This is a genomic window from Streptomyces atratus (assembly GCF_014648655.1).
GTDB lineage: Bacteria > Actinomycetota > Actinomycetes > Streptomycetales > Streptomycetaceae > Streptomyces > Streptomyces atratus.
On record NZ_BMRN01000026.1, the window covers coordinates 1 to 57,671 of the forward strand.

The following is a 57,671-nucleotide window of genomic DNA, read 5'->3' on the forward strand; positions in this document are numbered from 1 at the left end:
GCTTTCGCGTTTCCCTTTCCGGCGAGTCCGACTCTATCAGATCCTTTCGGCCCTGATTCCCAGTCAGCGGGGTTTGTCTTCCCGGCTGTTGGGCCGTTCCGACGTCTAAACTCTAGCGGATTTTCCCGGCGACTCATAATCGAGTCTTCGAAATCAATTCCGGCATGCCGAAATTGTCCCGAGTGGGAGATCGTGCTGAGTTTTGGTTGCCGCATTCGCGGCGGGATCGGTTGCCGCAGAACCGTTCCGGCTCCGTGACAACTCGAAGAACCTTACGGATCGAGGAGGAACGTGTCAACTCCGCCAGGTCAAGCCGTTTTCCCGCGTGTCCGACAGGAGTTCAGTCCAGGTCGGTGAGCCGGCCGCCGGCGTCCGGCTGGGCGTGTTCCACCCGGCGCAGGAGGCGGATCAGCATGTCGCCGAGGACTCCGCGTTCGTCGCCCGTGAGGTCCTGGAGCAGGTCCTCCTCGAAGTCGGTGGCCATGCGCATGGCCTCCAGCCACTTCGTACGGCCCTCGTCGGTCAGTTCGACGATCACGCGCACCCGGTTGTTCTCGTCCCGGTCGCGGGTGACCAGGCCCTCGCCCGCCATGCGATCGATGCGGTGGGTCATCGCCGCCGGGGTGAGACCGAGGCGCTTGGCCAGCTCTCCCGGGCCCAGACGGTACGGGGAGCCGGCCAGGACCAGCGTCTTGAGGACCTCCCACTCGGCGTTGCTGATGCCGAGGGCGGCGACCTGGCGTCCGTACGCCACGTTCATCCGGCGGTTCAGTCGGCCCAGGGCCGAGACGACCTGCTCGACCTGGGGATCCAGGTCACGGAACTCGCGCTGATAGGCGGCGATCTGCTCGTCGAGGCTCGGCTCCTGGGGTCCGGGCTGCTCGGTGGTGTCAGGCATGGCGGGCAGTATCGCACGCCCTCCAAAGCCGTCGAAGTCCTTCAGTCTGAATTGTTGAGCTTCTAACTTTAGTGCTAAAGTCTTCGGGTTCGAGTCGTTCGGATGGCTCGGCAAGTCGCTTCGAGACCTTGAGGTAGGTGAGTGTGACCAGGGAGATGGGTGCAGCACTGCGGCGGATCCAGTTGGGGAGCGCGCTGAGCGCATTCGGGCTGGGGTTCACCGTTCCGTATCTGTACGTCTATGTGGCACAGGTACGGGATCTGGGTGCTGGCACCGCGGGAGTCGTGCTGGCGGTCTTCGCCATGGCGGCACTGGCCGTTCTGCCGTTCACCGGGCGTGCCATCGACCGGCGCGGGCCCCTGCCCGTGCTCGTCGTCGCCTCGGCCGTCGCTTCCCTGGGCGCCGCCGCCCTCGGCCTGTCGTCGGGCGTGACCGCATCCGTGCTGTCGGCCGCGGTCCTCGGCGCGGGTACGGCGGTCATGCAGCCGGCGCTCGCCACCATGCTCGTGTGGTGCTCCAGCACCGCCACCCGTACCCGCGCCTTCGCCATGCAGTTCTTCCTGCAGAACCTCGGGCTCGGCATCGGCGGGCTGGTAGGCGGACAGATCGTCGACACGAGCCGGCCGGAGACCTTCACCCTGCTGTTCCTCATCGAGGCCGCGATGTTCGTCGTGCTCGGTGTCATCGCCTGCACAGTGCGGCTGTCCCGTACGCCTTCCTTCTCCGACGTCAGGCCCACCGACGGGTCCGAGGCACCGGGCGGGCTGCGGGCGCTGCTCTCGCACCGGGCCATGGTGCAGCTGTGCGTGCTGGGCTTCGTGCTGTTCTTCGCCTGCTACGGACAGTTCGAGTCCGGGCTCGCGGCGTACGGCACCGAGGCCGCCGGAATCCAGCCCTCGACGCTCGGTATCGCGCTGGCCGCCAACACCGCCGTCATCGTCGTGGCTCAGTTCGTCGTGCTGCGTCTGGTGGAGCGCCGCAGGCGCAGCCGGGTCATCGCCTGGGTCGGTCTGATCTGGGCGTTCGCCTGGATCGTGGCGGGGTACGCGGGGCTCGGGCACGGCAGCCAGACCATGGCGACGGCCGCGATGATCTCCACATACGCGCTGTTCGGGCTCGGTGAGTCGATGCTGTCGCCGACCGTTGCGCCGCTGGTCGCCGACCTGGCGCCGGAGTCGATGGTCGGGCAGTACAACTCCGCGTTCGCCCTTTGCAAGCAGCTCGCGCTGGCGGTCGGCCCGGCCGTGGGCGGGCCGATGGGGGCGACGCTGCACGGCCCGTACATCGTGACGTTCGTGCTGTTCTCGCTGGGCATCACGGTGCTGGCGCTGCGGCTCGGCCGGCAGCTCACTCCCGTACAGGACCAGCCTTCGATCGAGACGGTGCCGTCCAGGGTGGTCGCCGTGTCACTGCACTGCCGGAGGCCGAGCCCGCGGTTGCCTCCGCCGTCACCACTCGCTGAGGCGGTAAAGGCGAGTAGGGGTCCTGCTTCGGCAGGGCCCCTACCGCGGCAGGGTGAATTCGCACCAGACCGCTTTGCCGCCGCCCGGTGTGCGGCGGCTGCCCCAGGACGTGGCGATCGACGCGACGATGGAGATGCCGCGGCCCGCTTCGTCCGCCGGGTCGGCTCGTCGGAGGCGCGGCAGGTGGTCGTCGCCGTCGGTCACCTCGATGATCAGGCGGCGATCGGTGCGGCGCAGGCCCAGGCGCATCGGCGGGGTGCCGTGCTTGAGGGAATTCGCGACGAGTTCGCCGGCGGCCAGGACGCCCAGGTCGCAGAGTTCGACCGGGAACCGCCACGACGTCAGGACGCCGGTCGCGAAGGCGCGGGCGCGCGGGGCCGCTTCGATGCCGCCGAGAAGATCGAGCGAGGCGTTGTGGAACAGCTCTGCGTGCGCCCCCGTTCGGGCGGGGTGCTGGACCACCAGCACCGCAACGTCGTCGTCGTGTTCCGCGGTGACGCCGAGGGAGCGGATCAGCCGGTCGCAGACCACCTGGGGTGAACCCTTGGCACCCGAGAGGGCGCGTTCCAGAGCGGCGACGCCCTCGTCGATGTCCTCGCTGCGGCGCTCCACCAGGCCGTCCGTGTAGAGGACTGCGGTGGAGCCGGGCGGCAGCGCGATCGTGCCCGATGTGTGGATCCAGCCGCCGGTGCCGAGCGGCGGTCCTGTCGGGTCCTCGGCGCGGTGGACCGTACCGTCCTCGTGGCACACCAGGATCGGGAGGTGCCCGGCGGAGGCGTAGACGAGCCGGCCCTCGTTCGGATCGTGGACCGCGTAGGCGCAGGTGGCGATCTGGCTGGCGTCGATCTCGGCGGCGAGACCGTCGAGGAGCTGGAGCACCTCGTGCGGCGGGAGGTCGAGGCGGGCATAGGCGCGCACGGCCGTGCGGAGCTGGCCCATGACGGCGGCGGCTCGCACCCCACGGCCCATCACGTCCCCGATGACCAGGGCGGTGCGGCCTGCGCCGAGGGTGATGACGTCGTACCAGTCGCCGCCGACCGCGGCGTCCGTGCCGCCGGGTTGGTAGGTGGCGGCGATCCGCAGGTCGTCGGGCTGCTCCAGCTCCTGCGGGAGCAGGGAGCGCTGGAGGGTGACGGCCGTTTCGCGGTGGCGGCGCTCGCTGGCGCGGAGCCGTTCGGCCGCTTCGGCATGGTCGGTGACATCGACGGCGTACACGAGCACTCCGCCGTCGCTGCCTCTGTTCCTGTTCTTGCCGCTCCGGTTGCCCTTGTTCTGTTTCTTGTTCCCGTCCCTGTCCCCGTCTGCGTCGCCGCCGTCGGTCTCGCCGTCGCTGTCCCTGTGCACCGGGGTGCAGGTCACGGTGTACGAATTGCCGTTGCGGACCTTTCGGGACTTGACCGTACGGGGTGTGCCACTGCGCAGGACCTGGTCCATGAGGGGCAGCAGGCTGAGCTCGCTGAGCTCGGGCATGGCCTCGGCGGCGGCGGCGCCGGCCGGGCGCGGTCCGAAGGCGCCGGCGTAGGCGTCGTTGACGTACGCGATCCGGTGGTCGGGGCCGTACACCAGGGCCACCAGAGCGGGCAGCTGGCCGAGGATGTCCCGGGCGGAGAGATCCTCCGGGGCGGGGCCGCGGCCCCCGGGAGGTTCGCCGTGCGTGTCGTGGTGCGTGTCGCCGCTCTTGTCTCCAGGCGTGTCACTGCGCGTGTCGCCGTGCGGCGGGCAGGGCCCGTTCTCGGGCTGTGCGTACTCGGCGCGGGCCGAGGGCACGGGACTGCGGTCGTCCCGCGCGGCGGCGCGGCGCTGCGTTCCGGGTAGGCGGGCGCTCCAACGCGTGAAGTTCACGGAATTTCTGGCCTCGTGTGTCGGTCTGGTCCGCTCGGGCGGGCTGCTCACTGTCGGTCACTGCCGGCCGGGTCACTCTGTGCAGGTGTGGGTCCACCCATGGTCACACGTCCAGTGTGACGGACCGTACTGACAGGTGTCGGTCGGCCGGGTCCCGGGTGGGTGCGCAGGCGGGCCGACGGGCAGTCAGCCGCCGTTCCTCGGCGGGTCCTCGGGCCCTGGTGGGTGGCCGGGTCCCGGCGTGCCGTCGGCGTTCGGCGGGCCGGTCCGCCCGGGGCGTTTGCCTCCTGCGGCGAGTTCGAATTCGGCGCGCGGGTGTTCCAGCGAACCGAGGGAGACGATCTCCCGCTTGAAGAGCCCGGCGAGGGTCCATTCGGCAAGGACACGGGCCTTCCGGTTGAACGTCGGGACGCGGCTGAGGTGGTACGTACGGTGCATCAGCCAAGCCGGGTAGCCCCTGAGTTTACGACCGTAGACATGGGCGACGCCCTTGTGGAGGCCGAGTGAGGCGACGGAGCCCGCGTAGCTGTGCCGGTACTCCTTGAGGGGTTCGCCGCTGATCGACGCGAGGACGTTCTCGGCGAGGACCTTGGCCTGGCGCACGGCATGCTGGGCGTTGGGGGCGGTCTCCTTGCCCGTTTCCGCGGCGGTCAGATCGGGTACGGCCGCGGCGTCCCCGGCGGCCCAGGCATGCTCGACCCCGTCGACGGTGAGTTCCGCCGTGCATCTGAGCCTGCCGCGCTCGTTGAGCGGCAGGTCGGTGGCGGCGAGGATCGGCGCGGGTTTGACGCCCGCGGTCCACACGAGGGTGCGGGTCGGGAAGCGGGAACCGTCGCTGAGGACGGCGATCCGGTCCTCGCAGGATTCCAGCCGGGTGTCGAGGCGTACGTCGATATTGCGGCCCCGCAACTCACGGATCGCGTAGGTGCCCATGGCGTCGCCGACCTCGGGAAGGATGCGGCCGGTCGCCTCCACGAGGATCCATTTCAGGTCCCCTGCCTTGATGTTGTGGTAGTACCGCGAGGTGTAGCGGGCCATGTCCTCCAACTCGGCCAGGGCCTCGACGCCCGCGTATCCGCCGCCGACGAAGACGAAGGTGAGGGCTGCGTCGCGGATGGCGGGGTCGCGGGTGGCGGAGGCGATGTCCATCTGCTCGATGACATGGTTGCGCAGGCCGATGGCCTCCTCGATGGTCTTGAAGCCGATGCCGTGGTCGGCGAGGCCGGGGACCGGGAGGGTGCGCGAGACGGAACCCGGTGCGAGGACGAGTTCGTCGTACGGGATCTCGACAGCGCCGGTGCCGTCCTCCCCGGTGGCGAGGGTGGTGACGGTCGCCGTGCGTTTGGCGTGGTCGATGCGCTGTGCCTCACCGATCACGATCTTGCAGTGCGCCAGGACCCGACGGAGCGGCACGACGACATGGCGCGGTGAGATCGAACCGGCGGCCGCTTCGGGCAGAAATGGCTGATACGTCATATAAGGCTCGGGTGTGACGACGACGATCTCGGCCTCACCGTTTCTGAGTCTCTGCTTCAGCTTCCGCTGGAGACGCAGCGCTGTGTACATCCCGACGTAGCCGCCGCCGACGACGAGAATGCGCGCACCCGGCGGGGGGCCGGGGGGTGTTCCCCCGGAATCTGAAGCCATCACCACCCCATGACGCAACGTGCTCAAGGGTTTGTCCACAGCCCCGGCAAATTGTGTGACCGGAGGTTCTGGACCGGCCGCTGCTGCCGATCGCGGCGACAACACGGAAGCTGCGCAGGTCAGGGGTTGGGGTAGGGGTCGCGGGCGGGGGTCGAATCAGTAACCAACCGGTCCTTGCTCCGATCGGGGGGCGCTCCGTGCGGAACTACCCCCTTCTGAATTGACCCGGGCTCAACTATGTTCGTATGTCGTCGGGGTGTCGGGTAGGGACCATGATCCACACTCTGACTAAACGGCGGGAAGTCTCCGGGGGGAGACGTCATAACCGGGGGAACAGTTATGCACATTCAGGATTCTCATTGGCAGACTGCTGCGGCAGTTACGTCCCATTCGTCCGACGGAAACGGACGAAGCGGAGCAATGGGGACAGTGGACACGGTGGGTCCGGTCGCGACAGCCGAAACAGGCGGCACGGCCGGAACAGCCGGGGCCGCCGGAGCGAACGGACGCTCGGCTCCGCTCCGCGTGGACGCACAGCGCAATCTGGAGCATGTACTGCGAGCCGCACGCGAGGTGTTCGGCGAGCTGGGGTACGGGGCTCCGATGGAGGACGTGGCGCGTCGCGCCAAAGTCGGTGTCGGCACGGTGTACCGGCGGTTCCCGAGCAAGGACGTGCTGGTGCGGCGGATAGCCGAGGAGGAGACCTCCCGGCTGACGGACCAGGCGCGGACCGCGCTGGGCCAGGAGGAAGAGCCGTGGTCGGCGCTGTCGCGCTTCCTGCGGACGTCCGTGGCCTCGGGCGCGGGGCGGCTGCTGCCGCCGCAGGTGCTGCGGGTCGGGGTCGATACCGACGCCGATGCCGACGACTCGAACGCGGCCGGGGAGTCGGGGTCCATAGCGGCCTCCGTATCGGACTCAGGTCTGGGCAGTGCTCGGGACGAGACACGGGTGCCTCAGCAGCGGCAGGGCGCGGCTCAGGCCGACCTCCGGCCGGCCGACGGGCGTTCCACCGCGGAGACCGGCATCGAGGACGACGGCGCGGGAGCCGGCGAACTGCTGGAGATCGTCGGCCGGCTGGTGGACCGGGCACGGGCAGCTGGTGAACTGCGCCGAGATGTGACGGTGGCGGATGTGCTGCTAGTCATCGCGACGGCGGCGCCTTCGCTGCCCGACGCGGCTCAGCAGGCTGCGGCTTCGAGCCGACTGCTGGACATCCTGCTGGAGGGGCTGCGCTCGCGGCCGGTCGCGTGAGTGGGGTGCGCGGTAGCGGAGTGCGTGCCGGCGTGTGAGCGTGGTGCGCGTGCGTGCGTGCCGGTGCGATGAGGTGGCGGCGTCGGCGTGTGAGCGCGGTGACTGCGGGGCGCGTGAGCGCGATGGCACTTGAGGGTGCTGGTGCGCGGGCGTGTTGTGCGTGAATACGCCGGCCTTCCGGGGCGAGTTGCTGGGGTGAGCGGTCGGATCGGACCGGGTGGCCGGGGTGCGCCGTCGGGGCGATTTGCCTGGCGTGAATGCGCTGGGCGTTGGGCGGTCGGCATGGCCCGTACAGGTGGGTCCCGCTCGGCAGCCCATCGTCGCTCGTGCACCACTCGCGTTCCGCTTCCGCTCCCGGCCTCCGCCCTCTCGACCGGGCCTGGGCCGGGCGCTCTCTCTGCCTGCCGGCCGGCTCTCCGTGGCGCCGGCTCGGCACTCCTCCGGTTCTTCGGTCGGCTCCAGGGCGTCGCCTGAATGGCTCTTGATCGGTGTTTCTTCGGCGCTGGATCGGCTCATGTCGGTGGGCCTGCTGCCCTTGGTCTGCAACCCGCCCGCGCAGAGAAGCCCCATGAGCCTTCCCCGAATGAGTGGCCGTCAGTGCTCACATTCGGGAAAACGCCCCGGATGAGTGGTTGCCGGGGCTGAAGGTTCGGCCTGATTGCGCCATGTGGCACTCTTGCCCGGGGTTCGGGTCCGAAAGCGCATACGGGGGCTTCCGCGATGAGCGGTGACGGGCAGCAGGAAGAGTCGTTCGACGACGAATCCGCCGTGGGTGGTGCGGCGGAGGCCGATGGGCTGTCCTCCCGGCAGGTACCGAGTCAGGGCGGACCCGGGCGGTCTGGTCGTGACGCCGAGGGCGGCATCGTCCTGCCCGGTCCTTGGCCGGGGCCTGTCGAGGCCGGCGTCGAGGCCGACGTCACAGTGCCGATGCAGCGGGAGGGCGGCCGAACCACCGCCGCCGATGCCTCCGGCTCCGCGTTCTGTGACGCCGAGCTGATCAGGCAGATGCGGAACGGCGACGATCTCGCGTACGAGGAGCTGTTCCGGCGGCACTCGGACGCGGTGCGCCGCTACGCGCGGACCTGCTGCCGGGACGCGCACACCGCCGACGACCTGACGGCCGAGGTCTTCGCCCGCACACTGCAGGCGGTACGCAGAGGCAAGGGGCCGGAAGAGGCGGTACGGGCCTACCTCATGACGACTGTCCGGCATGTCGGAGCAGCCTGGACCAAGACCGCGAAGCGGGAGCAATTGGTTGATGACTTCGCGGTGTTCGCCGCCCAGGCATCCCAGTCCTCCCAGGTGTCGGACGCGGACACGCTCGGCCTCGGTGCCGAGGTGCTGGCGATGCACGAGGCCGAGCAGTCGATGGCGATGCAGGCGTTCCGCAGTCTGCCGGAGCGCTGGCAGGCGGTGCTGTGGCACACCACCGTCGAGGAGGAGTCGCCCAGCGATATCGCCCCGCTGTTCGGGCTGACCGCCAATGCCACGGCGGTGCTGGCCAGCCGGGCCCGCGAAGGGCTCAAGCAGGCCTACCTGCAGGCGCATGTGAGCCAGGCGCTCACCTCGGGCGGCGACTGTGCGCGTTACGCCGACCGCCTCGGCGCGTATGCCCGGGGTGGTCTCCGGATGCGCGCCGAGCGCGGGTTGCGGGGGCACCTGGACGAGTGTGTGAAGTGCCGGCTCGCCGCGGGCGAACTGGCCCATGTCAACGCCGGGATTCCTGCGCTGCTGCCGGTTGCGGTCATCGGCTGGTTCGCCGCCGGGTATGCGCTCAAGGCTGCCGGAATCGTCGCCGGTGGCGCGGCGGGAGCCGCGGGCGCGGGTGCCGCCGCAGCGGCGACCGGTGGAAGCCCGTCCGGAGCCACGGCCGGTGGTGCCGCGCTCTCGGAAGGGCTCGGTGCTCCGGCGAAGGCCGGTATCGCGGCGACGGTTGCCGTGGCCGCGACGGCCGGACTGGCCTGGGCACTGGTCGGCAACGACCAACCGAAGCCCGAGGCCGGACATGCGGCCAAGCCGGCTGCCGTGGCGCCCGCGGTGCCGACGCCCGCACCGCCGAAGCCGAAGCCGACACCGACACCGACGCCGAAACCCGATGCGCCCGCACCGCCCGCACCACCTGCCCCGTCCCCGACTCCCCCACCGAAGTCGACGCCAACTCCGACGCCGACGCCCACCCCCAAGCCGACACCGCCCCCCAAGCCCTCGACGCCTCCCACGCCGAAACCGCCCGCCCCGGCCCCGACCCCGCCGCCTTCACCGCCCGCACCGACCGTCTACCGGGTCAGCGAGCTGAGCTACTCGATGCTGGGTGACCACACCCGACCGGAGGTGGTGATCGGTGAGAGCAACTGGGTCTGGCAGCGTTCCGACCTGTCGATCGGCGGCACGCAGTACGCGCACGGGGTGACCGTCCACAGCAAGTCCTCGGTCACCATCCGGCTGAACCGGCAGTGCACTCGGTACGAGGCCATGGTCGGGGTCGACGACATGACGATGGGGTTCGGCTCGGTGCGCTTCTCCGTCTTCAACGGTGACGGGACGCGGCTGTGGCGGTCCCCGGTGATGAACGGCAACGACCCTGCCGTACCCGTCGGGGTCGGTATCACCGGTCAGCAAAGGATCCGGCTCGTCGTCGAGCGGGTAAAACCGGGCGGCGGCGCGGCCCTCGCCGACTGGGCGGATTCGACCATCAGTTGTCGGTGAGGGGGCCCGGGAGTTCTGCGGTGATGCGGGTCAGGAGCTCGATGACGTCGTCGACCGTCAGCGTGCGGCCTGCGGCGCGCTCCGACTCGTACAGCCGAGGTCCCAGTTCCTCGCGCGCCCGTCGCTCGACCTCGTCCGCCTCGGCCTGTTGCGCCATGGTTCTGGGGCCGGACAGGCGCCAGCTGTCGGCCGCCGCCAGGATCCGTACGGCAGCTCGGTTGCGGCCCACCTTCGGTAGCACGGTCGCCACGGCGTCCGCCAGATGTCCGGTGACGAGCTCGGCGCACTGGGCGTCCCGCGCCGCGCGGAGTGCGAGCGTCAGACCCCGTATCCCGGCCGCCGGGCCGCCCTCGTGCCCCGGCTCATGCACGGCGATCCGGGCAGCCAGCCCCTCGACCACCGCGGTGAAGTGCGACGGCGGGTTGCCACGTCCGGCCGAGGCCTCCGCCTCGGTGACCAGCCGTCGCGCCTTCGCGATCTCGCCGCGGTCCAGGGCCAGGGTGGCGCGCAGGAAGTGGGCGTAGGCGCGGGCGTCGTGCACCTGGTAGCGCTCCGCCTCGGTCTCCGACTCGGCCAGAGTCCGCTCGAGGCCGGCCATGTCGCCGGTCCGGTAGGCGAGTTCGGCCAGGCGGGCGAGGAGGAACGGTCCCTCGGCGTGCGCCCCGACCTCGCGGGCGAGCAGCAACGCCTCCTCGTACGCCGCGCGCGCCTCCTCGTACCGTCCGCGCGTCATGCCGGCCTCCGCGGCGGCGCCCGCGACCTGCGCACGCAGCCAGCGGTCGCCGACGCGGCGGCTCAGCTCGCGCAGCTCGGCGAGATCGTCGTCGACACCGGGCATGCCGCCGGGCATGTCGACGACCATGTGGGTACGGAACAACAGCGTGACGCCGTACTCCCAGCCGCCGCCGTGGATACGGACGTTGGCGACCGCCACATCGATCATCTCGTGTGCTTCGGCGGTGGTGCTGCTCACGAACAAGGTGATCGGCCAGATCAGTCCCGGGAAACGGGCGGACTGCGGACCGGACGACCTGAACGCGTCGGCCACCCGGCCCATCAGGGCCCGGCGCCGGTCATCACCGCGGATGTCGTCGGCCGGGCCGCTCTCCGCGGCGAGGAAGTACCGCAGCACCTCCAGATGCATGCGCGGCCAGAAGCGAGGGTCGCTGCCGTCGGCCGGTTCCGGTCCGAGCGCCACGGCCCGCTCGGCCCAGGTGAGGCCCTCGGGACGGAAGTTCCGCAGAAACCAGAACCACCCCATACCGAGAACCAGGCGCACCGCCGTCGGTTCGGACGGGGTGGTGACGACGGAACGGTGGAGGGCGGCCCGGATGTTGTCGAGGTCCGTCTCCAGGCGTGCGATCCAGGGGAGCTGGTCGGCGGAGCGAAGACGAGGCTCGGCCTCCTCGACCAGTGCGACGAAGTACGCGGTGTGCGCACTCGCGGCGGCGGCGCGGACGTCCGGAGTCTCGGCGGCGCGTTCGGTGGCGTACTCGTGGATGGTCTCCAGGAGGCGGTAGCGCATCTCGCCGGAGGCGGTCGGGGTGGCGACGACGAGGGACTTGTCGACGAGAGCGCCGATCAGGTCGGCGGTGGAGTGCCGGGCAAGGGCTTCGGTGCTCGGGGCCTCGGTTGCAGGGGTTGCCCCAGCGGTGGTGACGGCTTCTGCGGCGGGCAGGTCCCAGCCGCCCGCGAAGACGGAGACCTGCCGCAGAACCGTGCGTTCGTCCTCGTCGAGCAGGTCCCAGGACCAGTCGACGACGGCGCGCAGCGTCTGCTGACGCGGCAGTACGGTACGGGCTCCGCCGGTCAGCAGACGAAACCGGTCATCGAGCCGGTCCGCGATCTGGCGCGGGCTGAGCAGCCGCAGCCGGGCAGCGGCGAGTTCGATGGCGAGCGGCTGCCCGTCGAGCCGGCGGCAGATCTCGGCGACGGCATCCGGATCGTGTGCGGCCTCCTGCTCGGGGTCGAAGTCGGGACGCACGGCGCGGGCGCGCTCGGCGAACAGCCTGTGGGCGGGGTCGGCCGGGAGCGGGCCGACCGGGCGTACGGATTCGCCGGGGACGCCGAGGGGTTCGCGGCTGGTGGCGAGGATGCGCAGCTGCGGGCAGTGGGTGAGCAGGGTCTCGGCGAGGGCGGCGGCCGCGTCGATGACGTGTTCGCAGTTGTCCAGAATGAGCAGGACGGGGCGGATGCGGGAGCAGTGCGCCAGGTGCTCGACGAGAAGGTCGGTCGGGTCGGTGCGCAGCGGCTGCCCGTCGCGGTTGTTGTCCCGGAGAAGGGTCGTCTCACGCAGGCCGAGAGCGGAGAATACGGCTCCGGGAACGTCTGCGGGGTCGTCCACGGGGGCGAGTTCCGCGATCCAGGCGTCCGTGGGGGCCGGGACCGCCCGGCCTCCCTGGGCGGCGGCCTCCTCGGCGAGACGGGTCTTGCCGGAGCCGCCGGGGCCGGTAAGGGTGACCAGACGGGACCGGGTCAGATCGGCGCGGATGGAGCGCAGTTCGGGCTCACGGCCGACGAATGAGGTGAGCCGGGGGCGGAGGTTGCCTCGGCCGGGGGCGTGGTTCGGTGTGCCGGGTGAGCCTGACGCGGCAGGTACAGCCGGTGCGGCTGCTTCGGATGACGCGCCCGACGGAGGAATGAGCAACTCCCGGTGAAGTGCGATCAGTTCCGGTCCGGGATCGGTGCCGAGGCGGTCGGCGAGGGCGCGGCGAGCGTCCTCGTAAGCGGCCAGCGCGTCGGCCTGGCGGCCGTCGGCGCGCAGGGCGCGGATCAGCTGGGCCCGGAAGCGTTCGTCGTACGGGTGGGCGGCGGTGAGCTCCTTGAGCTCCGGTACGAGGGTGCGCGGGCCGGCAGCAGGCCCCACGCCGACAGCGGCACCCGCATCGGCAGCGGTCGCCGCACACCGCAGGTCGGCCTCGATGCGGCGTTCCAGCGCGGCCAGGCGGTGCGCCTCCGGGCGCAGGCCGTGGCCGTGGTCCCGGTCCGGCAGGTCGGCCAGGGCCGGGCCGCGCCACAGGGCAAGCGCGGTACGGAGCGTGCGGGCCGCCGTCACGGGGTCGCCCGCCTCGAGCTCGGCGGCCCCCTGCCGGGACAGCCGCTCGAACACATGCAGGTCGACCTCGTCGGGCGCGGCCTCCAGGCGGTAGCCGCCGTGGGTGCTCGTGATCGCATCCCTGCCCAGCACACGGCGCAGCCGGCCCACGAGGGCCTGGAGTGCGGCAAGAGCGTCGTACGGGGGATCGCCGGCCCATACGTCGTCGACGAGATCGGCGACGGGGACGGGCCGGCCCGTACGCAGGGCGAGGGCGGCGAGGAGGGCGCGCAGTCGCGTACCGCCCACGGGCAGCGCACTGCTGTTCTCGTCTCGCGCCTCGGTGACGCCCAGGATCAGGTACCGCACCCGGCCATTCTGTCCCGCGGGGCGGCCGGAAGCAGGCGCCCACCGACAACAACTACTGCGGCTGCTACGGCTGCAGCGTCCGCCTCGCCGGGACGACTCCGGCCGCGACCGCACGCTGGCGGGGTGCCGCCGTGCCCGTCCAGCAGGTGCCGCGCCGCGAGACGAGGCGGCGGAGCCAGAGCTCCGTGGCCGCCAGGTGCGCCAGACCGTCCAGCGGGAGCGGTTCGCCCTCCGAGGCCGCGCGCAGGGCCTTCCGTACGACGCGGGCCTCGACCAGGCCCGCGTCGGCGAGCAGCGGTGCGTCGAAGAGGGCGATCAGGTCGGGGAGGGCGGCGCGCAGTCCGGTGCGGGCGGTCGCGTTGGAGGTGGCGAGGGAAGGCGTGCCCCAGCCGGGCGGCAGTTCGTGGATGCCCGCGCCCGCGAGCACCCGGCGCAGGACCGCGGCGCGGGCGCCCGGCTGGACCCGGAGCGATTCGGGGAGCGCACGGGCGGCGCGTACGACCTGATTGTCGAGGAACGGGGCGTGCAGCCGCTGGCTGCGGTTCTCCGCGGCCTGTTCCAGGATCCGGTGGTCGGCGGCGTACCGGGCAAGGGCGGCCCGGGCCCGGGCCTCGCCCGGGCGCTGGACGGAGGCGGGACGGATCGCCGCCTCCTGCAGACGAACCGATACTTCGGCGAGCGCCTCCCCCGTGAGCCAGCACGCGGCGGGCCCCGGCCGCGACCAGGCGAGGGCGGCGAGCGAGGCGTCGGCAGGGGTGTCGAGGTCGGGGGTGTGGCGGTTGGCGTCCGGCAGCCGCTCGGCCGCCGTTTCCAGGCCGGTGCGGTACGACGTACGGGACAGGCGGCGGGCCGCGCGGTAGACGGTCAGCGGGACGAAGAAGGAGTGCGCGGTCGGGCCCTCGGCCCTGGCGAGTGCGGTGACCGGGCGCAGCAGATGGCGCCGGCGCCGGTCCATCAGCAGGTCGGCGAGGCGGGCCGGGTGGGCGTCGAGCACCTGCCGGGCGCCGCCGCCGACGAAGTGGTCGGCGCTGCCGGAGGCGAGGCGGCGGCGGTGGCGCTCGGCGACGACGAGGGACGGGGCGGGTTCATCGGTGAGCGGGCCGCCGCCCAGGTCGGCGTAGGGCAGGGCCTCCTCCCCGGCGGCGACGACGACATGGTGCAGGCGCGGGTTGGCGGCGATGACCCGGGCGCGTTCGAGTTCGTCCTCGTGTCCGCGCGCGGTGAGGTCGTTGAAGGTGACGGCGAGCAGCCGCTCCCCCGCCCCCGTGCCGTGGCCGAGGAGGGTGCCGGGCAGGCCCGGCAGTCCGGCGGCGAGCAGGGCGAGGGTGGCGGAGGCACTGCCTCCGGAGAGGTCGGCGCCGATGCCGGGTACGGGTGCGCCGCGGGCGGCGCGTCGTTCGGCGGGCCCCATGCCGGGGACCGGTCCGGGGTCGGGCGGCAGGGTTTCGGGGGCGTGGCGCGGGGCGGTGAGCCTGGCGCGTACGGCTTCGACCAGTGCGTCGCGCACTCCGTCGACGGCGCTGACCGGGTCGAGTTGGGGCGCAGCGACGGCGAGGGACGCCACCGCCTCGTAGCCGGTGATCTCGCGCGAGCCCTCGCGGAGGATGAGCGCGTGCCCGGGCGGGATGCGCTTCACTCCCGCGTACGGGGTGCCGTCGCGCAGCGCCTCCGGTGTTTCGGGGCAGGCGAGCAGGGCAGCCAGGTGACCGATGTCCAGCTGGGCTTCGATGAGGTCGGCGAGCGGGAGTGCGGCGGTGGCGTACGCCGTACCGCCGGCCCAGGGTGTGTAGAACACCGGGCGGGCTCCGGCGAGGTCCCCGATGACGGTGATCCGGCGGCCGACCTGGACGACGGTCGTGTAGCTGCCGGGCCAGGAGGTGAGATGGCGCAGGGCGCCGCCGCGGGCGGCGAGGAGACCGGCGCGCAGCTGTTCGTCGGTGGCGCTGCAGCAGCCGAGGACGGCGAGCCGGGCGGTGGGCGCGCCTTCGGCGGTTTCGACCGCGCTGATACGGATCTCGTCGGGGCGCCAGTCGCCGACGGCCCAGAGAGGATCGGGGTCTCCCCACAGGAGCTGGGATCCGACGGGATGCATCGTGCGCCCCTCGTCGGCGGAGCCGACGGCACCGGCCGTGCCGAAGCTCGCGGCGATACTGCTCCACCCCACCAACCAACGCATCGCCGCCTCCACAGGCCGTGGACAAAACGGCGCAGCAGGAAAGTACCGGGAGAACTGCGGTAACGCGCGGCGCCGTTGCGAACATGCTGCCACGACAAAGGCGCGCAGGAGGGGCTACGGACGGCGCACGTCAAAAGCGCATGCGCCCCTGGCAAAGACCGGGCCGGGACGGACGGCGGCCGGGTGCGGACGGGCACACGTCGGGGCGGCAACGGGCGGCGGGTTTCCCGAGGGCCGACCGACACGCGGCCCACGCGAGGCGGCTCATGCGCCAACGGGCTTATGGATCAGGCGTGTTGCGTTCCCCGTACGAGCGAGATCTACCGGCCGAAATCCGGCCACACCCCGAAGCACCCACGGACCGGTGGCGGACGACCTCCGAACGGTCGACGGGATGTCCGCGAATCGGTCGGCCCAACCTCGGTCGACCGACGACATTCAGCCATTCTCGGAGCGCACTGCAACCCGGCGACAGGGAACTCGGCGCATCAGAAGTCCCTTTTCGCCCCACTTCATTCCCCGAATCTTCCCGCATCCCTCCTGGAATCCTCCGTCGGCCGCAGGAGATCGCCACCGGGGCGGCGGGCAGCCCCGGCACAGGCCCCGCACCCGGCTCCGTACCGCTGTCGACGCACAGTCCGGGAGGTGCCGTTCACCTCCCGGACCGGTCCGCCGCCTGCGGGGAATGAGGCGGCAGTGTCCCCCAGCCCACTGAGTCCAATGCAGTGGACCGACCCACGCAGCAACCATGGAAGCGCTTCCGAAACGGCCGTACGAGAGCGCACGGCCGGGCGCACGGCCACACACCAGGAGCACGTACAGGACTCGGCCGACGGTGTCGACGCCACGTGCGAACGGAGCCTCCGGGAGCGCACGAACGGGGCGTCGAGCAGGGCGTCGAGCAGGGTCCCGGGCCGGGTCCGAGCCGGGTTCCGGGCCGCTGCGCGCGGCGGCCGGAGCGGCGCCGCGAAGCCGCTCGCGTCCGCACGGACAACAATCCCGCCATACGGACGTCTGCCCCTTAACGGTAGGGATGCGGCGAACTACGCTGGGTTTACTGAGGTTCTCGGCAGGAGGCATATTCCTCGGGGCTCGGCCAAATGCGTGTGCGGCCGGAGTGCCGGGGTTCGTCCCTGGGGAGGACACGGTACGAATGCCGCGCGCCGCAACGGTGACGCGGCTGCCGTCTGTGTGTCGAGGGGTGGCGCATGTCCAGGGAGCAACGCGGACCGAACGAGAAGCTCGGAACCGTTCTCGCCCTCGCGGGAATCAGCAACGCCGGGCTCGCCCGGCGGGTCAACGACCTCGGGGCGCAGCGCGGTCTGACACTCCGGTACGACAAGACGTCGGTGGCCCGGTGGGTCTCCAAGGGCATGGTGCCGCAGGGCGCCGCGCCCCATCTCATCGCGGCGGCGATCGGCGCCAAACTCGGCCGACCGGTCCCGCTGCACGAGATCGGGCTCGCGGACGCCGATCCGGCGCCGGAGGTCGGACTGGCCTTTCCGCGCGACGTGTCCGAGGCCGTCCGTTCGGCGACCGAGCTGTACCGGCTGGATCTGGCCGGGCGACGGGCGGGCAGCGGCGGGATCTGGCAGTCGCTGGCGGGTTCGTTCTCGGTGAGTGCGTACGCGACGCCCGTGTCCCGCTGGCTGATATCCCCCGCCGACCCGTCGGTGGCGCGCGACTCGACAGCCGCCGAGGCCGCCATCCTCGGCACCCAGGGCGCAAGGGGCGCACGCTCCGGTGCAGGGGCGCAGAGGGTACCGGACACGTCGGGCGCGGCAGCGGGGCAGAGCGCGGAGGCGGAGTCCGGCGCGGCGGGAACGCCCGGTGCGGCGGAGGCCCTGGCCGCTCAGACGACGCCGGTGACCCTGGGGACACAGCGGACACCGTCCATCCCCGCCCAGCCGGGCCCGGAGACCGCGTCCACGCCCACGCCCACGCCCACCAGCGCGAACACGATCACGAGCGACATCTCCCCGCTGCGGGTCGGCCACAGCGATGTCTCCAAGCTGCGCGAGGCGGCCCAGGACGCCCGCCGCTGGGACTCCAAGTACGGCGGCGGGGACTGGCGTTCCTCCATGGTCCCCGAGTGCTTACGCGTGGACGCCGCGCCACTGCTGCTCGGTTCGTACAGCGACGAGGTGGGCCGGGCGCTCTTCGGCGCAGCGGCCGAACTGACCAGACTCGCCGGGTGGATGGCCTTCGACACCGGCCAGCAGGAGGCCGCGCAGCGCTACTACATCCAGGCGCTGCGGCTCGCGCGGGCCGCGGCCGACGTACCTCTCGGCGGCTATGTGCTCGCCTCGATGTCACTGCAGGCGACCTACCGCGGCTTCGCCGACGAGGGGGTCGACCTCGCGCAGGCCGCCGTCGAACGCAACCGGGGACTCGCCACGGCCCGCACCATGAGCTTCTTCCGCCTGGTGGAGGCGCGCGCCCATGCGAAGGCAAGTGACGCACCGGCCGCAGGGGCAGCGCTGAAGGCCGCCGAGGGCTGGCTGGAGCGTTCCAGGGACGGCGATGCGGACCCCTCCTGGCTGGGCTTCTACTCGTACGACAGGTTCGCGGCCGATGCCGCGGAGTGCCACCTGGATCTGAAGGCGCCCCGGCAGGTGCGGCGCTTCACCGAGCAGGCCCTGTCCAGGCCCACCGAGGAATTCGTCCGCTCGCACGGGCTGCGGCTCGTGGTGTCGGCGGTGGCCGAGCTGGAGTCGGGGAATCTGGACGCGGCCTGCGCGGCGGGCACCCGGGCGGTGGAGGTGGCGGGCCGCATCTCCTCGGCGCGGACCACGGAGTACGTACGGGATCTGCTGCACCGGCTCGAACCGTACGGGCACGAGCCGCGCGTCGCCGAGCTGCGTGAAAGGGCCCGGCCGCTGCTGGTGGCGCCCGCGTAGCCGGACCGCGCAGGACGGACCGCGCACCTCCTCACATGTGTCGCCACGACGTCCTTGCGGCATACAAACAGTGTCCGGACGGCGTCCTGGCGGCATCCGGCCGCCGCCAGGCGTAAGGATTCGGCGCCACGCTGGGCTTCGCTGGTTTGAGTGCGTTGTCAGTGGGTCAGTGCACTATCGGGGTGGGAGGTGGCGTGATGATGACGCACGCGGCGTACGACTGCGATGTGCTGGTGATCGGCGGCGGGATCGTCGGCCTGTCGACTGCGTATGCGATCACGCGCACCGCTCCGGGCACCCGGGTGGCGGTGCTGGAGAAGGAATGGGGCCCCGCCCGTCACCAGACCGGGCGCAACAGCGGAGTGATCCACAGCGGCATCTACTACCGCCCCGGCTCGCTCAAGGCCCGTTACGCGGTGCGCGGCGCCGCCGAAATGGTCGATTTCTGCGCCGAGCACGGCATCGCGCACGCGGTGACCGGCAAGCTGATCGTCGCGACCGAGCGGTCCGAGCTGCCCCGGCTGCACGCACTGGTCCAGCGCGGCCGGCAGCACGGGCTGCCGGTGCGCGAGCTGGGGCCCGCCCAGATCGCGGAGTACGAGCCGCAGGTGCACGGGCTCGCCGCGATCCGCGTCGGGACGACCGGGGTGTGCGACTTCGGGGCGGTCGCGGCGCGGTTCGCCGCCGAGGTGAGCGGGGCGGGCGGAGTGATCCGTTACGGGGCGGAGGTCACCGCGATCGACCGGCGCCCCTGGGGTGTGGCGGTGCGTACGGCGGACGGTCCGGTGGTGCGGGCCCGGGTGCTGGTCAACTGCGCGGGACTGCACTGCGACCGGGTGGCGCGGCTCGCGGGCGACGACCCGGGGGTGCGGATCGTGCCCTTCCGGGGGGAGTACTACGAGCTGGCGCGGCCGGAGCTGGTGCGCGGCCTGGTCTATCCGGTGCCCGATCCGGCGTTCCCGTTCCTCGGCGTGCATCTGACCCGTGGCCACGACGGCAGCGTCCACGTCGGGCCGAACGCGGTCCCGGCGCTGGCCCGCGAGGGGTACGGCTGGCCCGTCGTACGCCCCCGTGAGCTGGCGGACACCCTGGCCTGGCCCGGCACCTGGCAGATCGCGCGCAGACACTGGCGGTACGGGGCGGGCGAGGTGCACCGTTCGCTGTCGAAGCGGGCATTCACGAAAGCCGTGCAGCGGCTGCTGCCCGAGGTCACGGAGTCCGATCTGCGTCCGGCCACGGCCGGGGTCAGGGCCCAGGCCGTGCTGCGGGACGGCACCCTGGTGGACGACTTCCTGATCCGTGAGGCCCCGCACACCGTGCACGTGCTGAACGCTCCGTCGCCCGCCGCGACGGCCTCCCTGCCCATCGGGCGGGAGGTGGCACGCAGGGCACTGCTCCGGGCACGGGGGACGGGGTGGAAGCCGCCCGCCGTAGAATCGGGGCATTGTGTCTGAGTCCTTGAACCCCTCCGCAGATCCCTCCGCGAATCCTTCCGCCCCGACGCCCGGCGAGGCCACGGCCGGAACGAGCAGCGCCGCGGCCGGGACGGGCACCGTCTCCTCGGTCCACGCCCCCTCCTCCGCCGCTGCTGCCGGGATTCCGGACGATCTGCGCGCCGCCTCCTTCGAGCGGCAGCGCAGGCTGCGCCAGGAGCCGCGCTTCCCCGGCGGACCCGCGATCGATCCGGCCGGATCGCACCACGAGCGCCGGATCCGCAGCTTCCAGCCGCGCCGCAGCCGCGTCACGCCCGGCCAGGAGGACGCCCTGCTGCGGCTCTGGCCGAAGTGGGGCCTGGACATCGACGGGCAGCGCGTCCTCGACCTGCCCGAGCTGTTCGACGGGCTCCCGGCCGTGCTGGAGATCGGTTTCGGAATGGGTGAGGCCACAGCGCAGATGGCGGCCGACGACCCGGGTACGGGCATTCTCGCCGTCGATGTGCACACCCCGGGCCAGGGCAATCTGCTGGGGCTCGCGGACCGGAACGGCCTGTCCAACATCCGGGTCGCCAACGGTGACGCGATCATCCTGCTGCGCGAGATGCTGAAGCCGGACTCGCTGGACGGGCTGCGGGTGTACTTCCCCGACCCGTGGCCCAAGAAGCGCCATCACAAGCGGCGGCTGATCCAGCCGGAGTTCCTCGATCTGGTGGCGCAGCGGCTGAAGCCGGGGGCCGTGATCCACTGTGCGACCGACTGGGAGCCGTACGCCGAGCAGATGCTGGAGGTGCTGACCGCGCACCCCCTCTTCGAGAACACCGTGGCGGACGGTGGCTATGCGCCGCGGCCGGCGTTCCGGCCGCTGACCCGGTTCGAGGGGCAGGGCCTCGACAAGGGCCATGTCGTGCACGACCTGCTCTTCGCCCGCTGCTGAGACCTGCGCGCCGAGCCGGTGACGGGACCTGACGGCCCCGTCGCCCCATGGCCAGCTGTCAGTGCTGCTCGTTAGTGTCATCGGGTGGTGTCCAACGGGCCTGTCCAGCAGTGGCAGTCGCAGCCGGCCGTCCCGCTTCTCGAGGAGCAGCGGGTCGGCGAGATCCTGGCTGCCGTGCCGGAGCGCAGACACTGGCGTTACCGGCCGCGCCGCGTCGGCATGGTGTGGCGCAGCAGGACATTCCGCATCGCGGCCGTGTTCACGGTGCTCGCGCTGTGCGGTCTTGCGATCCTGGCCCTGGTCCGCGATCAGACGGGCACCGAGGGGTTTCTCGTAGGCCTGGGTCTCGCCGTGCTGCCCGTCCCGCTCCTGATGGCGGCGTTCCGCTGGCTGGACCGGGTCGAACCGGCGCCGTGGCGGAATCTGCTGTTCTCCTTCGCCTGGGGTGCGTTCGCGGCCGCCCTGGTCGCGATCATCGCGAATTCGTTCGCGACCCGCTGGATAGCCACGGCCACCGCCGACCCGTCGGGCGCCGACACCCTCGGCGCCACGGTCATAGCGCCGGTCATCGAGGAGAGCGCCAAGGCCGCGGCCGTCCTGCTGATCTTCCTGTTCCGAAGGCGGGAGTTCAACGGAATCGTCGACGGTGTCGTCATCGCCGGCTTCACCGCGAGCGGTTTCGCCTTCACCGAGAACATCCTCTACCTGGGCACCGCCTTCGGTGAGGACCAGCAGATAGGCACCCCGGGCGTCGTTTCGGTGACCGCCGCGACGTTCTTCGTACGGGCGGTGATGTCGCCGTTCGCGCATCCGCTCTTCACGGTGCTGACCGGAATAGGTTTCGGCCTCGCCGCGGTCAGTGCGCGGCACCGCCGGATCCGCCGCATCGCGCTGCCGCTGCTGGGTCTCGTCCTCGCCATGGGCATGCACGCCCTGTGGAACGGGTCGGCGTCATTCGGCCCGTACGGCTTCTATGCCGTGTACGGGGTGTTCATGGTCCCGGTCTTCGGCCTGATGACCTGGCTGGCGATCTGGTCGCGCCAGCGGGAGCTGCGTACGCTCTCGGCCGAGCTGCCCGCCTATGCGGCGGCCGGCTGGCTGACCCCCGCCGAACCACTCGCCCTCTCCTCGATGCGGGCCCGCGGCATGGCACGCGACGCGGCACGCCACCGGCACACCCTCGCAGCCCGGGAGAACTGGGCAAGCCCGTACGGACCGGGGTCCGCCCCACCGTACGGACCGGCATACGCGCCCCCGTACGGGCCGGGACACGGACCGGGATTCGCGTCGCCGGGGCAGCACGCGTCCCCCCGGCACGGACCATCGGCCCAGGTCACAGCACAGGCCAAAGCACAGGCCAAGGCTCATGGCAGGGCTGCCGCCCGCGCCGTCGCCGAGTACGAATCGTTCGCGACATCACTGGCATCGCTGCGTCGGCAGGCCCGCCGCGGGGCGGCGGGCCCAGACTTCGCCGAGCGCGAGCTGGAGCTGCTGCACCACCTCTGGCAGCGCAGGGACGTGGCCGCTCCCGCCCTGACGTACGCGGCGCAGGCGACGGGCCGCCTGCGCCCCCACCACCTGCCGGCCGCTCCGTACGCCTACCCGCCGCCGCAGCGCACGCAGTACGGCGGCTACGGCTACAACCGTTCCTGAAGACTGAGCGGGAGTGAGTCCCGACAGCCGCACGCCCCGAACGGTCCTGGGCGCACCGGTCCCCGGCGTGCTCAACCCCGGGGCGGCGACACGCATCCCGTGCGTGGTCCGATCCCGGGAGGCCGGTTCCCTGCGCCACCTGGCCATGTGGATACGGCCAGAGGCGACGGGGAGGCCCCGAACCATCACTCCGGTGGACCGGGGCCCCGCACCCGGCGTCCCAGACCGCACGATCACGTCAACCGGGTCGGCCCAGGGCACCACAAGCCCGCGAGCGGACCATCACACGACCCGCACCGGCCACCGCCACCGCAGTAGGGCCGTCCGTGGGCAACGCCCCGCTCCGCACAGCACGGATGCCCCCGTCAGGCGGATGCCTCGGTGAGGTCCGCCAGTTCCCGCTCGGTCAGCGAGAGGTCGGCGACGGCCACCAGTGCGGGCAGCTGCTCGACCGTACGGGCCGAGGCGATCGGCGCGGCGACGGTCGGCCGGGACGCGAGCCACGCAAGCGCGACGGTCGCGATCTCGGCGTCGCGCTCCTGGGCGACCTTGTCGAGCGCCGCCAGGACCTTCTGCCCCCGCTCCGACTCCAGGTACTGACCGGCCTTCTCGGCCCGCGCGCTCTCCACCGAAGCGCCCGGACGGTACTTGCCGGTGAGGAAGCCGGAGGCCAGGGCGAAGTACGGGACGGCGGCGAGCCCGGCCCGGGCGGCCGTGTCCTGGAGCTCGCCCTCGTACGTGTCGCGGGAGACCAGGTTGTAGTGCGGCTGCAGGGCGACGTAACGGGCCAGCCCCTCGCGCTCCGAGAAGTCCAGGGACGCCTGGAGCCGCTCGGGGCTGATGTTGGAGGCGCCGATCTCCCGGACCTTGCCCTCCTTCACCAACTGGTCGAGGGCGGTGATGATCTCCTCGACCGAGACGGTCTCGTCGTCGAAGTGCGTGTAATACAGATCGATGTGGTCGGTGCCGAGCCGGCGCAGCGACTCCTCGGCCGCGGCCTTGATGTTCGCGGCGGAGAGCCCCTTGTACGAGGGGTGGGCGCCGACCTTGGTGGCGACGACGATGTCGGAACGGTTGGAGCGTGCCGCGAGCCACTTGCCGATGACGGTCTCCGACTCGCCGCCCTCGTTGCCCGGGACCCAGGCGGAGTAGGCGTCGGCGGTGTCGATGAAGTTGCCGCCCGCCGCGACGTAGGCGTCCAGCACGGCGAACGACTGCGCCTCGTCGGCGGTCCAGCCGAAGACGTTGCCGCCGAGGGCGAGCGGGAAGACCTGCAGGTCGGAAGGGCCCAGCTTACGAAGAGAAGTCATATATCGATCAACGGACTCCGGCGGGTCCGCTATTCCGGCAGCCCTGACGTCGGGGGGCCGCTGTTCCAGCAGACCGGCAGCCCTGACGTCGGGGGGTGAGCGCCAGGACTGCCGGGGTTCAACGGCCTGTGAACCGGATCGGATCACGAAGGCCGGGAGGCGGCCGGCGGATCAGAGGTTGAGGCCCTTGTCGCGCAGCCAGGCCATCGGGTCGATGCCCGTACCGTCGGGGGTGTGGACCTCCAGGTGGAGGTGCGCGCCCGTGACATTGCCGGTCGCGCCGACCCGGCCGATGGTCTCACCGGTGCTGACCTTCTGGCCGACACTGACGCCGATCGAGGACTGGTGGCAGAACCACACCTCGGTACCGTCGTCGAGCTCCAGCACCGTGCGGTAGCCGTAGGAACCGGACCAGCCTGCCGACTTGATGGTGCCGCCGTGTACGGCCTTGATCGGGGTGCCGGTCGGCGCCGCGAAGTCGAGGCCGGTGTGGTGGCCGGAGGACCACATCGGGCCGGCCTGGCCGAAGGTCGAGGTGATCGTGTACGAGGAGGTCGGGATGGCGTAGCTGGCGGCGAGCTTGGCGAGCCGCAGGGCCTCGGCCTTCGCCTTGGCTTCCTCCTCCGCCTTCTTCTTCTCGGCGGCGGCCTTGGCCTCGGCCGCGTCCTGCTGCTTCTTGGCCTCGGCGGCGGCCTTCTCCGCAGCCGCCTTCTCCTGGGCCGCCTTGGCCTCGGCGGCGGCGGCGTCCTGCTGCTGCTCGGCCTGCTGGAGGATGCGGGCGCGGAGTGTCTCACCCGCGTCCGTCGCGCCCTGCTCGGCCTCGGCGGTGGTGAGGCCGGCGGTGGTGAGCGGGGCGGCAGCGGCGGCAGCGGACTTGTCGGCCTCGGACTCACCGGAGAACAGAGAGCCCACGCCGGGAAGGGACTTGGCGTCGGGGAGGTTGTCCGAGATGGAGTCGGGAAGGGAGATGGAGACCGGCGGCTTGCTCTGCGCGGTGGCCATGCCGCCCGCGCCGACTGCCGCGATGACTCCGACCCCGAGCACCGTGGAGCTACGAGCAAGTCCGTTGCGCTGCTTGGTGACGCGGTGCTTGCCGCGTACAGGGCGGACGGACTCCTCGGTGGGGTTCCACTCGTCCCAGCTTCTGTCGGGCTCACCGTTGCCGTCGGCGCGGAATTCGCTGCCGGACTCACCGGCGAAGCCGCCGCCCGTCTCGGCGCCGAACACCATTCCCGTCCCGGCGGTTCCGTAGCCGGAGCCGAAATCGGATCCGAAGTCAGCGCCGCAGTCGGAACTGAACTCGGGGTTGAACCGAGAGGGGGCCTCGGGGGCAGGCTTGTTGGACGCCACGGGGGCGCACTCCTTTCCTTCCTTCTCGCCTACCGGGTTAGCTGACGGGTTCGGAGCAGGAAGGTCTCCTACGGGCGCCTCTGCCTCTCACGAGACACAGGTGTCCGATTCACCCCATGTAGGTGGTTCCCCGGTTCCCTTGCGGAATTCGGCGCTCGCGCGCGGTGCCGCCACTGACGACGGCTGGGACGACCGCGCTGCGTTATCGAACGTTAATAGACACACGGGTCTGATTCCAAGCTGTTCCCACTGATCGTTCAGGTCTTTGGCCTGGACTTTACGGGACACAACCGGCTGGAACCGGACGAGTTGATCGCCCCTCAGCCATTACCCGCCTTCTGACGTTGCGTCAAATGTTATGCGGAGCGACGCCTTTCGGTTACGCACGGTGGCATCCCGCGTCCAAGGCCGTGCCCCGGTCCGCGCGAAACATCGGCCTGCACGAGTCACCCGGCCCGCACGAAGCATTCGATCCGCGCGTTGCACCCGCCCCACCCGTCACATCGTTTCCAGGCCCACGATCTTCACGGTCCTGCGCCGGTCCGGCTGCCCCTCCGCGGGACGTACGACCGCGAGCAGCGCCATGTCGTCGGTCGTCTCGCCTCCCGTGTGCAGCCGCACGTCATCGGTCAGCGCGGACAGCAGCTCCTCGGGCCCCGGAAAGATCCGCCCGCGCAGCCGGGCCGCCGGTTCGTAGAAGACCCCAGCGGCGTTCCGCGCCTCGGAGAGGCCGTCGGTGTAGAGGAGCAGGGTCGTCCCCGCCGGCAGATCCCACTCGTCCGCCCGGTCGGGCCACACCCCCAGGTCCATCCCGAGCGGCAGCGCGGGCACCGTGGGCCCCAGCACCTCCACCGCCCCGTCCGGGTGCAGCAGGATCGGCTCGGGGTGACCGCGGTTGACGATCCGCACCCGGGACACCCCGGACGGAATCTCGGCCAGGACGGCAGTGATGAAGCCCTCGACCGCGTCCAGCCCGCCCCGCGCCCCCTCCCGCGCCAGCGCCCGCTCCAGCCGCTGCGCCACGCCCTCCAGCGAACGCTCCTGTTCGGCCGCCTCCCGGAACGCCCCGATGGCAACCGCCACCGACTCCACGGCGTCGAGCCCCTTCCCCCGTACGTCCCCGACCACCAATCGCACCCCCTGGGGGGTGTCCGCCACGGCGAACAGGTCACCGCCGACGAACTCGTCCGCCTGCGCCGCTTCGTACCGCGCCGCCACATGCAGCCCACCGATCCGGTCGGACGGCTTCGGCAACACCGCCCGCATGGCGGTCTCCGCGATGACCCGCGCGGAGGCCAGCTGCTCATTGCCGCGCCGTACGACCGCGTTGATCACGACCGCGAGGACCGAAACGGTGGCCAGGGTGAGCAACTCGATCAACGGCACGGCCAACGGCAAGGAGTTGCTGTACAGCCGCAGCACGGTGACGGCCACCATCGAGGCAATGCCGATACAGATGGTGCTGGACAGCGAGAAGAACGGCGCGGCGATCAGCGGCGCCGCCACGAACAGCGGAATGGCGGTGAAGATCGGCGGGGTGAGGAGATCGAACACAAGCCCGCCGAGGATCATCAGGGCGGGCAGCATGCGGACGAACCGCTGGGAACGGGTGCCGCCCTCGGCATGTCTGCCGCGCCGCTTCAGCCGCTTCCACACCTGTGGTCTCCTGCCCGGTACGCGCGCGGCTGCGGACGGTACCGCGCCCCACCCCAGGCTCGCCGGAGCGGAGCCGTGCGGCGACTCCTCATCGACTAATGGAGGTACGTACGTGGTACAGCTCACACACCGCCCGGACCTGCTCCTTCATGGGCCCGCAGGCCGGCCGTGCCACGTCCCGGAACGCGACGCGGAATTGATTCAGGCCCGGCACGCTGCATGCGTGCCGGGCCTGAATCTTCAGTAGCGGGGACAGGATTTGAACCTGCGACCTCTGGGTTATGAGCCCAGCGAGCTACCGAGCTGCTCCACCCCGCGTCGGTAAACACAACTGTACGGCATGTCCGGCGCGCGAATGACCACTCGGCTGATCACGGCCACTCGGCGCCCGGTCCGGCTCCCCGCGTGGTCACGGCGAACAGCGCGGCTCCGGCCACCTCGGTTCGTTTCGGCGATACGAGTAGTGGCCTTCAGTTCGTCTCGGTGATGCGAGGTGTGGCCTTCCCGTCGACCGCCGGGGACTTCATCGGGTTCGCGCCGCGTTGCAGCGAGTGGAGGATCGCCAGCCCCTGGCTGACCACGCCCGCCGCCATCTCATTGACACCATTGGTGCCGTTGAGAACGGTGAGGTCGGCCCCCGACATGCCTCGGGCGGCCGCGTCGGCCAGGGCGGGCAGGTTCTCCACGATGCGGTTGGCCGCGATGAGCTCCTGGTTGCCGTCGCGCAGCGAGGTGGCGCGCACGCTGTTGGCGTCGGCCTGCGCCTGGGCGAGGGTCCGTTCGGTGTACGCACTGCCGTCGGCCTCGAACTTCACCCGGTCACGGGCCGCTTCCGCGAGAGTGCGCTGACGGTACGCCTCGGCATCCGCCGGACGCCGGACCTCCGCTTCGAGCCGTTGCGCGGCGAGTGCGGCCTGCCGCTCGGCCAGCGAGGTCTGCTCCTCGATGACCTCCTGCGAGGCCCTGGCCTGGGCGAGCGGTCCGGCCTGTGCGGCGCGGGCGTTGTACTGCTCGGTCTCGGCGAGGAAGCCGGCCCGCTTGATCGCGGTGTCACGTTCGTACTCCGCCTTGAGCGCGGCGGCCTGCTGCTCGCGCTGGCTGGCTTCCTGGTCGGCCTTGGCCTCGGCGATCCGGGCCTGGCTGGCGACCGCGGCGGCGTGCGGGGCGGCGAGGTTGTTGATGTAGCCGGTGGCGTCGTCGATCTCCTGGATCTGGAGGGCATCCACCACGATGCCGAGCTTCTCCATCTCGCCGTGGCTGCCCGCGATGACCTCCTGGGAGACCCGGTTGCGCTCACGGATGATCTGCTCCACGGTCAGCCCGCCGACGATGGAACGCAGGTGACCGGCGAAGATCCGGCCGGCGAGCTCCTCCATCTGTTCCTGCTCGGACAGGAAGCGACGTGCGGCGTTGGCGATGGAGACAGCGTCGTCACCGACCTTGAAGACGGCGACGGCCCGGACGTTGAGGCGGATGCCCTGCTGCGTCACACAGTCCTCGGTGATCTCCGCCTCGCGCAGCGCCAGAGAGAGCATGCGCGCCTTCTGCTTCACGGGGAGCACGAAACTGCCGTGTCCGGTGACGATCCGGAACTGGGTGTCCAGCGTCTGCCCCTTGGAACCGGATATGAGCATCGCCTCGTTGGGGGCGGGAACGTGCCAGAAGAACATCGGAAGACTCCTGCCGTACGTGACTGCCCGACGTACCTACGTCACCGCTCGACGCAGATACCTCCCTGCTCGGCGTGGTGACGTCATTGCATCGGCTCAGGAAGGCAGTCGTTCCACGATCACGCCCCGCGCCGAGACCGAGTCGACGACAACGACGCGTACGTCCCTGTCGATCGACGTCGCCGACCATGCGGTGTAGGCCTCCGACCCGCCCCGTACGGCCACCAGCACTTCACCCGGACCATCGGCCGGAATCGGCACGGTGACGCGGCCGATCGCCCCGACCGGGCTCCGGGCGGACTCATCTGCCGTGTGCATGCGCCCTCGCGAACGTCCCTGCGTACGCCTGCTCACGCCGCTCTGCACGTCGCATCCCACGCCGCTGTCCACGCCGTTTCCCACGCCGCATCATGAACACGAGGCGACCCCGCCTCCTGGAGGTCCGAGCCTCCCTCGACACTTCCACGGTACTCCGCACCCGCCCCGGAGGACGGCCCCGAACGACAACGAGCGAGGGTAGTTATGTAGTGATATGACTGATTTACCATTCAGCCAGCCGACGCGATGAACTCGCGGTGACCGGGGAGCCGACAGTGGACGATTACCCCCTGCTCAACCTCTTCTGGACCATGCTCTGGTTCTTCCTCTGGATCATGTGGCTGTTCCTGCTCTTCAAGGTCATCTCGGACATCTTCCGCAGCGACGACCTCGGCGGCTGGGGCAAGGCCGGCTGGCTGATCGTGGCCCTGGTGCTGCCGTACCTCGGCGTCCTCGTGTACGTGATCGTGCGCGGCAAATCCATGGGGAAGCGGGACATCAAGGAGGCGCAGCAACGTGAAGCGGCCTTCAAGGCGTACGTACGGGAAGCCGTCGGCACCTCCGGCGCGAGCGGCCCGCAGAAGGGCGGTCACGTCGACGACCTGGCGAAACTCGCCGAGCTGAAGGACAAGGGAGCCATCACGGACGAGGAGTACCAGCGGGCGAAGACGAAGCTCCTCGTCTGAGCGCATCCCCGCAGCCGTGACGCGTATGTCTCCCTCCGCCCGGTCCGGCGAACTGGCACGGCTCCCGGACCGCGGGGAGGCTTGAGACATCAGCCCACAGTGGCCGCTTCCGCCCGCGGTTTGGGGGTGCCGGAGCGTCGGCGTACAGCCGCACACTCCGACGGCCCGACAGGGCGGGCCGGGCGGAGTGCGGTCCCCGTCTCGGCGAGCAGGGAGATGGCCGGACCATGAACGGCACCACGGAAACCCTGGACGCGATGCGGAACGCGCTGCGCGGTCCCGTCATCGGTCCGCAGGACCCGGAGTACCGAACCGCTCGCACGATCTACAACGCCATGATCGACAAACGTCCGGCGGCCGTGGTGCGGTGCCGCGACACGGCGGACGTCATGGCCGCGGTCGACTTCGTCCGGGACGAGGGCCTCGTGCTCGCGGTCCGCGGCGGCGGGCACAGCGCCGCCGGCCTGTGCCTGGCGGACGACGGCGTCACCATCGACCTGTCACCCATGCGCTGGGCACACATCGACGCCACCGCGCGAACGGCCACGGTCGGCGGCGGCGCCACGCTCGGCGACCTCGACCACGCAGCGCACGCCTTCCAACTGGCCACCCCCGCCGGAATCCAATCGACCACCGGCGTCGGCGGCCTCACCCTCGGCGGCGGCCACGGCCACCTCACCCGCAGATACGGCCTGACGGCCGACAACCTGCTGGCCGCGGACGTGGTCCTGGCGAACGGCACCGCGGTGACGGCGAGCGACACCACCCACCCCGACCTGTTCTGGGCGCTGCGCGGCGGGGGCGGCAACTTCGGCATCGTCACCTCCTTCACCTTCCGGATGCACCCGGTGGACACCGTGGGCGTCGCCATCACCCTCTGGCCGGTCGACCGGACCCCCGAAATACTGCGCTGGTACCGCGACTTCCTGCCACAGGCCCCCGAGGACCTGAACGGCTTCTTCGCCGCGCTCACCGTGCCACCCGGTCCGCCCTTCCCCGAGGAGATCCACGGCCAGAAGATGTGCGGTGTCGTGTGGTGCTGGACGGGCGACCCCGATCTCCTCGAAGCCACCCTGAAGCCCGTGAACGACCCCGGCGCGCCCGCCTTCCACTTCACGGCGCCGATGCCCTACACCGCCCTGCAGGCCATGTTCGACGAGCTGCTCCCTGCCGGCCTGCAGTGGTACTGGCGCGGCAACTTCTTCGACCGGATCACCGACGACGCCATCGCCGTACACGCCAAGTACGCCGAGAACCTCCCCACCGACCTGTCGACCACGCACCTGTACCCGGTCGACGGCGCCGCCCACCGGCCGGGCCCGGACGACACCGCCTGGGCTTACCGGGACGCGGTCTGGTCCGGCGTGATCGCGGGCATCGATCCGGACCCGGACAACGCCGAGAAGCTCAGGCAGTGGTGCGTCGACTACTGGGAGGAGCTGTACCCGCACTCCATGGGCGGTACGTACGTGAACTTCATCGGCGCGGGCGAAACCCCGGACCGGGTACGCGCCACCTACCGCGACCACTACGACCGCCTCGCGGCCGTCAAGCGTGCCTACGACCCGCACAACTTCTTCCACGCCAACCAGAACATCGAGCCGGCGGTCTGACCCGGCTGCATCGCGGGCCCCTGAGTCGCCGTCAGCCGGACCGGCCGTCAGCACCACATCACCGTAGGCCCCTTCCGGACCCATACGCGCGTAGCCCCGCGCCCGGTATCCGGTAACGGCCGCATACAGCTCACCGCCCACGGGAGTGTCACACCGTCTACATCGCTGTAGACGGTCTACGTTGCACGGGCACAGAGATGCGGCGAGAGGCCGGCGCGCAGGCGTGTCCGGAGCGCGAGCCGGGCGCCCGAGGCCGTTCACCGCTGTCACACAACAACGGGTCGCCCACTGCCCGCGCAGTGAAGCGCCGAACGGTCGGTCAGGAGTGCGCTTTGGGACAGTCGGAATTCCTCACCGCGGTGGATGTCGCCAGTGAGCGCCGGTACGTGATGAAGAAGCTCCCGGAGGTCACTCTGGCCTTCTGGATCATGAAGATCGCCGCCACCACCCTCGGTGAGACGGCCGGAGATCTGTTCTCCCAGACGCTGCGACTGGGCTATTTCCTCACCACGATCGCACTGTTCCTGGTGTTCATGCTGACGTTGGTGATGCAGCTGCGGTCCAAGCGCTACAACCCGTTCTTCTACTGGACGGTCATCCTGTCCACGAGCATGGCCGGCACCACCATGTCGGACTTCATGAACCGTGACGCCGGCGCCGAGTACCTCACGGCGGGCACGACCTCGCTGGGCTGGGGCCCGCAGGGCCTGGGTCTCGGGTACCCCGCGGGTGCCGCGATCCTGATCTCCCTGCTGATCGCCGTCTTCATCGCCTGGAAGCTCACCGGACAGACCTTCGCCATCCGCGACATCGTCACCTTCCGTGGCGAGGCCCTCTTCTGGTCCGCGATCCTGGTGTCGAACACACTGGGCACGTCCATGGGCGACTTCCTCTCCGACAGCTCCGGCCTCGGCTACGCCGGCGGCGCCCTGCTCGTCGCAGCGCTCCTGGCCGTACTCGCCGCCCTGATGAGGGTGCCGGCCGTCCCCAATGTCGCGCTGTTCTGGATCGCCTTCGTCCTCACCCGCCCCTTGGGCGCCACCGCCGGTGACTTCCTCACCAAGCCTGCCGCCAAGGGCGGCCTCGATCTCGGCACACCGGGTTCCTCGGCCGTACTCCTGGTCATCCTCCTCGGCCTCATGGCCCACGCCCACGCGCAGGAGCGCAAGAACACCGCCCAACGGGGCGAACACGACGCCCGGCTGTCCTGACCACACGTTCCTCTGTTGTGCGCGACCGCAACGGCTCGCCCGGCCCTCCGAGACGTCTCTTCCAGCCGATCTCGATGCTGAGTTGCCAACCCCAGTTCCTCGCGGGGACCGGCGCAAGATCCCCCGTACGACGAAGCGCCCCGCCCGGCAGAAACCGGTCGGGGCGCTGAGCCGCAGGTCAGAGGGGTGTCCCCCTCACCCGCCACGTGCAGGCCGTGTGGGACTCGAACCCACAACCAACGGATTAAAAGTCCCGGCAGGGTCCTGCCGGGACTTCCGCCAGCTTCCACGCTGGTCCAGAAATGCCTAGTCAGAGGCATGTCGCATGCTGGCCGGTCCAAGGTTGTGTGCGCCATATCAGCACGTCCGCTCACGCATCGCTCACGCATCCTGGCCCCGCTGAAGACGACCGAGCCAGCACACCTTCCAAATGTTCATCAGGGATCCGAGGTGGGTCGGTGGGCGTGCCGGCCTGGAGCGGAGAGGTCGGCAGGTGGGTTCCTCAACGATCCCGGACACCGGTGGATGGGACCAGAACTGAGACCGCGGCGCGGCCGGAGCCTTGCCGGTCAAGAGCAGACAGCAGTCAGCCGTGGCGGGTTCGAGTTTGAACCAGCGGCCCCTTTGTCCCAAATGAGGTTCGGCGAAGATCGTGACCTGCGAGGAAATCCCGGGCGCTCCGGCGCACGCTGGCAATGCATGCCGTGGAGAGGGCAGTTGCCACGTTGACGCTCATTGTGTTCATCAGGCCACCCTGGTCTCTGGATCGTCACGCAGGTCCTATCTGGCGGCGCTTGTGCCCGGCCTGCGGTGTGTCAACCGCACGAGCCCCCGCGTGTCCTGAGCGATCATCCGCATGGCCAGACGTGGCGACTGCGGTGTTCGCGGCGTCGAGGCTGCGCGTAACGGCGCTGGTCGGAGCGGGCGAGCCTGGCTGGAGCGGGGCCGCCGCACACCCCTTCCGTGGCCGAGGCCGACTATCTCTCCGCCCGGGTAACGGAAATCTATGTCGGCCAGAGTAGACATTGGGTGGTGGTGTGGTTATGGTTTCTCTCGTAGCCCAGAGAGACAGCAGGGCCCGGCAGAGACGAACTGCCGGGCAGCAGTAACCGCAGTTGCAGTTCGCAGGACGGTGCGGTGGTGGAGTTCCGAAGCCAGGGTTGTTGCAGGACGGCGACGGGACTGGCGACCGGACCGGGTGGCCCGCAGTGGTCAGGGGCCGCCGTGAGCAGTACCCGCAAGTGCAGTACGCAGCAGTGAAGTCAGTGAGCAGCACCTCGGTGAAGGCGTCGGCTGCGGACGCGCGCACCGGGAGGTTCGGCAGTGGGGTTCTAAGCCAGAGCAGATGCAGGACGGGCGACGGGGCTGGCTGTCGAAAAGTGGCGCTGGCACAGGCCACAGAGCAGTACGCAGGAGAGCAGTACCAGCAGTAGGTAAGTGATGATCCCAGAGGGAAGAACGGAGGAGCCAGGCGCCATCAGGATCGCCCGGGTGGAAGTTTTGAGCCCGGGTACCGCAGGACATCGATAGCGAGGTGGTCTCCGGTCAAGCAACCGCGATCCCCGCACCCCCGACAACTTCCAGGTCGGGTCAGCGGAAATAGAAGGCCGGCGCAGTATCAGGGTCGGCAGATGGTGTAGCAGTTCCTTCGGGGCTCGGGTGCCGTACGGCACCCGAGCCCCTCCACGCGTTCCACAGAGAGGTGCAAATGACAGCAGACGACTCGTTCGGCCGTCTCAACGACGACGACTACCCTGCCTACACGATGGGTCGGGCCGCCGAGATGCTCGGTACCACACAAGGTTTCCTCCGCGCCATCGGAGAAGCCCGCCTGATCACCCCGCTGCGTTCCGAGGGCGGCCACCGGCGCTACTCCCGCTACCAGCTGCGCATCGCCGCACGCGCCCGCGAACTCGTCGACCAGGGCACCCCCATCGAGGCCGCCTGCCGCATCATCGTCCTCGAGGACCAGCTCGAAGAAGCCCAGCGCATCAACGCCGAATACCGCCACGCCGCCGAATCAGAGAACCCGACGACCGCGGGCTGACGCGTGGCTTCTGGGTCAACTGCCTTGACCAGGATGTTCCCTTCGCCCACATCTTCGTCGTGGGCGTTCTGCTGCGGCGGAGGAGCCAGGGTAACCGCCTCCGTCTGCCGCATGTCGTAGGACGCTTCATCGGCAGGAAGGTGTGAGGCAAGGGCCGCGGGAACTGTGAAGTGGTTTGACGCGCAGAACGGCTGCGGCTTCACCGCCCGGACAGTGGCGGCTCGGACGTGTTCGCCCACCGTACGGCGATCAGCCCGCGCGCGGAGCGTACTGCTGCCCCGGGCAGGTCCTGCTGTCCGACTGGTTCGCACGAACGGTGGGTGTCGGCCGCCTTCAGTCTCAGTCCATGGTGGTGGGATCTGGGGCACTCGTGAGAGCGCCGCGCAGCAGCGCTGCGCTGATCTGCGTCGGGACCCGTATACGAGCTGATGGGCCGCCGTAAACGACGACCGCTCTTCCTGGAACGCTGCGTTCCGGATGGATCAATATCTATGACCGCGAGACGAGAGTTTAATGTGCCGCGCGGACAGTGTGTTTACTGCAACGGGCAGAGCGGAATTATTGACCGTACACAGGCCGCTACCGCATGCTACTGTCGATCTCAGTTGCAGTCGTGGTTCCCAAAAACCTCAACGCCTTTCGTCGGCATTTTTAGCCGCGGGGAGCGTTTTGTATTTCCGGTCATCTCCGGGCGGGGCATCATCGCGGCGACCCGGTATCCGTGGATTGCGGGTTCCGGCGTACTGCCCCACAAGGAGATATGACATGGCGTCTGGCACTGTGAAGTGGTTCAACGCGGCCAAGGGTTTCGGCTTCATCGAGCAGGACGGTGGCGGCGCTGACGTGTTCGCCCACTTCTCGAACATCGCCGCTCAGGGCTTCCGTGAGCTGCTCGAAGGTCAGAAGGTCACCTTCGACATCGCGCAGGGCCAGAAGGGCCCGACGGCTGAGAACATCGTTCCTGCCTGACGCTGAAGCGCACTTCGTAGCTGGGGCCCGCATCCCTCGGGGTGCGGGCCCCAGCTACGGGCATTCCCCGGGGCTTCCCTGTGGGGCAACGACGCCCGCAGATCCCTCTCCAGGAACGCGGACCTCTTTGAAGATGCACCCGTAGACATCCGGGATCTCACGTCCGCATGACGTCACCCATTTCATCGCCTGCACTTGCACCGGATTCACCGCGGGCCAGATCTGCTTTCGCATTTCGTTCGGCTCGTTCTTGTGATTCCCCGCGCTGTTCTTCTGCTGCGAGAATTCCTTGATACGTGCCGTATCAAGGAAGGTTCTGAATGAACCCCTCACGTACGAACAACCGCTCCTCCCGCAGCCGTACCGGTCGTCCCGCCTTCGGCTCCGGCGCCGGTTCGCACCGGGGCAACCGCTTCGGCACGCCCGCCCCGAGCCGTTCCGGAGGGCCGAGCCGCCCAGGCGGCCGCGGCCGGCGGCCCGCGGCGGCCTCGGGCGAGTTCGCCCTGCCCAAGACGATCACTCCCGCGCTGCCCGCCGTCGAGGCGTTCGCCGACCTCGACATGCCCGAGCAGTTGCTGGCCTCGCTCACCGCGCAAGGCATGAGCGTCCCGTTCCCGATCCAGGGCGCGACCCTGCCCAATACCCTCGCGGGCCGCGACGTCCTCGGTCGCGGGCGCACCGGCTCCGGCAAGACCCTCGCCTTCGGCCTGGCCCTGCTGGCCCGCACCGCCGGGCAGCGCGCCGAGCCCGGCCAGCCGCTGGCCCTGATCCTCGTGCCGACGCGTGAACTGGCACAGCAGGTGACCGACGCTCTTACCCCCCACGCACGCTCGGTGAGGCTGCGCCTGGCCACTGTCGTCGGCGGAATGCCGATCGGCAGGCAGGTCAGCGCGCTGCGCCGTGGTGCCGAAGTCGTCGTCGCGACGCCGGGCCGCCTCAAGGACCTCATCGACCGGGGTGACTGCCGGCTGAACCAGGTCGCGATCACCGTCCTGGACGAGGCCGACCAGATGGCCGACATGGGCTTCATGCCACAGGTCACCGCGCTCCTGGACCAGGTCCGCCCCGAGGGCCAGCGGATGCTGTTCTCCGCCACACTCGACCGCAACGTCGACCTCCTGGTCCGCCGCTACCTCACCGACCCGGTCGTCCACTCCGTCGACCCGTCCGCAGGGGCGGTCACCACGATGGAGCACCACGTACTGCATGTCCACGGCGCCGACAAGCACCGGATGACGACGGAGATCGCGGCGCGCGAGGGCCGGGTGATCATGTTCCTGGACACCAAGCACGCTGTCGACCGGCTGACGCAGAATCTGCTGAGCAGCGGGGTGCGGGCCGTCGCCCTGCACGGCGGGAAGTCGCAGCCGCAGCGCACCCGGACCCTGGCCCAGTTCAAGACCGGGCATGTCACTGTGCTCGTCGCGACGAACGTCGCGGCGCGCGGTATTCACGTCGACAATCTCGACCTCGTTGTCAACGTCGACCCGCCGACCGACCACAAGGACTACCTCCACCGCGGCGGCCGTACCGCGCGGGCCGGCGAGTCCGGCAGCGTCGTCACTCTGGTCACCCCCAACCAGCGCCGCGACATGAGCCGCCTCATGGCAGCCGCCGGCATCGTGCCGCAGACCACTCAGGTCCGCTCGGGCGAGGAGGCACTCAGCCGGATCACCGGCGCCCAGACCCCCTCCGGCATTCCCGTGACGATCACCACGCCGGTGGCCGAGCGACGTCAGCGCAGCCGCAGCGCGGCCTCCCGCGGTCGACGCAGCCCCGCTTCGACTGCCCGGCGCACGATCGTGCGGCAGTCCTCCTTCGACGCGGCGGCCTAGAACCCTTGATCAGAAAACTGGCCCATCTCTGCAGGAGGCACATCTTGGCACTGGTTCAGATGCAACCCCGCCCGGCGAGCGCCACCCCCGCGCACAGGACAGTGGCCGACACCATGGACACGGCCGGACCGCAGGTCTGCGACGACATGACCATCGAAGTCGCCCTGGCCGTCATGACCAGTGCCCGCACCGAGCACCTGCTCGTCTGCGACAACGACGGCCTGTGCACCCAACTGGTCACCCAGGCCCAGCTCGCCGCGGTCCGTGACAGCCCCGCGTACACGGACCGGGTCCAGCTACGCGACATTCTCGACAACCGCGGGCCGTTCACCTCACCCGCTAGCACGATCGCCGAAGCCCAGCACGCGATGCGCGGCCGCCGGCCCGGTGCCCTGCCGGTCGTCGACGAGCAGGGCAGCGCTCCGGGCGTCCTCGCCCTTGCCCACTGAACCGTCTCACCGCGGCGAAACCATTCCCCTTCATTCTTCTCCCTGTGAGGCATCATGCGCTGTGTCATCGCCCGCTTCCCGTTCGACCTCACCAAGAGCGGCGTCCTGGAATCCATGAAGGGCATCAAGCCCGAACAGGTCATCGGCGAGTCCGTGATCATCGGCCGCCGCACCTACCCCGTCAAGCAGGTCGGGCAGGTCATCACACGCCAGGACCGCCGCGATTTCAGCGCCGGCGAAATCCTCCGGGCCATGACCCAACTCGGCTTCACCTGCCCCGGCCTTCCCCACACCGCCGCGCCCACGCGCGTCCTCAACCCGTTCCAACAGGCTTCCGCGATGCTCGGCGCCCCTGCCGCCGCCTGACCGACGCGCAGGCGCAAGCCGCCACCAAAACAACAGTGAGGGTCCTCAGCGCGCAGCAGTGGATTCAGTGGTCGGAGTAGCTGAAGTCGCCCATGGTCCAAGCGCTGACGTCATCGATCGCCACCAAGACCTCCGACACCCGATGCCTCCAGACTGCTTCGGGAGTCAGCCGCCTCGAACGGCGACGGGCCGCGAACGCGGTGAGCGGCGAGGAAGCCGTCGAGGCTTCGACGCTCCTTCGGTGAGGGGGAGATCCAGCCTGTCGGTTGGGGTCGTCTGGTCAGCGTCTCGCCTCTCGGCGGACAACCGTTCGCCCCCGACGAGGCCGCAGGAGAGCGGCCCCCTGGCCGACTGGGCCGCTTGGGTTACCACGTGCGGCGCGTCGTCCTCGGGGCCGCTCTGAAAAGCACGGCGAGCGCTACCTCGCGGCACTCAACGCCGGTGAATCAGCAGACGCACACGAAGCCGCTGTCGCGGTTAATCAAGTGCTGGAAGAGCAGGGCGCCGGCGGAAACGAGACGGGTCCGTAACTGGAAGCCTGACCGCCCTGCCGGCCAGATCCTGCTTGCCTGACCCGCGCGCCGCCCAGACGGGGAGGGCAGTGCGGCGCCCGCCTCATCGCCCTCTCCAGGGTCACTACCCCTTCAGCGTCGCGACCTGGCGAGCGCGTTCGCCGAGTTCTCTTACGGCCCGGACCTTCCGGTGGGGAGCGAGCCGCTTCCGCATCGTCTCGAAGTGCTCGTCGCCGCGAGCGGTTGACAAGCCCACGTAGTCGTCGAGGAACGTATTCCAGGTGCTGCACGCCTCCTCGATGTGTCCCAGTTCGTACTGGCGTTGGGCCATCACGCCGTTGGCGTGGAGTCGGCCCTGCCGTTCCTGTTTGGGTTGTGCCCGGACCGAGCTCTTCAGAGCCGCGATCGAGCCCGCCAGGTCTTTCGTCTCGTCGAGGACGTGGGCGACGTGGAACTGGTAGGCCGCTTGGTCGTATCCGCCGACAGCATCTCGGCGTGAGTCGGCCTTCGAGAGCGCTGCTTCGGCTTCACGCAGGCGAGTGAATGCCTGCTTCCGGTCGCCGACCATGGCTGCCGAGTGTGCCTGCTGACCTCGAAGGAACGCCACCAGCCGCGGGCCGGCCTTGGGTGCAGCTTCGGCAGCTGAGTCCGCGAGCTTCAAGGCCATCTGCCCATGGCGCAGATGTGATGCCTGAAGGCTCATGCCGCGCAGAGTGCGGCAGTAGGTGACGTGGTCAGCAGCAGCCTTGGCGAGGTTCAACGATCAAGGAGACGCTGCGCCACTCCACGATCACGCTCACGTCGGACACGTACACAAGCCTGCTGCCCGAGGTCGACAAAGCCGCGGCAGAAGCCGCCGCCGCGCTGGTGCCACGTGCCCGTAAGGCCCCCTCCGTAGCCTCTGCTGCCGGGCCGTCCGCTCACGCATCGCTCACGCACGAGGCCGGGAAAGACGAAGCGCCCCGACCGGATGAAACCGATCGAGGCGCTAAGTAGCAGGCCAGAGGGGGTTTTCCCTCGCTGCCGGCGGTAGGCCGTGTGGGACTCGAACCCACAACCAACGGATTAAAAGTCCGCTGCTCTGCCAATTGAGCTAACGGCCCTCGGCGAATCACCCCTGAGCATAGCCCGCCGGGGCCCGGCCGCCGATCGGGTATCGGTTGCCGGGCCCCGTCGCGACGGAATCAGGAGCCTTCAGAGGGGCTTCACCGGGGTGTCGGCGGAGCTTCCATGAGGTTCGTCGGGGGCGGTAGTGCGTTTGTGATTCGGGTTGAGGAACCAGTGACGGGCAGAGGCCAGCCACCACGTCGCGGCGAAGCCGAGGACCACCAGGACCGCGATCGGGGCGTAGTTGAACGTCTCCCAGGTGACCGGCGAGACCTGCGGCAGCATGAAAAGCACTGTGATGATCAGGACCCAGGCCACCGCGACGACGCCGATCGGGCGGGACCAGCGGCCCAGGTGCCAGGGCCCCGGGGTGAAGTCGTCGCCCCGGAGCAGGCGGAGCAGAGTGGGGATGACGTAGGCGATGTACAGGCCGATCACGGCGATCGAGGTCACCGCCGCGTACGCCGTGACGTTGATCAGGTACGGAAGGCCCAGCGCCAGGGCGCCGAGGGCGGCGAGCCAGACCGCGGCGACAGGGGTGCGGGTGCGGGGGCTGACCGTGTGCCAGACGCGGGAGAAGGGCAGGGCCCCGTCCCGGGAGAAGGCGTAGATCATACGGCTGTTGGCGGTCACGGACGCCATCCCGCAGAAGAGCTGCGCGCCGATCACGACCAGCAGCAGGAGCTTGCCAGTGGTGGCTCCGAGTGCGTCCAGGAGGATCTGGGCGGGCGGGGCGCCGGTCGGGGAGTTCAGCGCTCCGTCGTACGACTGGATGGCGAACGTGAAGCCGAGAAGGAGAACGAAGCCGGCGATCCAGGAGGTCCAGATCGACTGGACGATGCCGCGCGGGCCTGCCATGGCCGCGTCGTGGGTCTCCTCCGTCATATGGGCGGAGGCGTCGTAGCCGGTGAAGGTGTACTGCGCCATCAGCAGGCCGATCATCACTACGTAGAAGCCGCTGCCCCAGCCGGTGTTGTTCACGAACTCGGTGAGGACGAACGACGCCGACTGATGCTTGTCCGGCGCGAAGGTCAGGGCGCCGACGATGACCGCGACCCCGAGGACGTGCCACCACACGCTCACGCTGTTCAGGATCGCGACGATCCGTACGCCGAAGGTGTTGAGCAGGCCGTGGAGCAGCAGGATCGCGGCGAAGAGCAGGATCGTACGGGCGGGCGTGACCGCGAAGTCGAACTGGAGGTTCAGATACGCGCCCAGGAAGGACGCCGCGCCGAAGTCGATCCCGGCCGTGACGGCGACCTGGCCGAGGACGTTGAACCAGCCCGTGAACCAGGCCCAGGCCGCCGCCGATCGCGGCGGGGCCAGCCGGTGGGCCCAGAAGTAGAGGCCGGCGGAGGTCGGGTACGCCGAACAGATCTCGGCCATCGCCAGGCCGACGAACAGCGTCATCAGGCCGACGCCGACCCAGCCCCAGGTGATGACGGCGGGGCCGCCGGTGTTCATGCCGAAGAGGTAGAGCGTGAGGCATCCGGAGAGCACCGAGATGATCGTGAACGAGACGGCGTAGTTGGAGAATGCCGACATACGCCGGGCCAGCGTCTGCGTGTACCCGAGCTGCGCAAGACGCTCCTCGTCGGAAACGCCCGGTGGTGGCCTGTCCTCGCCGGTGCCTGTTGTCATGTCCCCAGCGATGCCCTCGCCTCGGAGCACACATGCGGTCGCCATGGTTACGACTGGGAAAACATGCCGGGCAACACGCGGCATGGCAACGGGACGGGCGCGGCCCGAGGCCGCGCCCGGCGCCCGTGGCGTACAACGCCGTGTCGCCCGTCGACGCCGGCACCGGCTTGCCGTACGAGGCCGGCATCGCCCGGATCTCCACCGAGACCCCGCCCCGGCGCGTGGCCGCGTCGTACGCCGGGTGGCTGCGATAGCGCGGATCGCTGCTGCCGCCCCGGAGCTGACCGCTCTTCAGGTCGTATTCCTACTCCATGTCCCTACTGTTGCGGCCGGTGAAGCAGTCGGGGGTGGCCAGGGTCCGGGTCCTGGACAGCGTGATACCCGTGCAGGCCCGGTGGGAGCCGTCCACGTAGTCGTCGTAGTAGAGCGCGATGAGCCACGAGGAGACCGTCGTGGCCGCCCGGGTCTGCGGCGCGGGGCCCAGCAGCCCGGCGAGCACGGCACCGGCAGCGACCATGGTGGTGAGTGCCCGGCCGGTCCCTGGTCGCATCCGCTTCTCATGCGCATCAGAAGATCCCCTTGTAGACCTGCCACCCCGTGGCAATCTTCGTACGCGAGCCGAACGATCCCTTGCCGTTGCCGTTGTTGCGGTAGAGATTGCCGGAGCTGTCCCGCTCGACGAGGTCGGCCTTCCCGTCACCGGTGATGTCTCCCACCCCGACGATGGTGTTGTACGAGGCGCCCCACGCGGAGAAGACCTTCACCCGTTCCTTCAGCTTCCCGGTGGCGGTGCCGTCGTAGCGGTAGAGCGTGCCGTCCTTGTGACGGGCCAGCACATCGCCGTACCCGTCGCCGTTGAGGTCTCCCGCGCCCACGATCTTCGTGTAGCCGGTCCAGGACGAACGGATCTTGACGCCGGCTTTCAGCTTGCCGTGGCCGTCGTTGGCGAAGAGGTAGATGTCGCTGGTCGACGCCTTGCGCGCGAGCAGGTCGGTGCGACCGTCACCGGTCAGATCGCCGGGCGCGGTCAGGACGTTGTACGCGTTCCAGCCCGTGCCCAGCGAGGTGTGGCTGCTGTTCGGCGTGTACGGGTCGCCGCACTTTCCGGCGTACCGGCGCAGTTCCCCGTTCGGCATCCGTACGAGCATCTCGGCGCACCGGTCGCTGCCCATGTCCCCGAACGGGACGGCCACCGTGCCCTTGGGCCAGCCGGAACCGGAGCGCTTCCAGTCGAACCTGCCCTTGCCTTCGGTGTAGTGGAGGGTCAGGGCACCTGCGGAGTTGAACGTGACCAGCTCGCCGAAGTCGCTGCCGCCCTGGTCGTGGTGGCCCGGGAGGCCGCCGCCGACCAAGATCTTTCCGCTGGTGGTGTACGTGCCGTCGCCCTCTGCGGCCCTGGCGGTCAGCGTCCAGGTGTGGACCTCATTGGCCGGGTAGCCGCCCGTGTCCGTCCGGCCGTCCCAGTCGACCTCGACCTCGGCGCCGGGTCCGCCGGAGAAGGTGCGGACCGTGCGCCCGCGGGCGTCCTTCACCACGAAGGTCCAGGTCGCAGGCTTGTTGAGCTGCCAGGTACTGTTCCAGGCCGGGGAGTGTCCGTTGTCGACGCCCTTGATGTCGATGGAACCGTCGCCGAGATCCGACTCGATGACCGCCAGCGACTGCGAAGGCACCTCGCTCCGCACGATGCGGATCGCCTTGTCCGGTCCGACGTACGCGATGTCGCCGCCGAACTTGTCCACCGCCCAGGTCAGCCTGCGCTGGTCGGCGGTGCTGCCCGCGGGCAGATCCGCGATCTCCCGGGATGCCGCGGACCTACCGGTGTGGAAGTCGGTGAGCACCAGTTTCCCGGCGGTCCGGTCGTGCTGGACGAGATAGCCGTCGCCTACGAGCGCGGCACCGGACGCAACGGTGAGGCTCTTCTTCGCCGTACGGTCGTACACGCCGGCGGCACCGCTCGTACCGCAGTTCCAGTAGATCCAGCGGCCGACGGTCTGAAGTTCCTTGATCACACAGGGCGCACCGGTGGCGACCGTCTCGACGACCTTCTTCCGTTCGAGGTCGGTCGCGGTGACGGCTCCGGTGGTGGAACCGGCCGTCCACAGAACAGAACCCCATACCGAGGCGGCGGTGATGGACCGGGTCATCCGCACATTCGTCGTGCGGTATTCGGAGACGTCGTCGATGTACTGCTTGCCGGTCGACGCCGCGTTGTAGACGAAGTAACGTCCGGTGGCGTCCACGAACCGACCACCCGTCACACCGGGCTCGTCGGACGAGTGGTAGCTGTTCGCCGTCAGCCAGATCTGGGCATACTCCTGGCCGTTGTCGACGGCGAAGCGGCCCAGATTACCGTTCCCGGTGGCACGCAGTGGTACGCAGAAACCGGCGTCGCAGGGCACGCGCTTGATGTGATCGCCGGTCGCGTAGGTGCCGACGAACCCCATCGAGGTCCGGTCGCCGGCCGTCGTCCCATCCGGGGCGATCCGGCGCGCGTAGGCGTACTGGAGGCCGTTCGCCGCGACTTCCACCGTGTTCAGCGTTCCGCCGGCGAAGTCGATGCCCCAGACCCCGTCCGTCTGCACGGGGGTCGACGCGTCCGCGGCCCCGGCGCTCGGCATCGTTCCGAGACCGGCCGCGACCACGGCGAGAGCAGCCAAGGCGGCACGACGCCGCCCGATGGAACGGCTGCGTGGAAAAGCAGGGCGAGCCAAAAGGATCAGTCCTCCCCGAAATGCCCGAAAGGCATGAAGGGCACAGGTGATCAAACGGCAGACTGCCGCAAAAGAATCGTGCAAGCCCCCCGGCCGCACCCCTGTGCAAGTCGCCGGATATTAACAGCCGTTACTCATGTGATGGAAGCGAAAAGAAAAGCGGGCCCGCTCGTAAAGAGCGGGCCCGCTTTCCGAAGAACCTCAGCAGACCTTCAGCAGGTCTGCTTCACGGCTTTCAGCCGTTGCGCTTCCAGCGCGGCTTGTCGTCGCGGCGGCCGAAGGAACCGGTGTTCGTGCCGGTGCCACGATGGTCGTCGCGGCGGCCGGTCGGACGGTCGCCGCCACCGGAGCGGAAGCCGCCGGAGGGACGGTCGTCGCGGCGGTCGCGGTTGAACGGACGGTCGCTGCCACCCGAGCGGAAGCCACCCGAGGGGCGGTCGTCACGACGGTCGCGGTTGAACGACGGGCGGTCGTTGTCGCGGCGTTCGAAGGAACGGCCACCACGGTCGTCACGACGGTCGTTGGAGCGGAAGCCGCCCGACGGGCGGTCGTCACGACGGTCGCGGTTGAACGACGGACGGTCGTTGTCGCGGCGGAAACCGCCCGACGGACGGTCGTCACGACGCTGGAAACCACCACGGTCGCCACCACGGTCGTCACGACGGTCGCGGTTGAACGACGGACGGTCGTTGTCGCGGCGGAAACCGCCCGACGGACGGTCGTCACGACGCTGGAAACCACCACGGTCGCCACCGCGGTCGTCACGACGGTCGTTGCCACCGCGGTAGCCGCCACGGTCACCGCCGCGGCTGTCCCGGCGGTCGAAGTTGCCGCGGTCGTCGCGACGCTCGTCACGGGCGGCGGCCTGCTCCGGTACGGAGACAGCGGCCTCGATCGCGGCCTCCGCCTCGGCGGCGGCCTCGGCCACCGCGGCCTCGGGGTCCTCGCCCCGCTCGCGCGCGGCACGGGCGACCAGGCGGTCGGCCTCCTCGCGCAGCTCACCGGCGCGGCGCTGGACGCGCTCCAGCTGCTTGGTCAGGTCGGCGACCTCACGCTCCGCCTGCTTGGCGGCGTTGTTCGCGGAGTCGGCCTGGACCTCGGTCAGCGAACGGGCGCCGGTGATCTCGGCGACCTCCGGGTCGAAGGCACCCGCGCCGCCCACGATGTGACGCGAGGCGTCGACGCCCGCGTCCTCCATGAGACGGAAGATCTGACGGCGCTGGTGCGGCAGCGCCAGCGAGACGACGACACCGGACTTGCCGGCACGGGCGGTACGGCCCGAGCGGTGCAGGTAGTCCTTGTGGTCACCGGCCGGGTCCACGTTCAGCACCAGGTCGATGCCGTCGACGTGGATACCGCGGGCGGCGACGTCGGTCGCGACGAGCGCGTTGACGTAACCGTCCTTGAAGTCGGCGAGCACGCGGGTACGGGCACCCTGCGTCATGCCGCCGTGGAGTGCGTCCGCCTTGACGCCCGCCTCGACGAGCTGCTCGGCGATGCGGTCGGCGCCCAGCTGGGTGCGGACGAAGATGATGGTGCGGCCCTTGCGGGCGGCGATGGCGGAGGTGACCGGCGCCTTGTCCTTCGGCTTCACGACGAGGACGTGGTGCGTCATGGTCGTGACGTTGCCCTGGGCGCTGTCGACCTCGTGGCTCACCGGGTTGTTCAGGTAGCGCTTGACCAGCGTGCCGATCTCGTTCTCCATCGTGGCGGAGAAGAGCATGCGCTGACCGCCGACCGGAACCTGGTCGAGCAGCTCGGTGACCTCGGGCAGGAAGCCCAGGTCGGACATCTGGTCGGCCTCGTCGAGGACGGCGACCTGGACGTTCTCCAGGGAGCAGGCGCCCCGGTTGATGATGTCGCGCAGCCGGCCCGGGGTGGCGACGAGGATGTCGACACCGCGCTCCAGAGCGTAGATCTGGTTGCCCATCGACGTACCGCCGCAGACGACCTTCATCTTCAGGCCGAGCACATCGCCGTACGGCTGAAGCGCGTCCGCGACCTGCATCGCGAGCTCACGGGTCGGGGTGAGGATGACCGCGCGGGGCTTCTTCTTCTCGGTGTGGCCGCCGGCCAGCGTGGCCAGCGTCGGCAGACCGAAGGAGAGGGTCTTGCCGGAGCCGGTACGGCCGCGGCCCAGGATGTCCTTGCCGGCCAGGGCGTCCGGAATGGTCGCGGCCTGGATCGGGAAGGGCGCGGTCACACCGTTCTGCGCGAGCTTGCGGACGATGCCCTCGGGCAGGCCCAGGTCGCCGAAGGTGACGGTCGGCTCGGCGTCCGCGTCGACGGCGGAGTCGATGTCGGTGTCGGTGTCGGCCTGGTGGGCGTCGGCCTCGATGGAGTCGGCGGACTCGGCGACGACGGCCTCTGCGGCCTCGACGAGCTCGTCGTTCTCGATGTTCTCGGGCATGACGGTGTGGTCAGAACTGGAAATTGACATGCGAAATGCGAAACCTTCCGGAGTCTCGGCACGCGCCCGTAACTCCGTGATTCGCAATTTCGACCGCCTCAATGCGGTCCAGCCACGGCAAGGGAGAGTACGCGCCACACGGCGCGCTTCTGTTTCGGCGCCGGGCAATGGGATCAAACGATCTACCACCATACGCACTCCCCCCCACATCGCGCAAACCGCCCTCCATCGGCCCTCCGCTAAACCGGCCCCACCTGCGGCGAGACATCCGGCGTCCGCAGCGTCGACGGCCCCTTCAGCGCACGCATCGCGCGCTTGCGGAGCTGAGCCGCCGACGAGGCGGACGGCTGCGGCGACGGTTCCGAAGGCTCCGGCTCCGGGGAGGCGGGCGGCTCGGGGGAGGCGGGCTCGGACGGCGGCGGGGATTCGGGCTGATGCGGCACCCCGGGCCCCGGCTGCGAGACCGAGGGCACCGGCAGCCCGCCACTCCCCGCCGACCCCTGATCACCCGGCTTCGCGCCGGGGCGTACGCCGCCGGGCGAGCCCGAAGGGCCGGCGGAGCCGCTCGGCTCCGCCGATTCGGCCGCCTCCCGTTCGGAATGCGCCTCGGCACCGCCACCACCGTGGCGGGCACCGCCACTGCCCGCCACGGTGCCACCGTCCGGCCCCGCCGTGCCCCTCTTCGACTCGGACGTCGTCGACGGCGCCGGTTTCCCTCCGTCGTCGCCGACGCTCATACAGCCTGTGGACGCGGCGACCGTCACTGCGATGACGGCCGCCCATCGGGCGGGGGCGGACAACTGGCGCACGGGAGGCACCTCCGGAGTACGAAGAGGGGGCGGAGCGGTACGGGAAAAAGCGGGGGGCACCGTGCCCAACTCCCTTTGCCCCGCCGGGGACACGCCCCGCGCCCGGCCCGCACACCTCCCGCACGCCTCCTGCGCGGCGCGCGCTCATCCGTAGCCGAGCGCGTGCAGCCTCTCGTCATCGATGCCGAAGTGATGGGCGATCTCATGGACAACCGTGATCTCGGTCTCGGCGACGACGTCCTCGCGCGACTCGCACATCCGCAGCGTCGGCCCGCGGTAGATGGTGATCCGGTCCGGCAGCACCCCCGCGTACCACTCGCCTCGATCGGTCAGCGGCGTCCCCTCGTAGAGCCCGAGCAGCTCCGGATCGCCCGGGTCGGGTTCGTCCTCGACAAACACCGCGACGTTGTCCATCAGCCGCGTCAGCTCCGGCGGGATCCGGTCCAGCGCCTCGGCGACCAGTTCTTCGAACTCTTCGCGCGTCATCTCCAGCACCCCGCCATTGTCCCGTACGGCCACGCACCGGGCCCGGTCGCCGCCGCCCACGGGCCGGGCCGAGATCGCCCCGGGCGGTGCCGACCCGACGACGGCCGAGGTCAGCCGCCATCTGCCGGAGGAGGACCCGGCCGGAGCGACCCCTTCGCCTATTCGGTTTGGCTGACGCCGAAACGCCGTAGTACAGTCTCCGACGTGCCCAAGGGCGCCGGTCAGGGCTTGACCGTTCTGAGACCCTAGAGGTTGAAGGAGAAGCGGAACCTCTCGGGGGAAAGCGGAGTCATATGCTTCTCAGGTCCCCTCGGGCGACAGACGCAGAAGCAGTAGCACCAGCAGTTCTGCCCTCATCGTCTAGTGGCCCAGGACGCCGCCCTTTCAAGGCGGTAGCACGGGTTCGAATCCCGTTGGGGGCACGCACCACCTTGTGCGACACTTAGTCGCACAAAAGCTTGGTCCTGTGGAGCAGTTTGGAGTGCTCGCCACCCTGTCAAGGTGGAGGCCGCGGGTTCAAATCCCGTCAGGACCGCTGCAGCCCTTATGAGCTGCGTGGCTGGGTAGCTCAGTTGGTACGAGCGATCGCCTGAAAAGCGATAGGTCGCCGGTTCGATCCCGGCCCCAGCCACCACCCGAAGGCCCCGTCCGATGGACGGGGCCTTCGTCGTGTCAGGCCTCTTCCCGGTCCTCCGAGTTCACGCCCCGGCCGCGCCACGCCCGTACCGCCAGAACCAGCAGCACCGCCGCGACCGCGGCCACCAGCGCCATTGTGTCCGGCACATGCTCTCCGATGCGCTGGGCCCACTGCTCGACGGCGAACGACTTGTCCACGTCCAGCAGTCCGGGCAGCGCCGTCGTCCCGTCGTACGCGAGGAACAGCACGCCGAGACCGATGAAGAAAAGCCCCGACAGCAGCGTCGTGGTGTGCAGCTCGAAGCGGCCGAGCCGGAAGGTACGACCGCGCAGCCAGGCCCGTCGGCCCAGGTCGAAGCGTTCCCAGAGCAGAGCGAGCAGAAAGAGCGGGACCGCCATCCCGAGGGCGTAGACGGCGAGCAGCAGTCCGCCGTAGACCGGGCTGCCGCTGACCGCCGCCACCGTGAGGACGCTGCCGAGGATCGGACCGGCGCAGAAACCGGCCAGTCCGTATACGGCGCCCAGCGCATAGACGGACACAGCGGTGGTCGGGCGGATCCGACCGCTGAGCGCGGCGATCCGGCGCGAGGCGAAGCCCAGACCCACGATCTGCGCGATGCCGAGCACGATGATCAGCCACCCGGCGCCGAGGACGAGCGCGTCGCGGTGGCTGTAGAAGAGCCGTCCGGCGTACGAGCCCGCGGCGCCGAGCGGGACGAGGGTGGTGGCCAGACCGGCGTAGAAGATGCCGGTGCGGGCCAGAAGCCGCGAGGTGGAGTCGATGGAGTACGCGAAGAAGGCGGGCAGCAGCAGCGCGCTGCACGGGCTGACCAGGGCGAGCAGCCCGCCGAGGAAGGCCGCGAAGTAGCCGATGTCAGCCGTCATTTCGCGCTGCCCCCGGCGTCCTTGCCACCCTTGGCGTCCTCGGTGTTGCGGGCCTTCTCGGCCGCCTCCTCGATGGCCAGGGTGAAGGTCTCCATCGGCTGGGCTCCGGCGATCGGCCGGCCGTTGATCAGGAACGACGGGGTGGAGGTCGCGCCGATCCCGTACCCCTGTTCCTGGTCCTTGCCCACCGCGGCGGAGGCGGCGGAGCTGTCGGCGTCCCGCGCGAACCGGTCGAGGTCCGCGACCCCGGCCTGCTGGGCGAGCGCCTTCAGCCGGTCCTTGCCGAACCCCTGTTCCTCGACCCCCTCGGCGTACGCGGCACGGTGGAACTGCCAGAAGCGGCCCTGCTGCCCGGCGGCCCAGGCGGCACGGGCGGCCGCCTCGGACTCGGCGCCGAAGATCGGGAAGTTGCGCCACTCGATGCGCAGGGTGCCGTTGTCGACGTACTTCTTCACCAGGGCCGGTTCGGTGTCGCGGGCGAATTTGCCGCAGTAGCCGCACTTGAAGTCGGCGTACTCGATGAGGACGACGGGCGCGTCCACCCTGCCCTGCGCGAGTTTGTCACCGGCGTCGCGCCGGGCGAGCTTCGCCAGCTCCGGATAGACGCCGGCGTCCGGGTCCGCAGTGGCATCGGCGACCGACGAGGAGGAAGAGGAAGAAGCCGAGTGGTCGGGGGCGGTGGCCCGGTAGGAGACGAAGCCGAGCAGGGCTGCGGCGATGACGACTCCGGCGCCGTAGATCAGCGGCTTCCTGGACGACGGCGGACGTGAGGACGTGGACTTGGGCATGCGGAACTCCGTGCTGGTTATGCGGGAGGAAAAGGGACGGCCGGTCGGAGAGCGGCCGTCTACACCCTCAACACGGAGAGCTCGACCGGAGTGGGCGCGGCAGCCGCGGGGCCGTGCAGCTTTATCCGTACGGGCGGGCGGACGGGCCCCTGTCCGGCGGCGGGCAGGCCCCACGCGGCGAGGCCGGGCGCCTGGTCGTACGCCGCACGGGTCCGGCCCGGCAGAGCGGGCTCGCCGTCCTCGTGCTTCCGGCTCTTTCCGCACCCCGGGGCCCCGTGCCGGTCCACGGCCGACGCGGTGGCCAGGGCGGGGCCGGTGGACGCGGCATCCCTGCCGAGGGCGGCCGAAGCGGCCGCCCTTTCGGCGCCGGCCTCAGCAGCCGCGACCGCCGTACGTCCTGCATCACCCGCGGCAGCCGTCGCCGGACCGCAGAACAGCCCCAGCGCGACCGCGAGCACCGCCACCAGGCAGCACCACTGCGTACGGGACACGGCGAGGGGCCTTTCCGGACGGGGCAACGGGTGGTCAGCTGCCGGAAATGGTACGTGCTGTGATCCCGCGCCTCCGCGCAGTGCCGATGTGGTGACCCGGACCGCACGAAATACGTTCGCCGTTCTTCGTGCCCGGGTGAGATCCTGGGCTCCGTATGTCTACTTCCTTCGCTGATCTCCAGTACCGGCTCGGACAGCTCTCGCTCCGCGATGCACACCGGCTCGGCCGCCGTCTCGAAGGGGCGCGCCGCATCCGTAAGCCCGAGGCCCGGCAGACCGTGCTGGACGAAATCGCCACCGAGGCCGGAAAGGCAGCCGAGCGGCTCGCGCTGCGTGCCACGCGGATGCCCGCCCTGTCGTACCCGGAACAGCTCCCGGTCAGCCAGAAGAAGGACGAGATCCTGGAGGCGATACGCGACCACCAGGTCGTGATCGTCGCCGGGGAGACCGGCTCCGGCAAGACCACGCAGATCCCGAAGATCTGTATGGAGCTGGGGCGCGGTGTCCGGGGCATGATCGGGCACACCCAGCCGCGCCGGATCGCGGCCCGTACGGTCGCCGAGCGTGTCGCCGACGAGCTGAAGACCCCGCTGGGCGAGGCGGTGGGCTGGAAGGTCCGCTTCACCGACCAGGTGAACCCCGACGCGACGTTCGTCAAGCTGATGACGGACGGCATCCTGCTCGCCGAGATCCAGACGGACCGCGAACTGCGCGCGTACGACACGATCATCATCGACGAGGCCCACGAGCGGTCGCTGAACATCGATTTCCTGCTCGGCTATCTGGCCAGGCTGCTGCCCAAGCGCCCGGATCTGAAGGTCGTCATCACATCGGCGACGATCGACCCCGAGCGGTTCGCGCGCCACTTCGGCAAGGCGCCGATCGTCGAGGTCAGCGGGCGTACGTACCCGGTCGAGGTGCGCTACCGCCCGCTCCTCGAGGAGGAGGGCGACGACTCCGACCGCGACCAGATCACCGCGATCTGCGACGCCGTCGACGAGCTCCAGTCGGAGGGCCCCGGCGATGTCCTGGTCTTCCTCTCCGGCGAGCGCGAGATCCGCGACACCGCGGACGCGCTGAACAAGAAGAATCTCCGCCACACCGAGGTGCTCCCCCTCTACGCGCGTCTGTCGCACGCCGAGCAGCACCGCGTCTTCCAGCGCCACACGGGCCGGAGGATCGTCCTGGCGACCAACGTCGCCGAGACCTCGCTGACCGTCCCCGGCATCAAGTACGTGATCGACCCGGGCAACGCCCGGATCTCCCGCTACAGCCACCGCACCAAGGTCCAGCGGCTGCCGATCGAACGGATCTCGCAGGCCAGCGCCAACCAGCGCAAGGGCCGCTGCGGGCGTACGTCGGACGGCATCTGCATCCGGCTGTACTCCGAGGACGACTTCCTGACCCGTCCGGAGTTCACCGACCCCGAGATCCTGCGTACGAACCTGGCCTCCGTCATCCTTCAGATGACCGCTGCCGGCCTCGGCGACATCGAGAAGTTCCCCTTCATCGACCCGCCGGACCACCGCAACATCCGCGACGGCATCCAGCTCCTCCAGGAACTCGGTGCGCTCGACCCGGACGAAAAGGATCCGAAGAAGCGGCTCACCCAGCTCGGCCGGAAGCTCTCGCAGCTGCCCGTCGACCCGCGCCTGGCCCGCATGGTCATCGAGGCCGAGCGCAACGGCTGTGCCCGCGAGGTCATGGTGATCGCCGCCGCGCTCTCCATCCAGGACCCGCGCGAGCGGCCCTCGGACAAGCAGACCCAGGCCGATCAGCAGCACGCCCGCTTCAAGGACGAGACCTCCGACTTCCTGGCGTTCCTGAATCTGTGGCGGTACATCCGCGAGCAGCAGAAGGAGCGCGGCTCGTCCAGCTTCCGCCGGATGTGCAAGCAGGAGTATCTGAACTTCCTGCGCATCCGCGAATGGCAGGACATCTACGCGCAGCTGCGCACGGTCGCCAAGCAGATGGGCATCCAGCTCAACGAGGAGGACGCCCCCGAGCAGTCGGTGCACACCTCGCTGCTGGCCGGGCTGCTCTCGCACATCGGGCTGAAGGACACCGAGAAGAACGAGTACCTGGGCGCCCGCAGCGCCAAGTTCGCGATCTTCCCCGGTTCGGCGCTCTTCAAGAAGCAGCCTCGGTTCGTGATGTCGGCCGAGCTGGTCGAGACGTCCCGGCTGTGGGCGCGGGTCAACGCCAAGGTCGAGCCGGAGTGGATCGAACCGCTGGCCCAGCACCTGCTGAAGCGCACCTACAGCGAGCCGCACTGGGAGAAGGACCAGGCGGCGGTGATGGCGTACGAGCGGGTCACGCTCTACGGGGTGCCGATCGTCGCCCAGCGCAAGATCAATTTCGGCCGGATCGACGCCGAGACCTCCCGTGATCTGTTCATCCGCAACGCCCTGGTCGAGGGCGACTGGCGGACCCACCACCAGTTCTTCCACGACAACCGCAAGCTCCTCGGCGAGGTCGAGGAGCTCGAGCACCGCGCGCGGCGCCGCGACATCCTCGTGGACGACGAAACGCTCTTCGACTTCTACGACCGGCGCATCCCCGATCACGTGGTCTCCGGGGCGCACTTCGACTCCTGGTGGAAGCACAAGCGCCGCGACGAGCCGGACGCGCTGGACTTCGAGCGCTCGATGCTCATCAACGAGAAGGCCGGGGCCGTCACCAAGGACGACTACCCCGACTCCTGGCGGCAGGGGAAGCTCAAGTTCAGGGTGACGTACCAGTTCGAGCCCGGTGCGGACGCGGACGGTGTGACCGTCCACGTCCCGCTCCAGGTGCTCAACCAGGTCACCGCCGAGGGCTTCGACTGGCAGATCCCGGGCCTGCGCGAGGAAGTGGTCACCGAGCTGATCCGCTCGCTGCCCAAGCCGATCCGCCGGCACTACGTCCCCGCGCCGAACTACGCGGGCAAGTTCCTGGACCGGGCGGTCCCCCTCCAGGAGCCGCTGCCGGTCACGCTGGCCCGGGAGCTCCAGCGCATGGTCGGCGTCCCGGTCGGCGCCGACGACTTCGACCTGACCCGCATCCCGGACCACCTGAAGATCACTTTCCGGATCATCGACGAGCGGCGCCGCAAGGTGGCCGAGGACAAGGACCTGGAGGCGCTGAAGCTCCAGCTGCGCCCCAAGGCCCGTCAGGCCCTCTCCAAGGCCGCCGCGGCCACTGCGGGGCCCTCGGGCGAGTCCATCGAGCGTTCGGGGCTCACGGACTGGACGATCGGCACCCTGAACCGCGTCTTCGAGACCCGCCGGGCCGGCCAGCCGGTCAAGGCGTACCCGGCCCTGGTCGACGAGGAGGGAGGCGCGGCAGGCACAGTGGCCGTGCGGCTCTTCGACACCGAGGCCGAGCAGCAGCAGGCGATGTGGCGCGGCACCCGGAAGCTGATCCTGCTGAACATCCCGGTGAACCCGGCGAAGTTCGTCTCGGACAAGCTGACGAACCAGCAGAAGCTGGCTCTGTCCCGCAATCCGCACGGTTCCATCCAGGCGCTCTTCGAGGACTGCGCGACTGCGGCCGCCGACCGGCTGATCGGCGCGCACGGCGGCCCGGCCTGGGACGAGGAGTCGTTCCGCAAGCTGTACGACAAGGTGCGCGCCGACCTCGTGGCGCTGACCGAGCACACGGTCAAGCAGGTGCAGCAGGTACTGGCCGCCTGGCAGGCCTGCGAGCGGCGCCTGAAGGCCACCAACAGCCTCGTCCTGGTCGACAACGTCGCCGATGCACGGGACCAGCTCGCGGCCCTCGTGCCGCCGGGCTTCGTCACCGCGACCGGGCTGCGCCGGCTGCCCGACCTGATGCGCTATCTGGTCGCCGTGGACCGCCGGCTCCAGCAGATGCCGACAGCCGTCCAGCGCGACACCACGCGCATGGCGAAGGTCCACGAGATGCAGGACGAGTACGCCTGGCTGCTCGAACAGATGCCGCGGGGCAGGCCCGTTCCGCAGGAGGTCCTGGACATCCGCTGGATGATCGAGGAGCTCCGGGTCAGCTATTTCGCGCACGCCCTCGGGACGGCCTACCCCGTCTCCGACAAGCGGATCGTGAAGGCGATCGACGCGGCGGCCCCGTGAGACAGCCCCGGTTCGGAGCCGTAACGGAACCACCACCTTCGGTGAGGTCGACCAGACCCTCTGACCTGCTGTAGAGTCTGTCTTCGCAGCCAGCCGCAAGGCAGCCGCGAAAACCTGGTCCTGTGGAGCAGTTTGGAGTGCTCGCCACCCTGTCAAGGTGGAGGCCGCGGGTTCAAATCCCGTCAGGACCGCAGTAACGAAAGCCCGGATCCTTCTGGATCCGGGCTTTCGTGCGTCTTGACTCCGGCAACTGCCGACGAGTACTCAGACAACAGGGGCTGCCCCTGTTCCCCGGCGCGGGGCGGCAGTCCACCGGGAGGTGGCACGTATGACGGCGTCCACCGGGCACGAGACCCGCGCACTCCTGCGCGCCCACCTGGCCGCCGCTTCCGGCTACCGCCACCTCACTCACCGCTGTCCGATCTGCCATCGACTCCTGCGGCTCGTCATGGAGCCCGTGACGGCCTCCCGGATCGCCTCCCCGCCCGAGCCGCCGGTCCTGTGCGCGGGGCGCCAGGACGGCGCCCTGGAAGGCCAGGAGGACCAGGAGGGGCAGGAGGGCCAGGACGAAAGTCCCTCGACCGGGTGACCAATGGCGCGGCATTCCGCTTCCTGAAGGTGGCAGGCTCGTACTTGGCAAGGCTCATGCAGTGTGACGGGAGTCACCGAATGAGTTTTGAGAAGGGGTGACCTTACACCCTTCCTACAACTGGCGAATTTAATATGTGCAATTGCACCACTCGGACGGGAGTGCCGCGGGACCTTCCGAACCGCCCCGGCCCGACCGCCCCGGGGCGGTCGGGAACAGTCCCGCACAGACCCGCGCAAGCCCGCACGGCACCCTGGCCGGAGCCAACCGGACGCCCGGTTTCCAACGACGCCCGAGCCGGCCGGAGCGGCGCGATCGGGGAAGGCCCCCGGTCCGTGAGAGCACAAAAAAGATCGCGCTGGACCCGGCGGAGTCCAGCGCGATCGAACGACGTACCCGTATTGCACAGGTATGGCGCCCGTTGGGGCGGGCGCCCGTCATTTGTAGCTATGGGTGGGCCTGTACGAGTTGGGGGACCCGGAAGCCCAGTTGTGGCGCGGCGGCAGGGGGTGTGTCAGGCCTCGCTGCGCTGCTGCGGAATACCCGCAAGCAGTGCGCGGACCTCTGCCTCGCGGTACCGGCGATGTCCACCGAGCGTGCGGATGGACGTGAGCTTGCCCGCCTTGGCCCAGCGGGTAACCGTCTTCGGGTCCACGCGGAACATCGTGGCAACCTCAGCCGGGGTCAGCAGCGGCTCGGCATCAGGGGTGCGAGCGGTCATGAGCGGCCTCCTCGGGAGAACCGAACCATCTCGGTTCTTTCCTCTAAATTCTGCACCTTGACCCGCGTTGCCCGAAATGGCGGACGCGGGCCGAGTCGGTTATAGGACGAACGGCTTGTCCTCGGCACTACAACTACACCATCCGTCCAGCCACGTCGGCCAAACCGATGGAATTGCCCTCCCAGGTGTTCATCAGCGACGGAAGCCGATGGACCATGCCATAGCGGACAGTCACACCACCGTGACGATCAGTCACAGAGTGATCAGGAGCCATCAGACCCCCCATAGCGTGCAATGCTGAGCATTCCGCCCCTACTTGGACGGAAGGAGCCCTCCCCGGACTCCTTGTCCTATTTTGGCACGAGGAGTAGGGAAGGACGCAAGGGCCCCGTTAGTGCTATCCATCACGCTTGAGGCAAAGGCCCGGTTCGGGACGTAGGTCCTAGGACCACTGAAGTACTCTTCCGCCTCTTCATCCTCACGTGTCACATGGGTCACAGGTTCAGAGGCGGATGAGGCCCTGTCAGTTCGCGAATTGACGATCCCTTACCGCCCGCCAGCGCTCCGCCAGCCGCCCGTACGCCTCACTCGCCCCTTCGGCGTCGCCGGCCTGCAGAGCCACGATGCCCTCGGCCACATCGGCGGCCGAGCGGTCCCCGGCGAGCTGCGCCGCCGGCAGTGCGTGCACCAGACCTGCATAGTCCAGCTCGACCAGTGCGCGCGGATGGAACTCCTCCAGCCAGCGCCCCACGTCCACGAGCCCCTCGGTCAGCGGCCCCTCGTCCACGGCCTCCCGCAATGTCTTCAGCGCCCGGGCCAGCCGGCGCCGGGCCTGGACCATCGGCGTCCGGTAGCGCAGCACGGGCGGCTCACCGCCCTCGCCCGCCTCCACGTACTCCCGCTCCTCGTCGGAGAAGAGCACGAACCAGCGCACCGGGACCTGCCACACCGAGGTGAGGATCCAGGGCCTGGCGTCCGGATTGCGCTCCGCCCACCGCTCGTGGTCCGCGACGGCCTGCCCGCGCACCACCGGCGGCAGCACGACGTCGAGCACCGGCCCGGGGAACATCTCCATCAGCTCGTCCAGCGCCAGCCAGCCGCGCAGCCTGGTCCGCCACGGGCAGACGCACACCACGCCGTCCATCTCGGCGACGAACGCGTCCCCGCTCTCGTGCACCGGCACGCCGACCGGCGGTGTGGCCACCAAGTCGGCGAGCGAACGGCGTAGTTCGTCCTGTGCCGTGGGAATTCGGGTGCGCCCGGCGTAACGGGCCCAGTGGTCGCGTTCGGGCTCCGGGAAGGCGGCCAGCGGCTCGTACACCCGGAGGTAGGACGCGTAAGGGACGAGCACTGAGGACACCACCGACATGCAGCAAATCGTGTCATGCCAGTACTCCGCCGGGGGGTGATCCTGGGCACTGGAACAGATCTACGTCCGCGTAGGACTTACGCTCTTGCCCAGTCGGACCGGCCGTGCCGGCCGGTCCGCGGCCCTCCCCACCTTCAGGAGGGTCCTCCGCCGCTTCGTACTTGGGAGTCACCACAGTGACCGATGTGACCGACGGCGTCCTGCACACCCTGTTCCACTCGGATCAGGGGGGCCACGAGCAAGTCGTGCTCTGCCAGGACCGTGCCAGCGGCCTCAAGGCCGTCATCGCCATCCACTCCACCGCTCTGGGCCCGGCCCTCGGCGGCACCCGCTTCTATCCGTACGCCTCCGAGGAAGAGGCCGTCGCGGACGCGCTGAACCTGTCGCGCGGTATGTCGTACAAGAACGCCATGGCCGGTCTCGACCACGGCGGCGGCAAGGCCGTCATCATCGGTGACCCGGAGAAGATCAAGAGCGAGGAACTGCTGCTGGCCTACGGCCGGTTCGTGGCCTCGCTCGGTGGCCGTTACGTGACGGCCTGCGACGTCGGCACGTATGTCGCCGACATGGACGTCGTCGCCCGCGAGTGCCGGTGGACCACCGGCCGCTCCCCTTCGAACGGTGGCGCCGGCGACTCCT

The 57,671-nt window shown here is 69.9% G+C and carries 39 protein-coding genes, 6 tRNA genes, 3 pseudogenes and 1 riboswitch (1 of these 49 running past the window's edge); of the genes and pseudogenes, 24 read left to right on the forward strand and 24 right to left on the reverse strand.

Annotation, left to right across the window (positions count from 1 at the left end; translation table 11 throughout):
- Positions 1 to 340: 340 nt before the first annotated feature.
- Positions 341 to 898 (reverse strand): MarR family winged helix-turn-helix transcriptional regulator, encoded by a 558-nt coding sequence (locus tag IEZ15_RS29845; RefSeq protein WP_093894641.1) that lies wholly within the window; start codon positions 896 to 898, stop codon positions 341 to 343.
- 155 nt (positions 899 to 1,053) lie between these two features.
- Here IEZ15_RS29845 and IEZ15_RS29850 point away from each other — a divergent pair.
- Positions 1,054 to 2,310, forward strand: a pseudogene (locus tag IEZ15_RS29850) (MFS transporter); the annotation flags it as partial.
- A gap of 90 nt (positions 2,311 to 2,400) precedes the next feature.
- Here IEZ15_RS29850 and IEZ15_RS29855 read toward each other — a convergent pair.
- Together IEZ15_RS29855 and IEZ15_RS29860 are read right to left on the reverse strand one after the other, a co-directional pair.
- Positions 2,401 to 4,203, reverse strand: a complete 1,803-nt coding sequence (locus tag IEZ15_RS29855) for an ATP-binding SpoIIE family protein phosphatase (protein WP_189280167.1) — start codon at positions 4,201 to 4,203, stop codon at positions 2,401 to 2,403.
- Between the two features lie 186 nt (positions 4,204 to 4,389).
- Complete coding sequence (locus IEZ15_RS29860) at positions 4,390 to 5,850, reverse strand: NAD(P)/FAD-dependent oxidoreductase (RefSeq protein WP_189280168.1); 1,461 nt, start codon at positions 5,848 to 5,850, stop codon at positions 4,390 to 4,392.
- Positions 5,851 to 6,189: 339 nt separating this feature from the next.
- On the opposite strand from IEZ15_RS29860, the gene IEZ15_RS29865 reads away from it, so the two are divergent.
- Together IEZ15_RS29865 and IEZ15_RS29870 are read left to right on the forward strand one after the other, a co-directional pair.
- Positions 6,190 to 7,101, forward strand: coding sequence for a TetR/AcrR family transcriptional regulator (locus tag IEZ15_RS29865; protein ID WP_189280169.1), 912 nt, complete (start codon positions 6,190 to 6,192; stop codon positions 7,099 to 7,101).
- Positions 7,102 to 7,821: 720 nt separating this feature from the next.
- Positions 7,822 to 9,807 (forward strand): sigma-70 family RNA polymerase sigma factor, encoded by a 1,986-nt coding sequence (locus tag IEZ15_RS29870; protein WP_189280170.1) that lies wholly within the window; start codon positions 7,822 to 7,824, stop codon positions 9,805 to 9,807.
- Here the strand turns inward: IEZ15_RS29870 and IEZ15_RS29875 are convergent.
- Both IEZ15_RS29875 and IEZ15_RS29880 read right to left on the reverse strand, forming a co-directional pair.
- Positions 9,794 to 13,210 (reverse strand): ATP-binding protein, encoded by a 3,417-nt coding sequence (locus tag IEZ15_RS29875; protein ID WP_189280171.1) that lies wholly within the window; start codon positions 13,208 to 13,210, stop codon positions 9,794 to 9,796. The two genes, IEZ15_RS29870 and IEZ15_RS29875, sit on opposite strands and share 14 nt — an antisense overlap.
- Positions 13,211 to 13,274: 64 nt before the next feature.
- Positions 13,275 to 15,386 (reverse strand): asparagine synthase-related protein, encoded by a 2,112-nt coding sequence (locus IEZ15_RS29880; protein WP_189280172.1) that lies wholly within the window; start codon positions 15,384 to 15,386, stop codon positions 13,275 to 13,277.
- A gap of 1,208 nt (positions 15,387 to 16,594) precedes the next feature.
- Here IEZ15_RS29880 and IEZ15_RS29885 point away from each other — a divergent pair.
- The 4 genes from IEZ15_RS29885 (at position 16,595) to IEZ15_RS29900 (ending at position 22,309) form a co-directional block, all read left to right on the forward strand.
- Entirely contained in the window at positions 16,595 to 18,286 is a 1,692-nt protein-coding gene (locus IEZ15_RS29885; RefSeq protein WP_189280173.1) for an NsdA family TPR-like regulatory protein, read from the forward strand.
- 197 nt (positions 18,287 to 18,483) lie between these two features.
- A complete protein-coding gene (lhgD, locus tag IEZ15_RS29890) occupies positions 18,484 to 19,740 on the forward strand; it encodes an L-2-hydroxyglutarate dehydrogenase (RefSeq protein ID WP_189280174.1) in 1,257 nt (418 codons plus the stop codon).
- A gap of 4 nt (positions 19,741 to 19,744) precedes the next feature.
- A complete protein-coding gene (gene trmB / locus IEZ15_RS29895) occupies positions 19,745 to 20,656 on the forward strand; it encodes a tRNA (guanosine(46)-N7)-methyltransferase TrmB (RefSeq protein ID WP_229846179.1) in 912 nt (303 codons plus the stop codon).
- Positions 20,657 to 20,743: 87 nt separating this feature from the next.
- Positions 20,744 to 22,309 carry a PrsW family intramembrane metalloprotease gene (locus IEZ15_RS29900; RefSeq protein ID WP_189280176.1) on the forward strand — a complete coding sequence of 522 codons (1,566 nt, stop codon included), beginning with the start codon at positions 20,744 to 20,746 and terminating at the stop codon, positions 22,307 to 22,309.
- 365 nt (positions 22,310 to 22,674) lie between these two features.
- On the opposite strand, the gene IEZ15_RS29905 is transcribed toward IEZ15_RS29900, so the two are convergent.
- From IEZ15_RS29905 to IEZ15_RS29930, 6 genes are all read right to left on the reverse strand, one after another.
- Positions 22,675 to 23,619 (reverse strand): aldo/keto reductase, encoded by a 945-nt coding sequence (locus IEZ15_RS29905; RefSeq protein WP_189280177.1) that lies wholly within the window; start codon positions 23,617 to 23,619, stop codon positions 22,675 to 22,677.
- Between the two features lie 171 nt (positions 23,620 to 23,790).
- On the reverse strand, positions 23,791 to 24,969 hold the full coding sequence (locus tag IEZ15_RS29910; RefSeq protein WP_229846180.1) for a M23 family metallopeptidase: 1,179 nt from the start codon (positions 24,967 to 24,969) through the stop codon (positions 23,791 to 23,793).
- Between the two features lie 11 nt (positions 24,970 to 24,980).
- A riboswitch (cyclic di-AMP (ydaO/yuaA leader) is annotated at positions 24,981 to 25,133 on the reverse strand.
- Between the two features lie 334 nt (positions 25,134 to 25,467).
- Positions 25,468 to 26,556, reverse strand: coding sequence for a PP2C family protein-serine/threonine phosphatase (locus IEZ15_RS29915; protein WP_189280217.1), 1,089 nt, complete (start codon positions 26,554 to 26,556; stop codon positions 25,468 to 25,470).
- 313 nt (positions 26,557 to 26,869) lie between these two features.
- Positions 26,870 to 26,943: transfer RNA gene (locus IEZ15_RS29920), tRNA-Met, on the reverse strand.
- A 152-nt stretch (positions 26,944 to 27,095) separates the two neighbouring features.
- A complete protein-coding gene (locus IEZ15_RS29925; protein ID WP_114245685.1) occupies positions 27,096 to 28,295 on the reverse strand; it encodes an SPFH domain-containing protein in 1,200 nt (399 codons plus the stop codon).
- 96 nt (positions 28,296 to 28,391) lie between these two features.
- Complete coding sequence (locus IEZ15_RS29930; RefSeq protein WP_093894655.1) at positions 28,392 to 28,613, reverse strand: NfeD C-terminal domain-containing protein; 222 nt, start codon at positions 28,611 to 28,613, stop codon at positions 28,392 to 28,394.
- A gap of 275 nt (positions 28,614 to 28,888) precedes the next feature.
- Between IEZ15_RS29930 and IEZ15_RS29935 the strand changes: the two genes are divergently transcribed.
- From IEZ15_RS29935 to IEZ15_RS29970, 8 genes are all read left to right on the forward strand, one after another.
- Complete coding sequence (locus IEZ15_RS29935) at positions 28,889 to 29,299, forward strand: SHOCT domain-containing protein (protein WP_189280178.1); 411 nt, start codon at positions 28,889 to 28,891, stop codon at positions 29,297 to 29,299.
- A 227-nt stretch (positions 29,300 to 29,526) separates the two neighbouring features.
- Complete coding sequence (locus IEZ15_RS29940) at positions 29,527 to 30,912, forward strand: FAD-binding oxidoreductase (RefSeq protein WP_189280179.1); 1,386 nt, start codon at positions 29,527 to 29,529, stop codon at positions 30,910 to 30,912.
- 332 nt (positions 30,913 to 31,244) lie between these two features.
- Positions 31,245 to 32,123 (forward strand): COG4705 family protein, encoded by an 879-nt coding sequence (locus IEZ15_RS29945; RefSeq protein WP_229846182.1) that lies wholly within the window; start codon positions 31,245 to 31,247, stop codon positions 32,121 to 32,123.
- Positions 32,124 to 33,831: 1,708 nt separating this feature from the next.
- Entirely contained in the window at positions 33,832 to 34,170 is a 339-nt protein-coding gene (locus IEZ15_RS29950; RefSeq protein WP_189280180.1) for a MerR family transcriptional regulator, read from the forward strand.
- 765 nt (positions 34,171 to 34,935) lie between these two features.
- Positions 34,936 to 35,139, forward strand: coding sequence for a cold-shock protein (locus IEZ15_RS29955; RefSeq protein WP_030304224.1), 204 nt, complete (start codon positions 34,936 to 34,938; stop codon positions 35,137 to 35,139).
- A gap of 320 nt (positions 35,140 to 35,459) precedes the next feature.
- Positions 35,460 to 36,974, forward strand: a complete 1,515-nt coding sequence (locus IEZ15_RS29960) for a DEAD/DEAH box helicase (protein ID WP_189280181.1) — start codon at positions 35,460 to 35,462, stop codon at positions 36,972 to 36,974.
- Between the two features lie 44 nt (positions 36,975 to 37,018).
- The gene (locus IEZ15_RS29965) at positions 37,019 to 37,423 is read left to right on the forward strand and encodes a CBS domain-containing protein (RefSeq protein ID WP_189280182.1); all 405 of its coding nucleotides are present in this window, start codon (positions 37,019 to 37,021) and stop codon (positions 37,421 to 37,423) included.
- A 54-nt stretch (positions 37,424 to 37,477) separates the two neighbouring features.
- Positions 37,478 to 37,789, forward strand: a complete 312-nt coding sequence (locus IEZ15_RS29970; protein ID WP_189280183.1) for an SCO5918 family protein — start codon at positions 37,478 to 37,480, stop codon at positions 37,787 to 37,789.
- A 636-nt stretch (positions 37,790 to 38,425) separates the two neighbouring features.
- Here the strand turns inward: IEZ15_RS29970 and IEZ15_RS29975 are convergent.
- Positions 38,426 to 39,064: pseudogene (locus IEZ15_RS29975) on the reverse strand (NsdA family TPR-like regulatory protein); the annotation flags it as partial.
- On the opposite strand from IEZ15_RS29975, the pseudogene IEZ15_RS45200 reads away from it, so the two are divergent.
- Positions 39,061 to 39,297: pseudogene (locus IEZ15_RS45200) on the forward strand (site-specific integrase); the annotation flags it as partial. The pseudogenes IEZ15_RS29975 and IEZ15_RS45200 sit on opposite strands and share 4 nt — an antisense overlap.
- A 34-nt stretch (positions 39,298 to 39,331) precedes the next feature.
- On the opposite strand, the gene IEZ15_RS29980 reads toward IEZ15_RS45200, so the two are convergent.
- Positions 39,332 to 39,404 (reverse strand) — tRNA-Lys (locus IEZ15_RS29980).
- A 91-nt stretch (positions 39,405 to 39,495) separates the two neighbouring features.
- On the reverse strand, positions 39,496 to 41,049 hold the full coding sequence (locus IEZ15_RS29985; RefSeq protein ID WP_189280184.1) for an amino acid permease: 1,554 nt from the start codon (positions 41,047 to 41,049) through the stop codon (positions 39,496 to 39,498).
- Positions 41,050 to 41,174: 125 nt separating this feature from the next.
- Here IEZ15_RS29985 and IEZ15_RS46490 point away from each other — a divergent pair, with 125 nt between their 5' ends.
- Positions 41,175 to 41,303, forward strand: coding sequence for a hypothetical protein (locus IEZ15_RS46490; protein WP_268250443.1), 129 nt, complete (start codon positions 41,175 to 41,177; stop codon positions 41,301 to 41,303).
- 50 nt (positions 41,304 to 41,353) lie between these two features.
- Here IEZ15_RS46490 and IEZ15_RS29990 read toward each other — a convergent pair whose 3' ends face one another.
- The 5 genes from IEZ15_RS29990 to IEZ15_RS30010 all read right to left on the reverse strand — a co-directional run bounded on the left by IEZ15_RS29990 (position 41,354) and on the right by IEZ15_RS30010 (position 47,474).
- Positions 41,354 to 41,599 (reverse strand): hypothetical protein, encoded by a 246-nt coding sequence (locus IEZ15_RS29990; RefSeq protein WP_189280185.1) that lies wholly within the window; start codon positions 41,597 to 41,599, stop codon positions 41,354 to 41,356.
- Between the two features lie 16 nt (positions 41,600 to 41,615).
- Positions 41,616 to 43,706 carry an FG-GAP repeat domain-containing protein gene (locus IEZ15_RS29995; RefSeq protein WP_229846183.1) on the reverse strand — a complete coding sequence of 697 codons (2,091 nt, stop codon included), beginning with the start codon at positions 43,704 to 43,706 and terminating at the stop codon, positions 41,616 to 41,618.
- Positions 43,707 to 43,995: 289 nt separating this feature from the next.
- Positions 43,996 to 46,170 carry a DEAD/DEAH box helicase gene (locus IEZ15_RS30000; RefSeq protein ID WP_189280220.1) on the reverse strand — a complete coding sequence of 725 codons (2,175 nt, stop codon included), beginning with the start codon at positions 46,168 to 46,170 and terminating at the stop codon, positions 43,996 to 43,998.
- Positions 46,171 to 46,409: 239 nt separating this feature from the next.
- Entirely contained in the window at positions 46,410 to 46,979 is a 570-nt protein-coding gene (locus IEZ15_RS30005; protein WP_189280186.1) for a hypothetical protein, read from the reverse strand.
- Between the two features lie 144 nt (positions 46,980 to 47,123).
- Positions 47,124 to 47,474 carry a metallopeptidase family protein gene (locus IEZ15_RS30010; protein WP_030929660.1) on the reverse strand — a complete coding sequence of 117 codons (351 nt, stop codon included), beginning with the start codon at positions 47,472 to 47,474 and terminating at the stop codon, positions 47,124 to 47,126.
- A 340-nt stretch (positions 47,475 to 47,814) separates the two neighbouring features.
- On the opposite strand from IEZ15_RS30010, the gene IEZ15_RS30015 reads away from it, so the two are divergent.
- The 3 genes from IEZ15_RS30015 to IEZ15_RS30025 all read left to right on the forward strand — a co-directional run bounded on the left by IEZ15_RS30015 (position 47,815) and on the right by IEZ15_RS30025 (position 48,099).
- Positions 47,815 to 47,887: transfer RNA gene (locus IEZ15_RS30015), tRNA-Glu, on the forward strand.
- Positions 47,888 to 47,925: 38 nt separating this feature from the next.
- A tRNA-Asp gene (locus IEZ15_RS30020) sits at positions 47,926 to 48,000 on the forward strand.
- A gap of 22 nt (positions 48,001 to 48,022) precedes the next feature.
- Positions 48,023 to 48,099 (forward strand) — tRNA-Phe (locus tag IEZ15_RS30025).
- 38 nt (positions 48,100 to 48,137) lie between these two features.
- On the opposite strand, the gene IEZ15_RS30030 is transcribed toward IEZ15_RS30025, so the two are convergent.
- The 3 genes from IEZ15_RS30030 to IEZ15_RS30040 are packed head-to-tail and all read right to left on the reverse strand — an operon-like array spanning position 48,138 to position 50,265.
- Positions 48,138 to 48,986 (reverse strand): cytochrome c biogenesis CcdA family protein, encoded by an 849-nt coding sequence (locus IEZ15_RS30030; protein WP_189280187.1) that lies wholly within the window; start codon positions 48,984 to 48,986, stop codon positions 48,138 to 48,140.
- A complete protein-coding gene (locus IEZ15_RS30035) occupies positions 48,983 to 49,774 on the reverse strand; it encodes a DsbA family protein (RefSeq protein ID WP_189280188.1) in 792 nt (263 codons plus the stop codon). Before IEZ15_RS30035 ends, IEZ15_RS30030 begins: the two co-directional genes overlap by 4 nt.
- Positions 49,775 to 49,833: 59 nt before the next feature.
- Entirely contained in the window at positions 49,834 to 50,265 is a 432-nt protein-coding gene (locus IEZ15_RS30040; RefSeq protein ID WP_189280189.1) for a hypothetical protein, read from the reverse strand.
- Positions 50,266 to 50,420: 155 nt separating this feature from the next.
- Between IEZ15_RS30040 and hrpA the strand changes: the two genes are divergently transcribed.
- The 3 genes from hrpA to IEZ15_RS30055 all read left to right on the forward strand — a co-directional run bounded on the left by hrpA (position 50,421) and on the right by IEZ15_RS30055 (position 54,942).
- The gene (hrpA, locus tag IEZ15_RS30045; RefSeq protein ID WP_189280190.1) at positions 50,421 to 54,353 is read left to right on the forward strand and encodes an ATP-dependent RNA helicase HrpA; all 3,933 of its coding nucleotides are present in this window, start codon (positions 50,421 to 50,423) and stop codon (positions 54,351 to 54,353) included.
- A 116-nt stretch (positions 54,354 to 54,469) separates the two neighbouring features.
- Positions 54,470 to 54,544 (forward strand) — tRNA-Asp (locus tag IEZ15_RS30050).
- A 137-nt stretch (positions 54,545 to 54,681) separates the two neighbouring features.
- A complete protein-coding gene (locus IEZ15_RS30055; RefSeq protein WP_189280191.1) occupies positions 54,682 to 54,942 on the forward strand; it encodes a DUF6274 family protein in 261 nt (86 codons plus the stop codon).
- A gap of 514 nt (positions 54,943 to 55,456) precedes the next feature.
- Here the strand turns inward: IEZ15_RS30055 and bldC are convergent.
- Entirely contained in the window at positions 55,457 to 55,663 is a 207-nt protein-coding gene (bldC, locus tag IEZ15_RS30060) for a developmental transcriptional regulator BldC (protein ID WP_003949541.1), read from the reverse strand.
- Between the two features lie 523 nt (positions 55,664 to 56,186).
- Entirely contained in the window at positions 56,187 to 57,032 is an 846-nt protein-coding gene (locus IEZ15_RS30065; protein ID WP_189280192.1) for a DUF8083 family protein, read from the reverse strand.
- Positions 57,033 to 57,208: 176 nt separating this feature from the next.
- Here IEZ15_RS30065 and IEZ15_RS30070 point away from each other — a divergent pair, with 176 nt between their 5' ends.
- Positions 57,209 to 57,671 carry the beginning of a Leu/Phe/Val dehydrogenase gene (locus tag IEZ15_RS30070; RefSeq protein WP_114249173.1) on the forward strand. Its footprint extends 620 nt past the window's final position, so the window shows 463 of its 1,083 coding nt (coding positions 1–463); the start codon lies at positions 57,209 to 57,211; the stop codon falls past the right edge of the window.

What these genes read in the sequence shown, in the direction of transcription:
- IEZ15_RS29845 (WP_093894641.1), bottom strand. Translation starts at nt 898, where the DNA reads ATGCCTGACACCACCGAGCAGCCCGGACCCCAGGAGCCGAGCCTCGAC.
- IEZ15_RS29860 (WP_189280168.1), bottom strand. Translation starts at nt 5,850, where the DNA reads ATGGCTTCAGATTCCGGGGGAACACCCCCCGGCCCCCCGCCGGGTGCG.
- IEZ15_RS29865 (WP_189280169.1), top strand. Translation starts at nt 6,190, where the DNA reads ATGCACATTCAGGATTCTCATTGGCAGACTGCTGCGGCAGTTACGTCC.
- IEZ15_RS29870 (WP_189280170.1), top strand. Translation starts at nt 7,822, where the DNA reads ATGAGCGGTGACGGGCAGCAGGAAGAGTCGTTCGACGACGAATCCGCC.
- IEZ15_RS29880 (WP_189280172.1), bottom strand. Translation starts at nt 15,386, where the DNA reads ATGCGTTGGTTGGTGGGGTGGAGCAGTATCGCCGCGAGCTTCGGCACG.
- IEZ15_RS29885 (WP_189280173.1), top strand. Translation starts at nt 16,595, where the DNA reads ATGTCCAGGGAGCAACGCGGACCGAACGAGAAGCTCGGAACCGTTCTC.
- lhgD (WP_189280174.1), top strand. Translation starts at nt 18,484, where the DNA reads ATGATGACGCACGCGGCGTACGACTGCGATGTGCTGGTGATCGGCGGC.
- IEZ15_RS29905 (WP_189280177.1), bottom strand. Translation starts at nt 23,619, where the DNA reads ATGACTTCTCTTCGTAAGCTGGGCCCTTCCGACCTGCAGGTCTTCCCG.
- IEZ15_RS29915 (WP_189280217.1), bottom strand. Translation starts at nt 26,556, where the DNA reads ATGCTGCCCGCCCTGATGATCCTCGGCGGGCTTGTGTTCGATCTCCTC.
- IEZ15_RS29925 (WP_114245685.1), bottom strand. Translation starts at nt 28,295, where the DNA reads ATGTTCTTCTGGCACGTTCCCGCCCCCAACGAGGCGATGCTCATATCC.
- IEZ15_RS29930 (WP_093894655.1), bottom strand. Translation starts at nt 28,613, where the DNA reads ATGCACACGGCAGATGAGTCCGCCCGGAGCCCGGTCGGGGCGATCGGC.
- IEZ15_RS29940 (WP_189280179.1), top strand. Translation starts at nt 29,527, where the DNA reads ATGAACGGCACCACGGAAACCCTGGACGCGATGCGGAACGCGCTGCGC.
- IEZ15_RS29950 (WP_189280180.1), top strand. Translation starts at nt 33,832, where the DNA reads ATGACAGCAGACGACTCGTTCGGCCGTCTCAACGACGACGACTACCCT.
- IEZ15_RS29955 (WP_030304224.1), top strand. Translation starts at nt 34,936, where the DNA reads ATGGCGTCTGGCACTGTGAAGTGGTTCAACGCGGCCAAGGGTTTCGGC.
- IEZ15_RS29960 (WP_189280181.1), top strand. Translation starts at nt 35,460, where the DNA reads ATGAACCCCTCACGTACGAACAACCGCTCCTCCCGCAGCCGTACCGGT.
- IEZ15_RS29970 (WP_189280183.1), top strand. Translation starts at nt 37,478, where the DNA reads ATGCGCTGTGTCATCGCCCGCTTCCCGTTCGACCTCACCAAGAGCGGC.
- IEZ15_RS29985 (WP_189280184.1), bottom strand. Translation starts at nt 41,049, where the DNA reads ATGACAACAGGCACCGGCGAGGACAGGCCACCACCGGGCGTTTCCGAC.
- IEZ15_RS29990 (WP_189280185.1), bottom strand. Translation starts at nt 41,599, where the DNA reads ATGCGACCAGGGACCGGCCGGGCACTCACCACCATGGTCGCTGCCGGT.
- IEZ15_RS30000 (WP_189280220.1), bottom strand. Translation starts at nt 46,170, where the DNA reads ATGCCCGAGAACATCGAGAACGACGAGCTCGTCGAGGCCGCAGAGGCC.
- IEZ15_RS30030 (WP_189280187.1), bottom strand. Translation starts at nt 48,986, where the DNA reads ATGACGGCTGACATCGGCTACTTCGCGGCCTTCCTCGGCGGGCTGCTC.
- IEZ15_RS30035 (WP_189280188.1), bottom strand. Translation starts at nt 49,774, where the DNA reads ATGCCCAAGTCCACGTCCTCACGTCCGCCGTCGTCCAGGAAGCCGCTG.
- hrpA (WP_189280190.1), top strand. Translation starts at nt 50,421, where the DNA reads ATGTCTACTTCCTTCGCTGATCTCCAGTACCGGCTCGGACAGCTCTCG.
- IEZ15_RS30055 (WP_189280191.1), top strand. Translation starts at nt 54,682, where the DNA reads ATGACGGCGTCCACCGGGCACGAGACCCGCGCACTCCTGCGCGCCCAC.
- bldC (WP_003949541.1), bottom strand. Translation starts at nt 55,663, where the DNA reads ATGACCGCTCGCACCCCTGATGCCGAGCCGCTGCTGACCCCGGCTGAG.
- IEZ15_RS30065 (WP_189280192.1), bottom strand. Translation starts at nt 57,032, where the DNA reads ATGTCGGTGGTGTCCTCAGTGCTCGTCCCTTACGCGTCCTACCTCCGG.